Origin of the sequence: Rhodococcus sp. NPDC060176 (assembly GCF_042728675.1) — a bacterium.
GTDB lineage: Bacteria > Actinomycetota > Actinomycetes > Mycobacteriales > Mycobacteriaceae > Rhodococcus_F.
In genome coordinates, this window is record NZ_JBHWYS010000006.1 from 199,980 (window position 1) to 254,497 (window position 54,518).

Annotated in this window: 63 protein-coding genes, 2 tRNA genes and 1 riboswitch (1 of these 66 only partly in view); of the genes, 34 read left to right on the forward strand and 31 right to left on the reverse strand. The window is 61.8% G+C overall.

Going from position 1 to position 54,518, the window contains the following annotated elements:
* Positions 1–28: 28 nt before the first annotated feature.
* Both ACFWEM_RS25420 and ACFWEM_RS25425 read right to left on the reverse strand, forming a co-directional pair.
* On the reverse strand, positions 29–583 hold the full coding sequence (locus ACFWEM_RS25420) for a TetR/AcrR family transcriptional regulator (protein WP_378538178.1): 555 nt from the start codon (positions 581–583) through the stop codon (positions 29–31).
* Positions 584–587: 4 nt separating this feature from the next.
* Positions 588–2,006, reverse strand: a complete 1,419-nt coding sequence (locus ACFWEM_RS25425) for an amidase (protein WP_378538181.1) — start codon at positions 2,004–2,006, stop codon at positions 588–590.
* A 329-nt stretch (positions 2,007–2,335) separates the two neighbouring features.
* Between ACFWEM_RS25425 and kdpF the strand changes: the two genes are divergently transcribed.
* The 6 genes from kdpF to ACFWEM_RS25455 are packed head-to-tail and all read left to right on the forward strand — an operon-like array spanning position 2,336 to position 10,103.
* Entirely contained in the window at positions 2,336–2,434 is a 99-nt protein-coding gene (gene kdpF / locus ACFWEM_RS25430) for a K(+)-transporting ATPase subunit F (protein WP_007731078.1), read from the forward strand.
* Positions 2,434–4,119, forward strand: a complete 1,686-nt coding sequence (gene kdpA / locus ACFWEM_RS25435; RefSeq protein WP_283304186.1) for a potassium-transporting ATPase subunit KdpA — start codon at positions 2,434–2,436, stop codon at positions 4,117–4,119. The genes kdpF and kdpA overlap by 1 nt, the downstream gene beginning before the upstream one ends.
* On the forward strand, positions 4,116–6,221 hold the full coding sequence (kdpB, locus tag ACFWEM_RS25440; RefSeq protein ID WP_378538201.1) for a potassium-transporting ATPase subunit KdpB: 2,106 nt from the start codon (positions 4,116–4,118) through the stop codon (positions 6,219–6,221). Before kdpA ends, kdpB begins: the two co-directional genes overlap by 4 nt.
* Positions 6,222–6,227: 6 nt before the next feature.
* The gene (locus ACFWEM_RS25445) at positions 6,228–6,878 is read left to right on the forward strand and encodes a potassium-transporting ATPase subunit C (RefSeq protein WP_378538205.1); all 651 of its coding nucleotides are present in this window, start codon (positions 6,228–6,230) and stop codon (positions 6,876–6,878) included.
* Positions 6,879–6,885: 7 nt separating this feature from the next.
* Positions 6,886–9,426, forward strand: coding sequence for a DUF4118 domain-containing protein (locus ACFWEM_RS25450; protein ID WP_378538209.1), 2,541 nt, complete (start codon positions 6,886–6,888; stop codon positions 9,424–9,426).
* On the forward strand, positions 9,423–10,103 hold the full coding sequence (locus ACFWEM_RS25455; protein WP_003944545.1) for a response regulator: 681 nt from the start codon (positions 9,423–9,425) through the stop codon (positions 10,101–10,103). Before ACFWEM_RS25450 ends, ACFWEM_RS25455 begins: the two co-directional genes overlap by 4 nt.
* 23 nt (positions 10,104–10,126) lie before the next feature.
* Here ACFWEM_RS25455 and ACFWEM_RS25460 read toward each other — a convergent pair whose 3' ends face one another.
* The gene (locus tag ACFWEM_RS25460) at positions 10,127–11,107 is read right to left on the reverse strand and encodes a zinc-binding alcohol dehydrogenase family protein (RefSeq protein WP_378538211.1); all 981 of its coding nucleotides are present in this window, start codon (positions 11,105–11,107) and stop codon (positions 10,127–10,129) included.
* Positions 11,104–11,565, reverse strand: coding sequence for a MarR family winged helix-turn-helix transcriptional regulator (locus ACFWEM_RS25465; RefSeq protein WP_378538214.1), 462 nt, complete (start codon positions 11,563–11,565; stop codon positions 11,104–11,106). Before ACFWEM_RS25465 ends, ACFWEM_RS25460 begins: the two co-directional genes overlap by 4 nt.
* A 121-nt stretch (positions 11,566–11,686) precedes the next feature.
* Between ACFWEM_RS25465 and dinB the strand changes: the two genes are divergently transcribed.
* Positions 11,687–12,985 carry a DNA polymerase IV gene (gene dinB / locus ACFWEM_RS25470; RefSeq protein WP_378538221.1) on the forward strand — a complete coding sequence of 433 codons (1,299 nt, stop codon included), beginning with the start codon at positions 11,687–11,689 and terminating at the stop codon, positions 12,983–12,985.
* On the opposite strand, the gene ACFWEM_RS25475 is transcribed toward dinB, so the two are convergent.
* Complete coding sequence (locus ACFWEM_RS25475; protein WP_378538228.1) at positions 12,982–14,262, reverse strand: LLM class flavin-dependent oxidoreductase; 1,281 nt, start codon at positions 14,260–14,262, stop codon at positions 12,982–12,984. The two genes, dinB and ACFWEM_RS25475, sit on opposite strands and share 4 nt — an antisense overlap.
* Entirely contained in the window at positions 14,262–15,053 is a 792-nt protein-coding gene (locus ACFWEM_RS25480; RefSeq protein WP_378447905.1) for a 3-oxoacyl-ACP reductase, read from the reverse strand. The genes ACFWEM_RS25475 and ACFWEM_RS25480 overlap by 1 nt, the downstream gene beginning before the upstream one ends.
* A riboswitch (TPP riboswitch) is annotated at positions 15,044–15,137 on the reverse strand. Its footprint overlaps the gene before it by 10 nt.
* A 139-nt stretch (positions 15,138–15,276) precedes the next feature.
* Between ACFWEM_RS25480 and ACFWEM_RS25485 the strand changes: the two genes are divergently transcribed.
* Both ACFWEM_RS25485 and ACFWEM_RS25490 read left to right on the forward strand, forming a co-directional pair.
* Entirely contained in the window at positions 15,277–15,717 is a 441-nt protein-coding gene (locus ACFWEM_RS25485) for a DoxX family protein (RefSeq protein WP_378538231.1), read from the forward strand.
* 104 nt (positions 15,718–15,821) lie between these two features.
* Positions 15,822–16,811, forward strand: a complete 990-nt coding sequence (locus tag ACFWEM_RS25490) for a diiron oxygenase (RefSeq protein WP_378538233.1) — start codon at positions 15,822–15,824, stop codon at positions 16,809–16,811.
* A gap of 15 nt (positions 16,812–16,826) precedes the next feature.
* On the opposite strand, the gene ACFWEM_RS25495 is transcribed toward ACFWEM_RS25490, so the two are convergent.
* Complete coding sequence (locus ACFWEM_RS25495) at positions 16,827–17,576, reverse strand: TetR/AcrR family transcriptional regulator (protein WP_378538236.1); 750 nt, start codon at positions 17,574–17,576, stop codon at positions 16,827–16,829.
* A gap of 97 nt (positions 17,577–17,673) precedes the next feature.
* Between ACFWEM_RS25495 and recO the strand changes: the two genes are divergently transcribed.
* From recO to ACFWEM_RS25510, 3 genes are read left to right on the forward strand one after another with little or no spacing between them, the layout of a single operon-like run.
* Positions 17,674–18,489 carry a DNA repair protein RecO gene (recO, locus tag ACFWEM_RS25500; RefSeq protein ID WP_019749002.1) on the forward strand — a complete coding sequence of 272 codons (816 nt, stop codon included), beginning with the start codon at positions 17,674–17,676 and terminating at the stop codon, positions 18,487–18,489.
* On the forward strand, positions 18,446–19,264 hold the full coding sequence (locus ACFWEM_RS25505; RefSeq protein ID WP_019749001.1) for an isoprenyl transferase: 819 nt from the start codon (positions 18,446–18,448) through the stop codon (positions 19,262–19,264). The genes recO and ACFWEM_RS25505 overlap by 44 nt, the downstream gene beginning before the upstream one ends.
* Positions 19,261–19,683 (forward strand): YbjN domain-containing protein, encoded by a 423-nt coding sequence (locus ACFWEM_RS25510; RefSeq protein WP_003944449.1) that lies wholly within the window; start codon positions 19,261–19,263, stop codon positions 19,681–19,683. Before ACFWEM_RS25505 ends, ACFWEM_RS25510 begins: the two co-directional genes overlap by 4 nt.
* Positions 19,684–19,688: 5 nt before the next feature.
* On the opposite strand, the gene ACFWEM_RS25515 is transcribed toward ACFWEM_RS25510, so the two are convergent.
* The gene (locus ACFWEM_RS25515) at positions 19,689–20,120 is read right to left on the reverse strand and encodes a Fur family transcriptional regulator (RefSeq protein WP_020908177.1); all 432 of its coding nucleotides are present in this window, start codon (positions 20,118–20,120) and stop codon (positions 19,689–19,691) included.
* 11 nt (positions 20,121–20,131) lie between these two features.
* The gene (locus ACFWEM_RS25520; protein ID WP_003944457.1) at positions 20,132–20,515 is read right to left on the reverse strand and encodes a metalloregulator ArsR/SmtB family transcription factor; all 384 of its coding nucleotides are present in this window, start codon (positions 20,513–20,515) and stop codon (positions 20,132–20,134) included.
* Between the two features lie 198 nt (positions 20,516–20,713).
* On the opposite strand from ACFWEM_RS25520, the gene ACFWEM_RS25525 reads away from it, so the two are divergent.
* A complete protein-coding gene (locus tag ACFWEM_RS25525) occupies positions 20,714–22,105 on the forward strand; it encodes a glycine--tRNA ligase (RefSeq protein WP_003944491.1) in 1,392 nt (463 codons plus the stop codon).
* A 94-nt stretch (positions 22,106–22,199) separates the two neighbouring features.
* Complete coding sequence (locus tag ACFWEM_RS25530) at positions 22,200–22,781, forward strand: dihydrofolate reductase family protein (protein WP_378538243.1); 582 nt, start codon at positions 22,200–22,202, stop codon at positions 22,779–22,781.
* On the opposite strand, the gene ACFWEM_RS25535 is transcribed toward ACFWEM_RS25530, so the two are convergent.
* Together ACFWEM_RS25535 and ACFWEM_RS25540 are read right to left on the reverse strand one after the other, a co-directional pair.
* Positions 22,756–23,232: a MepB family protein gene (locus ACFWEM_RS25535; protein WP_378538244.1), complete on the reverse strand. Its 477-nt coding sequence runs from the start codon at positions 23,230–23,232 to the stop codon at positions 22,756–22,758. The two genes, ACFWEM_RS25530 and ACFWEM_RS25535, sit on opposite strands and share 26 nt — an antisense overlap.
* A 47-nt stretch (positions 23,233–23,279) precedes the next feature.
* Positions 23,280–23,645: a nuclear transport factor 2 family protein gene (locus ACFWEM_RS25540; RefSeq protein WP_378538245.1), complete on the reverse strand. Its 366-nt coding sequence runs from the start codon at positions 23,643–23,645 to the stop codon at positions 23,280–23,282.
* Positions 23,646–23,769: 124 nt separating this feature from the next.
* Between ACFWEM_RS25540 and ACFWEM_RS25545 the strand changes: the two genes are divergently transcribed.
* Positions 23,770–24,576, forward strand: coding sequence for a helix-turn-helix domain-containing protein (locus ACFWEM_RS25545; protein ID WP_378538246.1), 807 nt, complete (start codon positions 23,770–23,772; stop codon positions 24,574–24,576).
* Here ACFWEM_RS25545 and ACFWEM_RS25550 read toward each other — a convergent pair.
* A complete protein-coding gene (locus tag ACFWEM_RS25550; protein WP_003944487.1) occupies positions 24,551–25,288 on the reverse strand; it encodes a polyprenol monophosphomannose synthase in 738 nt (245 codons plus the stop codon). The genes ACFWEM_RS25545 and ACFWEM_RS25550 overlap by 26 nt on opposite strands.
* Positions 25,289–25,387: 99 nt before the next feature.
* Entirely contained in the window at positions 25,388–27,454 is a 2,067-nt protein-coding gene (locus tag ACFWEM_RS25555; RefSeq protein ID WP_378538247.1) for a TPM domain-containing protein, read from the reverse strand.
* Positions 27,455–27,634: 180 nt separating this feature from the next.
* Between ACFWEM_RS25555 and ACFWEM_RS25560 the strand changes: the two genes are divergently transcribed.
* Together ACFWEM_RS25560 and ACFWEM_RS25565 are read left to right on the forward strand one after the other, a co-directional pair.
* Positions 27,635–28,213 (forward strand): YdcF family protein, encoded by a 579-nt coding sequence (locus ACFWEM_RS25560; RefSeq protein ID WP_128638009.1) that lies wholly within the window; start codon positions 27,635–27,637, stop codon positions 28,211–28,213.
* A 5-nt stretch (positions 28,214–28,218) separates the two neighbouring features.
* Positions 28,219–29,517: a deoxyguanosinetriphosphate triphosphohydrolase gene (locus ACFWEM_RS25565; protein WP_378538248.1), complete on the forward strand. Its 1,299-nt coding sequence runs from the start codon at positions 28,219–28,221 to the stop codon at positions 29,515–29,517.
* Between the two features lie 13 nt (positions 29,518–29,530).
* Here the strand turns inward: ACFWEM_RS25565 and ACFWEM_RS25570 are convergent, their stop codons facing one another.
* A complete protein-coding gene (locus ACFWEM_RS25570) occupies positions 29,531–31,081 on the reverse strand; it encodes a serine/threonine-protein kinase (protein ID WP_378538249.1) in 1,551 nt (516 codons plus the stop codon).
* Positions 31,082–31,153: 72 nt separating this feature from the next.
* Between ACFWEM_RS25570 and dnaG the strand changes: the two genes are divergently transcribed.
* Positions 31,154–33,073 (forward strand): DNA primase, encoded by a 1,920-nt coding sequence (gene dnaG / locus ACFWEM_RS25575; RefSeq protein ID WP_283304208.1) that lies wholly within the window; start codon positions 31,154–31,156, stop codon positions 33,071–33,073.
* 1 nt (position 33,074) lies between these two features.
* On the opposite strand, the gene ACFWEM_RS25580 is transcribed toward dnaG, so the two are convergent.
* The gene (locus tag ACFWEM_RS25580) at positions 33,075–33,326 is read right to left on the reverse strand and encodes a hypothetical protein (RefSeq protein ID WP_094273802.1); all 252 of its coding nucleotides are present in this window, start codon (positions 33,324–33,326) and stop codon (positions 33,075–33,077) included.
* A gap of 136 nt (positions 33,327–33,462) precedes the next feature.
* Here ACFWEM_RS25580 and ACFWEM_RS25585 point away from each other — a divergent pair.
* Positions 33,463–33,535 (forward strand) — tRNA-Asn (locus tag ACFWEM_RS25585).
* A 53-nt stretch (positions 33,536–33,588) separates the two neighbouring features.
* On the opposite strand, the gene ACFWEM_RS25590 is transcribed toward ACFWEM_RS25585, so the two are convergent.
* A complete protein-coding gene (locus ACFWEM_RS25590; RefSeq protein ID WP_378538252.1) occupies positions 33,589–34,086 on the reverse strand; it encodes a tyrosine-type recombinase/integrase in 498 nt (165 codons plus the stop codon).
* On the opposite strand from ACFWEM_RS25590, the gene ACFWEM_RS25595 reads away from it, so the two are divergent.
* On the forward strand, positions 34,066–34,323 hold the full coding sequence (locus tag ACFWEM_RS25595) for a hypothetical protein (protein ID WP_378538255.1): 258 nt from the start codon (positions 34,066–34,068) through the stop codon (positions 34,321–34,323). The genes ACFWEM_RS25590 and ACFWEM_RS25595 overlap by 21 nt on opposite strands.
* A 125-nt stretch (positions 34,324–34,448) precedes the next feature.
* On the opposite strand, the gene ACFWEM_RS25600 is transcribed toward ACFWEM_RS25595, so the two are convergent.
* From ACFWEM_RS25600 to ACFWEM_RS25620, 5 genes are all read right to left on the reverse strand, one after another.
* Positions 34,449–35,102: a DUF2510 domain-containing protein gene (locus ACFWEM_RS25600; protein ID WP_378538257.1), complete on the reverse strand. Its 654-nt coding sequence runs from the start codon at positions 35,100–35,102 to the stop codon at positions 34,449–34,451.
* 11 nt (positions 35,103–35,113) lie between these two features.
* On the reverse strand, positions 35,114–35,458 hold the full coding sequence (locus ACFWEM_RS25605; protein WP_378538259.1) for a DUF2510 domain-containing protein: 345 nt from the start codon (positions 35,456–35,458) through the stop codon (positions 35,114–35,116).
* Between the two features lie 57 nt (positions 35,459–35,515).
* Positions 35,516–36,307 (reverse strand): HNH endonuclease, encoded by a 792-nt coding sequence (locus ACFWEM_RS25610; protein WP_378538261.1) that lies wholly within the window; start codon positions 36,305–36,307, stop codon positions 35,516–35,518.
* Between the two features lie 467 nt (positions 36,308–36,774).
* Positions 36,775–37,398, reverse strand: coding sequence for an HAD family hydrolase (locus tag ACFWEM_RS25615; RefSeq protein ID WP_378538264.1), 624 nt, complete (start codon positions 37,396–37,398; stop codon positions 36,775–36,777).
* A gap of 132 nt (positions 37,399–37,530) precedes the next feature.
* Positions 37,531–37,728 (reverse strand): hypothetical protein, encoded by a 198-nt coding sequence (locus ACFWEM_RS25620; RefSeq protein ID WP_003941659.1) that lies wholly within the window; start codon positions 37,726–37,728, stop codon positions 37,531–37,533.
* Positions 37,729–37,906: 178 nt separating this feature from the next.
* Between ACFWEM_RS25620 and ACFWEM_RS25625 the strand changes: the two genes are divergently transcribed.
* Positions 37,907–37,980: transfer RNA gene (locus ACFWEM_RS25625), tRNA-Ile, on the forward strand.
* 44 nt (positions 37,981–38,024) lie between these two features.
* Here ACFWEM_RS25625 and xerC read toward each other — a convergent pair.
* Entirely contained in the window at positions 38,025–39,197 is a 1,173-nt protein-coding gene (xerC, locus tag ACFWEM_RS25630; protein WP_378538267.1) for a tyrosine recombinase XerC, read from the reverse strand.
* Positions 39,187–39,792 carry a transcriptional regulator gene (locus ACFWEM_RS25635; RefSeq protein WP_051649676.1) on the reverse strand — a complete coding sequence of 202 codons (606 nt, stop codon included), beginning with the start codon at positions 39,790–39,792 and terminating at the stop codon, positions 39,187–39,189. The genes xerC and ACFWEM_RS25635 overlap by 11 nt, the downstream gene beginning before the upstream one ends.
* 104 nt (positions 39,793–39,896) lie before the next feature.
* Here ACFWEM_RS25635 and ACFWEM_RS25640 point away from each other — a divergent pair, with 104 nt between their 5' ends.
* The 13 genes from ACFWEM_RS25640 to ACFWEM_RS25700 all read left to right on the forward strand — a co-directional run bounded on the left by ACFWEM_RS25640 (position 39,897) and on the right by ACFWEM_RS25700 (position 46,290).
* Positions 39,897–40,097, forward strand: coding sequence for a helix-turn-helix transcriptional regulator (locus ACFWEM_RS25640; protein ID WP_378538271.1), 201 nt, complete (start codon positions 39,897–39,899; stop codon positions 40,095–40,097).
* Positions 40,097–40,642 carry a hypothetical protein gene (locus ACFWEM_RS25645; RefSeq protein WP_378538273.1) on the forward strand — a complete coding sequence of 182 codons (546 nt, stop codon included), beginning with the start codon at positions 40,097–40,099 and terminating at the stop codon, positions 40,640–40,642. The genes ACFWEM_RS25640 and ACFWEM_RS25645 overlap by 1 nt, the downstream gene beginning before the upstream one ends.
* A gap of 8 nt (positions 40,643–40,650) precedes the next feature.
* Positions 40,651–40,878 (forward strand): helix-turn-helix domain-containing protein, encoded by a 228-nt coding sequence (locus ACFWEM_RS25650; RefSeq protein ID WP_378538276.1) that lies wholly within the window; start codon positions 40,651–40,653, stop codon positions 40,876–40,878.
* A gap of 122 nt (positions 40,879–41,000) precedes the next feature.
* On the forward strand, positions 41,001–41,696 hold the full coding sequence (locus ACFWEM_RS25655; RefSeq protein ID WP_378538549.1) for a helix-turn-helix domain-containing protein: 696 nt from the start codon (positions 41,001–41,003) through the stop codon (positions 41,694–41,696).
* A 118-nt stretch (positions 41,697–41,814) separates the two neighbouring features.
* Complete coding sequence (locus ACFWEM_RS25660; protein ID WP_378538280.1) at positions 41,815–42,183, forward strand: WhiB family transcriptional regulator; 369 nt, start codon at positions 41,815–41,817, stop codon at positions 42,181–42,183.
* Positions 42,180–42,368: a hypothetical protein gene (locus ACFWEM_RS25665; protein WP_378538283.1), complete on the forward strand. Its 189-nt coding sequence runs from the start codon at positions 42,180–42,182 to the stop codon at positions 42,366–42,368. The genes ACFWEM_RS25660 and ACFWEM_RS25665 overlap by 4 nt, the downstream gene beginning before the upstream one ends.
* A gap of 365 nt (positions 42,369–42,733) precedes the next feature.
* Complete coding sequence (locus ACFWEM_RS25670) at positions 42,734–42,859, forward strand: hypothetical protein (protein WP_378538285.1); 126 nt, start codon at positions 42,734–42,736, stop codon at positions 42,857–42,859.
* A gap of 24 nt (positions 42,860–42,883) precedes the next feature.
* Positions 42,884–43,153 (forward strand): hypothetical protein, encoded by a 270-nt coding sequence (locus ACFWEM_RS25675; protein WP_378538287.1) that lies wholly within the window; start codon positions 42,884–42,886, stop codon positions 43,151–43,153.
* Entirely contained in the window at positions 43,146–43,532 is a 387-nt protein-coding gene (locus ACFWEM_RS25680; RefSeq protein WP_378538290.1) for a hypothetical protein, read from the forward strand. Before ACFWEM_RS25675 ends, ACFWEM_RS25680 begins: the two co-directional genes overlap by 8 nt.
* A gap of 35 nt (positions 43,533–43,567) precedes the next feature.
* Positions 43,568–43,939, forward strand: coding sequence for a DUF2190 family protein (locus ACFWEM_RS25685; protein ID WP_378538292.1), 372 nt, complete (start codon positions 43,568–43,570; stop codon positions 43,937–43,939).
* 16 nt (positions 43,940–43,955) lie between these two features.
* Entirely contained in the window at positions 43,956–44,840 is an 885-nt protein-coding gene (locus tag ACFWEM_RS25690; protein WP_378538295.1) for a major capsid protein, read from the forward strand.
* 11 nt (positions 44,841–44,851) lie between these two features.
* Entirely contained in the window at positions 44,852–45,178 is a 327-nt protein-coding gene (locus tag ACFWEM_RS25695; RefSeq protein ID WP_378538297.1) for a hypothetical protein, read from the forward strand.
* Entirely contained in the window at positions 45,175–46,290 is a 1,116-nt protein-coding gene (locus ACFWEM_RS25700) for a head maturation protease, ClpP-related (protein ID WP_378538300.1), read from the forward strand. Before ACFWEM_RS25695 ends, ACFWEM_RS25700 begins: the two co-directional genes overlap by 4 nt.
* Before the next feature lie 1,488 nt (positions 46,291–47,778).
* Here the strand turns inward: ACFWEM_RS25700 and ACFWEM_RS25705 are convergent.
* The 8 genes from ACFWEM_RS25705 to ACFWEM_RS25740 all read right to left on the reverse strand — a co-directional run.
* The gene (locus ACFWEM_RS25705; RefSeq protein ID WP_378538304.1) at positions 47,779–49,566 is read right to left on the reverse strand and encodes a recombinase family protein; all 1,788 of its coding nucleotides are present in this window, start codon (positions 49,564–49,566) and stop codon (positions 47,779–47,781) included.
* 85 nt (positions 49,567–49,651) lie between these two features.
* Positions 49,652–50,257 carry an ImmA/IrrE family metallo-endopeptidase gene (locus tag ACFWEM_RS25710; RefSeq protein WP_378538308.1) on the reverse strand — a complete coding sequence of 202 codons (606 nt, stop codon included), beginning with the start codon at positions 50,255–50,257 and terminating at the stop codon, positions 49,652–49,654.
* Positions 50,258–50,311: 54 nt separating this feature from the next.
* Complete coding sequence (locus tag ACFWEM_RS25715; protein WP_378538311.1) at positions 50,312–50,692, reverse strand: helix-turn-helix domain-containing protein; 381 nt, start codon at positions 50,690–50,692, stop codon at positions 50,312–50,314.
* Positions 50,693–50,807: 115 nt separating this feature from the next.
* The gene (locus ACFWEM_RS25720) at positions 50,808–51,446 is read right to left on the reverse strand and encodes an antirestriction protein ArdA (RefSeq protein WP_378538317.1); all 639 of its coding nucleotides are present in this window, start codon (positions 51,444–51,446) and stop codon (positions 50,808–50,810) included.
* Positions 51,447–51,575: 129 nt separating this feature from the next.
* Positions 51,576–51,926 (reverse strand): hypothetical protein, encoded by a 351-nt coding sequence (locus tag ACFWEM_RS25725; protein ID WP_378538321.1) that lies wholly within the window; start codon positions 51,924–51,926, stop codon positions 51,576–51,578.
* 92 nt (positions 51,927–52,018) lie between these two features.
* Complete coding sequence (locus tag ACFWEM_RS25730) at positions 52,019–53,089, reverse strand: DNA-methyltransferase (RefSeq protein WP_378538324.1); 1,071 nt, start codon at positions 53,087–53,089, stop codon at positions 52,019–52,021.
* Positions 53,086–53,847, reverse strand: a complete 762-nt coding sequence (locus ACFWEM_RS25735) for a replication-relaxation family protein (RefSeq protein WP_378538327.1) — start codon at positions 53,845–53,847, stop codon at positions 53,086–53,088. Before ACFWEM_RS25735 ends, ACFWEM_RS25730 begins: the two co-directional genes overlap by 4 nt.
* 368 nt (positions 53,848–54,215) lie before the next feature.
* Positions 54,216–54,518, reverse strand: partial view of a type IV secretory system conjugative DNA transfer family protein gene (locus tag ACFWEM_RS25740; RefSeq protein ID WP_378538330.1) — the end only. It continues 1,881 nt past the right edge of the window; only the last 303 of its 2,184 coding nucleotides appear in the window; the start codon falls outside the window, past its right edge; its stop codon occupies positions 54,216–54,218.

The following is a 54,518-nucleotide window of genomic DNA, read 5'->3' on the forward strand; positions in this document are numbered from 1 at the left end:
TTAAGGAGTCCAGGGACTGCCTAACCGCTCACAGGGGCCGGAGGACCCTGAGGATCGCCGCACCGATGTCCTGATCGTCGACGCCCGTAGCCAGGCGTCGGAGTTGCAAGCCGGTGATGACGGCGACGAGAGTGGATGCAATCGACTCCGGATCCGGTATACCGAGTGCCGTCAAGATCGTGACGGTCAAATCGTCATACGCGGCAAAGCATTCGACGGCGACTTCATGTAGCTCGTGGTCTCGGCCGGCGGCGATGTACATCTCGAACGGCGCGATCCGCTCGGCGGAGAACGACAGGTCCCGCGTCACCTTCTCGGCAATTGCCGCGGCGTCCTCGACGCTCAGACCTTTGTCGCGGTACTCCTCTGCCAAGGCTCGCAGGCGCGTCGTCTCGTCTGTCACGAAACGAGACAGCGCCGCCCGAAGCATGTCCGACTGGCTCGCGAAGTGATACGTGATCGATCCGAGTGAGACGCCCGCCTGCGCGGCGATGCGCCGGTTGCTCACGCCGGGGATGCCGTCGGTACCGACGACGTGCAGAACGGCATCGAGTATTCGCTCGCGAACGTCGCGGTTACTCATCGATTCACCACCACGGCTCGGGGCGGACCTGATCCCAACGCAGGACCGATTCCAATTGTGAAGCGAGCGAGACCAACAGCGGTTCGGTGTTCTCGTTGCCCATCAACTGCGCACCGATGGGTAGGCCGGCCTTGCTGAATCCGGCCGGCACGTTGACCGAGGGCCAGCCGAGGACGTTCCACGGCCACGCGTACGGGCAGGCGCCGGTCATGACCTTGTCGGTGTCCCAACCGCCGATGCCGTCGATGGCGGTCGCCATGATCGGGGGAGTTGCCGTCGTGGGTGCCAGGACGACGTCGTAGGTGTCGAAGATCGCTCCGATCCGCTTTCGCATCCGCGGCTCGGCTGCGCGGGCTGCGCGCAGAGGTGCGCCGCGAAGGAGCTTGCCGTTCTGGGCATTTCCGCGTGTTCGGGCATCGACCAGTGTCGGGTCGGGAACGCGTCCGAGCCAGTCGTGAACTCCGACGAGGGAGCGGGGCAGAAAGTTCAGGCCGAAGATCAGGCCGTACGCGGGATCGTCGACGACGACGTGATGTCCGAGTTCCCGCAGCGTATCGGCGATCGAATGCACGGCCAGGCGCACCTCGGGGTCCAGCTTCACGGGAGTGGCAGTGAATGGATTGCGGAGGGAAAGAGCGATTTTCAGCTTGCCGGGGTCGCGTCCTACCGCGTCGCTGACCGTCACCGGTGTCGGCTTGTGGAGATCGCCGTCGTGGTTGCCCGCAGCGACGTCGAGCAACAGTGCGGCGTCGGCGACGGTGCGGGCGAGCGGGCCGTTGACCGTGAGGCCGTAGAAAGCTTCGGCGTCGGGCCAGGTGGAGATGCGCCCGCGCTGCGGCTTGATTCCGACGAGGTTGGTCCAGGCCGCCGGTATCCGGATGGAACCGGCGCCGTCGGAACCGATTCCGGCGCTGACCAATCCGGCCGCGACGGCCGCGGCGGTGCCGCCCGACGATCCTCCAGGGGTGTGGTGACGCGACCACGGATTGCGTGTGTAACCGAAGGCGGAGCCGCTCGTGAGCGGCCACTGGCCCAGTTCAGGGCTGTTGGTCTTGCCTACGATCACTGCGCCGGCGTCTCGGAGGCGTCGAATCATCTCCGAGTCTTCGGTCTTGGCCGGGAAATCGCCAGGGCAACCGAAGGCGGTGGGTTCGCCGGTGATGTCGACATCGTCCTTCACTGCGATCGGCACACCGAGTAGCGGTAGGCGCTCACCGAGCGCGAGACGTCTGTCGGCCTCGGCAGCTTCCTCGAGAGCCTTCTCTCGCCGCACGATCTTGAACGCATTGAGATGAGGCTGAGTTGCGTCGATCCGGGCCAGCGCTGCCTCGGTCGCCGCGACGGACGAGGTGACGCCCGAAGCCAGACTCGCAACCTGGTCGACGAGACCGGGGGCGAGATCGTGGTCGGTTCGAGAAGTCATCGGTTTCCCTTCGCACAAACTGTTCGTTCGAACGAACAGTAACTTGTTTCAGTATTAGGCACGTTCGGTTCCGCGTCAAGATCGCGTCAAGACGCCAGGTCGGTGCGTAAGTGGATCGTCAGAGACGCGGAATCCGTCCTAACCGAGGTCGAAGCTGAGAGAGCGCACCCGGTCGAGGCGACCGAGCGTCATGGCTGCGATGCACAGCAGCACGGCAAAAGATTTCGAAGAGGGAAGCTCATGGCCGATCTGGCCTACGTTGCTCTGATTCTCGGCGGTTTTCTCGTGTGCGCGCTCGTGCTGCGCGCCCTACAGGCGAGCGCTCCCAAATGACGGTTGCCGGCGTGGTCAGCGTGGTTCTGATCGCCGTCGCCGCGGCATTGGTCATCTATCTGCTTGTTGCACTCGTAGATCCTGAGAGGTTCTGATGTCGCCCGCTCTTGCAGCCGGCCTGCAGATCGCTTTTGTCCTCGTCGTTCTTGCCATCGCCTACGTTCCGGTGGGCGACTACATGGCGCGTGTCTACTCGTCGACGCGAGATCTGCGCGTCGAGAGTGTGATCTACCGCGTCGGCCGGATCGACTCTCGCGCCGAGCAGACATGGTATGGCTACGCCGCGAGCGTTCTCGGATTCTCGCTGGCGAGCGCCTTGTTCTTGTACTTCCTCCAACGGATCCAGGGTGTACTGCCGCTGAACGACGGACTGTCAGGCGTCAGCCCCGCCGTTGCCTTCAACACCGCGATTTCCTTTGTGGCGAACACGAACTGGCAGTCGTACACGCCGGAAACCACGATGAGCAACTTCGTTCAGCCCGTCGGTCTGGCGGTGCAGAACTTCGTCTCGGCAGCAGTGGGCATGGCAGTGGCAATCGCGTTGGTGCGTGGCTTCATCCGTGTGGCCAGGGGCGGTGAGATCGGCAACTTCTGGGTCGATCTGACGCGTGGTTCTCTACGCATCCTCCTGCCCTTCTCCTTCGTGATCGCCCTGATCCTGTTGAGCCAGGGAGTGATCCAGTCCTTCCACAGTGGTTTCGCCTCCACCGGCCTCGACGGCAATGCGGTGACCAATGCACTTGCTCCCGTCGCGTCCCAGGAAGCGATCAAGGAACTCGGCACCAACGGTGGCGGGATCTTGGCTGCCAACTCGGCGCACCCGTTCGAGAATCCCACCCCGGTGAGCAATATCGTCGAGATCCTGGCGATACTGCTGATCCCGGTTTGCCTCACCCGGACATTCGGAACCCTGGTCGGTGACCGACGGCAAGGCCTCACCCTGCTGGCAGTGATGGGAATCCTGTGGAGCGGACTGCTCGCGGTGACGCTGGCGGCCGAATCCGGTGCCCGCGGTGTCGCTGCCACTGCGGCCGGTTCGATGATGGAAGGCAAGGAAGTTCGCTTCGGAATCCCCGGATCGGCATTGTTCGCGGTGGCGACAACGGGAACGTCGACGGGTGCGGTGAACTCGGCCCACGACAGCATGTCGCCCCTCGGCGGCGGAGCGGTCCTGCTCAACATGTTGCTCGGCGAAATCGCCCCGGGCGGAGTAGGAACCGGCCTCTACGGGATTCTTGTGCTGGCACTGATCGCAGTGTTCGTCGGCGGATTGTTGGTCGGTCGCACCCCCGAATACCTCGGCAAGAAGTTGGGTCGACGCGAGATCACCCTTGCGGCGCTGTCGATCCTGGTCATGCCCGCGCTGGTCTTGATCGGTACCGCCATCACCGTGATCCTCGGTTCGACCACCGGTTATCAAGGCAATGGGGGAGATCCGGGCACGCCGGGATCGATTCACGGGTTCAGCGAGGTGCTTTACGCCTTCGCTTCCGCCTCGAACAACAACGGCAGCGCGTTCGGCGGTCTGACGGTCACCAGCGACTGGTTCCAGTCGTCTCTCGGAATCTGCATGCTCCTGGGCCGGTTCCTGCCGATCATCTTCGTTCTCGCTTTGGCCGGTGCGCTGGCCTCGCAGAAGAAGGTGGCGCCGACGGCCGGCACCCTCCCGACATCCGGACCAATGTTCACCGGTTTGTTGACCGGCACCGTCGTTCTTGTTGCTGCACTTACATTCTTCCCGGCCCTCGCGCTGGGCCCGCTAGCGGAGGCTCTTCAATGACCGTGCGTATCAGTGAGAAACCCGTGGTGGCGCAAGACGCTGCCGACAAGGTTGATCCAGGGCAGTCCCGTCAAGTACACGCAGGTGTTTTCAACCCGCGGCAGATGATCACCGCGTTGCCGGGGGCCGTGCGCAAACTCGACCCACGCCACCTCGCCCGCAACCCGGTCATGTTCGTGGTGTTCGTCGGTTCCGTCATCACCACCGTCATGGCGATCGCCGATCCCTCGGTGTTCTCCTGGGTGATCACCCTGTGGCTCTGGTTCACGGTGATCTTCGCGAACCTCGCCGAATCCGTGGCCGAAGGGCGAGGCAAGGCGCAGGCGGCGAGCCTGCGAAAGGTGAAGCAGGACACCACAGCACATCGGATCACGATGAGCGGTGCGATCGAATCGGTGTCGGGCACCGAACTGGTGGTCGGCGATCGGGTGATAGTGGTTGCCGGTGAGGTCATCCCCGGCGACGGCGACGTGGTCGAAGGTATTGCGTCCGTGGACGAATCGGCGATCACCGGTGAATCCGCACCGGTAGTCCGTGAATCCGGTGGCGACCGCTGCGCTGTCACCGGTGGTACGACGGTTCTCTCCGATCGCATCGTCGTGGAAATCACCGCGGCACCGGGTAGTTCGTTCGTGGACCGGATGATCGCGCTCGTCGAGGGTGCCTCGCGACAGAAGACACCCAACGAGATTGCGCTCAACATCCTGCTGGCGTCGTTGACTGTCATCTTCCTCCTCGCCGTCGTAGCCATCGGCCCGATGGGCTTGTACGCAGGGCACGAACAGGATCCGATCAAGCTGATCGCACTTCTCGTCTGCCTGATCCCGACGACCATCGGCGCGCTGCTCTCGGCGATCGGTATCGCAGGGATGGACCGCCTCGTCCAGCGCAACGTTCTCGCGATGTCGGGGCGCGCGGTGGAAGCTGCGGGCGACATCGACACCCTGTTGATGGACAAGACCGGAACCATCACCTTCGGTAACCGCCGGGCCACCGCGCTCCATCCGGCGCCAGGTGTATCCGCCGACGATCTGGCTGCGGCGGCACGCTTGTCGAGCCTGGCCGACGGAACTCCCGAGGGACGGAGCATCGTCGAGTTGTGCGCTGCGGAGTTCGGTCTCGCTGCCGAGCCCACGCTGGACGAGGAACGCGCAGAGTTCGTTCCGTTCACGGCACAAACACGGATGAGCGGACTCGACCACTCCGGACGCCAAATCCGAAAGGGCGCAGCAGATGCGGTGATGAACTGGGTCGTCAGCGGCGGTGGACACGCAGAGACCGCGGTGACCGACACCGTGAACGACATCGCCCAAGCCGGCGGTACACCGCTGGTTGTAGCCGTCAAGCACAGCGAAAGCACCTCGATACTCGGCGTCATCGCATTGTCGGATGTCGTCAAGCCGGGAATGGCCGACAGGTTCGCCGAACTCCGGGCGATGGGTATTCGCACGATCATGATCACCGGCGACAATCCGTTGACCGCAAAGGCGATTGCCGACCAGGCCGGCGTCGACGACTTCATGGCGGAGGCCACGCCGGAGGACAAGCTGGCCCTGATTCGGAAGGAACAGGAAGGCGGGCGCCTCGTCGCGATGACCGGTGACGGGACCAATGACGCTCCCGCCCTTGCCCAGGCGGACGTCGGCGTCGCGATGAACACGGGAACCTCGGCAGCCAAAGAGGCCGGAAACATGGTCGATCTCGATTCCGACCCCACCAAGCTGATCGAGGTAGTCGAGATCGGCAAGCAACTGCTGATCACCCGCGGCGCGTTGACCACCTTCTCGTTGGCGAACGATCTCGCGAAGTATTTCGCAATCCTGCCTGCATTGTTCAGCGGCATCTACCCGCAACTGGACGCGTTGAACATCATGCGGCTCGCCACCCCCGAATCGGCGATCGTCTCGGCCGTGATTTTCAACGCCCTGGTAATCATCGGGTTGATTCCGTTGGCACTCAAGGGTGTTCGATACCGACCGTCGACGGCGTCGCAGTTGCTCGGACGCAACCTGCTCGTCTACGGGCTCGGCGGCGTGATCACACCGTTCGTCGGTATCTGGCTGATCGATCTCGTCGTACGTTTGATTCCTGGAATTGGGTGACCTGACATGCGTTTCACTATCGGTTTTGCCAAACAGGTGTGGGCGGGTTTGCTCGTATTGCTCGCGCTCACCGTCGTTCTCGGTGTGATCTACCCCGCTGCGGTCTGGGGTGTCAGTCGGATCAGCTCCGGATCTGCCGAAGGCTCACCGGTCACCGATGCCGCCGGTTGCGTGGTCGGCAGTGCCTGGGTGGGTGTAGATCCACAGGTAGCCGAAGGGCAGCAGGACCCGTTCTTCCACAACCGTGTTGTCGGATCGGTATCGGACGAGGATCCTTTTGCCACCGGTGATCCCGCTGCGGCATTGCCGTCCAATCAGGGGCCGAGCAGCGAAGTTCTGGCCGGATTCGTCATCGAACGTCGGGCCGCCATCGCGGCCCGTGAGGGCGTCGACCCGGCATCGGTGCCCGTCGACGCGGTCACCGGTTCGGGATCGGGTATCGATCCCCACATCAGTCCGGCGTACGCCGAATTACAGGTCGCGAGGGTGGCGGCGAACAACGGCATCTCGGAAGAGAAGGTGCGGGATCTGGTGGCCGAGCACACCGACGGCAGACAACTCGGATTTCTCGGGGTCGAGCGAGTCAACGTCCTCGAATTGAATCTGGCACTCGGATTGACGGCACCTACGTGTGCTACGCCGACGACTGGTGGATGATTGTCACGTGAGTTCTTCGGAGAAGGTCGGTCAATCTTTCGGTAGGGCACGCAAACGTGGTGAATTGCGTATCTACCTCGGCGCTGCCCCCGGCGTCGGAAAGACCTTCGCGATGCTCGGTGAGGCTCATCGGCGTCGAGATCGGGGCTGTGACGTGGTCGCGGCCGTCGTGGAGACACACGGCCGCGCCCGCACCGCGGCGCAGATCGGAGACCTCGAGATCGTGCCGCCCAAGCTGGTGGATTATCGCGGAACTCGGATGCCGGAACTGGACGTCGAGGCCGTGTTGGCTCGGCGTCCGGCCCTTGTCCTGGTAGACGAGTTGGCACATACCAACACGCCAGGGAGCAAGAATCACAAGCGCTGGCAGGACGTACAGGAACTGCTCGAAGCCGGGATCGACGTTCTGTCCACGGTCAACGTGCAACACCTCGAAAGCCTCAACGACGTTGTCGCGCACATCACCGGCGTGGTTCAGCAGGAGACGGTTCCGGACGCGGTAGTGCGTAGTGCGGCGCAGGTCGAGCTGGTCGACATCACCCCGGAGGCGCTGCGCCGCAGACTTTCTCACGGAAACGTGTATTCACCGGAACGGGTCGATGCGGCCTTGGGCAATTACTTCAGACGCGGAAACCTCACGGCGCTACGCGAACTGGCACTGCTGTGGGTGGCCGATCAGGTGGACGCCGCACTGGCGAAATACCGGGCCGAGAACAAGATCACCGATACCTGGGAAGCGCGCGAGCGTGTCGTCGTTGCCGTGACCGGGGGACCGGAGTCGGAAACCCTGGTACGACGCGCATCTCGTATCGCGTCGAAATCGAGTGCCGAACTGATGGTGGTCCACGTCGTGCGCGGTGACGGACTCACCGGGGTCTCGGCCCCGGAGATGGGCAAGGTGCGTGCATTGGCCGTCGGGGTCGGCGCCACACTCCACACCGTCGTCGGTGACGACGTACCGTCGACGCTCCTCGAGTTCGCCCGCGAGGAGAACGCCACCCAGTTGGTACTGGGAACGTCGCGGCGATCTCGGCTGGCCCGCATCCTCGACGAGGGGATCGGCGCCGCGGTCGTTCAGCAGTCCGGCGGTATCGACGTCCACATGGTCACGCACGAGGAAGCGACGGCGCGACGACGCATTTCGGTGCTGGGGCGCTCGGAGCGCCGGGTCCTGTCGTGGATTGCGGCGATCGTCGTGCCTTCGCTCGCGGCCGCGATCATGGGGCTCGTCGACCGAATCTCCGGGGTCAACGGCGAGAACGCACTGTTCTTCGTCGTGGTCGTTCTGGTCGCCCTCCTCGGCGGCGTCGGCCCGGCGATATTGTCGGCACTGATCTCGGGACTGCTGCTCAATTACTTCTTCACCGATCCGCGGTACAGCTTCACCATCGCCGAACCTGACAACTTCATCACCACTGTCGTGCTGTTGATCGTGGCTGTGGCAGTTGCCGTTCTGGTCGACGCCGCAGCAAAGCGCGCCCGCGAGGCGAAGCGCGCCTCCGAGGAAGCCGAACTGCTCACACTGTTCGCGGGATCAGTTCTCCGCGGAGCGGATCTGTCGACACTTCTGGCGAAGGCACTCGAAATCTATCGCCAGCGAGGGGTTTCCGTCATTCATCACGACGACGGAGTCATCGCCGCCGTGGGTACGCAGCCGCCGACCACGGACGACGAAGCGGATACGGTCTGTGAGGTCAACGACGGGGAATACGCGCTGTTGTTGGCTGGGCCCGACCTGAGTGCGCGTGATCGACGGGTGCTGACGGTGGTGGCTCACCAAGCAGTCGGGATGATCCGCCAGGAGGAACTGACAGTCGAGGCGAGCAAGGCTGCCGCGCTCACCGAGGCCGATCAACTGCGCCGAGCCCTGCTGTCAGCGGTAAGCCATGACCTGCGAACGCCTCTCGCCGGAGTGAAGGCGGCGGTGTCGAGTCTGCGCAGCGACGACATCGAGTTCTCGCCCGAGGACACCGCCGAACTACTCGCGACCATCGAGGAGTCGGCGGATCAGTTGACGGCACTGGTCGGGAACTTGCTCGACTCGTCCCGCCTTGCCGCCGGCGTGGTGAAACCCACGCTGCGGCCGGTGTATCTGGACGAGGTGGTTCACCGCGCATTGCTGGGCCTCGGCATCGGTGGACGCTCGGATTCACGGGCTCGAAGCGTAGTCGTCGACGTGGGTACCGTTGCAGTGCAAGCAGATCAAGGTCTGCTCGAACGGGTGATTGCGAACATCGTCGACAACGCTCTGCGCTACGGGGGAGAAACCCCGGTGCGAGTTGGGGCGGCGCAACTCGGTGATCGTGTGGTGATCAGTGTTGCCGATACGGGCCCGGGTGTTCCGCGAGGTGAGGCCGAAACGATGTTCCAGCCGTTCCAACGGATGGGAGATCGCGACAACACCGGCGGAGTGGGCCTCGGGCTTTCCGTGGTGCGCGGATTCGTCGACGCAATGGGCGGAACGGTCAGCGCCACAGACACACCCGGTGGGGGATTGACGATGATCGTGGAGTTGGCTGCGGCCGGTACGAATGGGAATGGATCATGAGTCGAATCCTGGTAGTGGACGACGAACCGCAGATTCTGCGAGCTCTGCGTATCAATCTTTCGGTGCGCGGGTATGAGGTGGTGACCGCGTCGACCGGCGCCGGCGCACTGCGGGCTGCTGCCGAGCGTCCACCGGACGTCGTGGTACTCGATCTCGGACTGCCGGACATGGACGGCACCGAAGTGCTTGCCGGCCTGCGCGGCTGGTGCACGGCGCCGGTCATCGTGCTCTCGGCGCGCACCGACTCCGCGGACAAGGTGGAGGCGCTCGACGCCGGTGCTGACGACTACGTCACCAAGCCCTTCGGGATGGACGAGTTTCTGGCCCGCGTGCGCGCTGCGGCGAGGCGGGGAACCTCCGCGGCGGACACTTCGGAACCGTCGGTCGAGACTGCGTCCTTCACGGTGGACTTGGCTGCCAAAACAGTGAGTCGGCGCGGTGAACAGGTGCACCTGACGCCGACCGAGTGGGGCATGCTCGAGATGCTTGTGCGCAACCGCGGAAAGCTGGTCGGGCAGAAGGAATTGCTTCGGGAGGTGTGGGGACCGGCGTATGACACCGAAACCCACTATCTGCGTGTCTACCTTGCTCAGCTTCGTCGCAAACTCGAAGACGACCCGGCCAACCCCAAACATCTGATCACCGAGGCGGGAATGGGTTATCGATTCGTGGTGTGAGGCGCCAGGTGTGAGAAGCCAGGTCAGAGAACCACTACCAATTTGCCACGAGCCGTGCCGGCTTCCATTTTCGCGTGTGCTCGGGCGATGTCCTCGAACGCGAATACCTCGTCGATCGGGACCACTGCATCGCCTGACGCCACAGCGGAGAGGAAGTCTTGCAGTACGTCTGCAGTCAGGTCGGACGCGTCCCCACCGTACGAGGTCAATCGCACTCCGCGTGGAATGTAGTCGATCGGATAAAAGTCTTTGACTGTCCACTCGTTGGACAGCATGCCCGTGAAACACACGGTGCCGTGAACGCGGGTCGCGCGCAACGTGTCGGGAAGTGTTGGTGTTCCGACCAATTCGAGGGCCAGATCAACACCGCCCGGAAGGATGTCTCGAACCTGGCCGGCTACAGCACCGTGGTCGACGATAACGTGGTCAACCCCGATCGCGGTCAACGACGATGCTTTGCTCGCATCTCGGGTCGTCGCAAGGACAGTGAGTCCCCACTGCTTCGCCAGGACTGCGGTTGCCATGCCGACTGAGGAGGTTCCTCCCCGGATCAACAGGGATTGACCGGATTTCGCGTCCAGTCCTACCGTTAGCGAGCCGTAGGACGTCTGCAGCATCTCTGGAACAGCTCCCACTGTCGACCAGTCCAGTTCGCTCGAGAAGGGAACGACCTGACTGAGGGGAACGCACGTGTACTCGGCGTATCCGCCGTCGAACGTCCTCCCCATCCCGCCCATCATGGCGGCGACCTGCTGTCCTTCGGCCAACTCCCCGCCGGGGCAGTTCACCACTTCACCGACGGCCTCGATGCCAGGCACCCGCGGGAATGTCACGCCGTCGGCGAGGCCGAGTCGGGTGTGGAGTTCGGATCGATTGAGACCGAAGGCCTTCACCCGGATCAGCACCCACCCGGTGACCGGCACCGGTATCGGAATCTCCTTGATCGTCAATGCTTCTGGCGGACCGGGGGCGTCGAGCACGATTGCCCGCATTGTGGCAGTCATGATTTCTCCTTCGTGGCCGGTGTCAGTCGACGGTTGACCTCGCGGAGCGTGGCCAGTGTGGCGCCGAACCGGTCGAGAGCCTCGGGTGTCAGGGCGGAACCGAGACGGCGTTCCAGTTCGTCGTCGAACGTGTCATTCGCCCGCCCCAACAGTGCATTGCCCTCGGGGGTCAACTCGATGAGTGAGGATCGTTTGTCAGCGGGATTGGATTGTCGACGGCAGTGGCCCGAGGACTCGATCCGATCCACCAACTTGCTGGTGCCGCCGACGGTGATCGCGAGTGCTTCGGCGATGTCGAAGACCCGGCAGGAACCGAGTCTGCCGATGATCTGCATCGGCTCGAATCGGCTCAGCGGCAGGTCGTGCTCGGTTCGGAGTCTCTGGTCGATAGCCGTCCACAATTCGGTTTCGAAGCGGACGAGATTGTCGAAGTGGCTACTCAGGTCTGACCTGGTCACAACCAGACTCCGAATCGATATGCATTCCGTGGAATCATTTTTTCACCGTACGCCTGATTCACTATAAATTCCATGGAATCTATTTGCGGGCTTCCGCTTTGTCGACAGGGCATGGGAACATATGTTCGTGTCGCACGAACCGTTCGAGCAAGAAACGCCAGGTGATCACCCTGGCGCTACTCGTTCTGGCGCTACTCGTTCTGACGGCAGTCGGCCTCCGGGTGACGCAACGATCCTGCACGCGGACCTCGATTCGTTCTACGCATCAGTCGAGCAACGCGACGACCCGACTCTGGCAGGTAGGCCTGTCATCGTCGGCGGTGGCGTGGTCCTGGCGGCAAGCTACGAGGCCAAGGCCTTCGGGGTTCGAACTGCGATGAGCGGTGGTCAGGCCCGTTCCCTGTGTCCCCAGGCGATAGTCGTTCCTCCGCGAATGTCCGCATACTCGCAAGCGAGCAAAGACGTGTTCGACGTCTTTCATGACACGTCGCCGCTGGTCGAGGGAATTTCGATCGACGAAGCGTTCCTCGAGGTCGGGGGATTGGCCCGGATCGTCGGCACGCCATTGCAGATCGGTGCGAACCTCAGGCGTGACGTCGCCGAGCAGGTCGGACTACCGATCACGGTCGGCATCGCGCGCACCAAGTTCCTGGCCAAGGTCGCGAGCGCGTTCGCGAAACCCGACGGATTGCTGCGGGTGCCACCAGAGGGCGAAACCGAATTCCTGCATCCGTTGCCTGTCGAGAAGCTGTGGGGCGTCGGCAAGATCACCGCCCAGAAGCTGCGAAACTTCGACATCGTGACGGTGGGCGACATTGCTCGGCACGACGAATCCTCGATCGTGTCGATTCTCGGCGGCGGCGCCGGCCGGCATCTCTACGCGCTCTCGCACAACCGAGATCCGCGCCCGGTCCGGGCCTATCGCGGCCGCAGTTCGATGGGCGCGCAGCATGCGCTCGGTCGCGGATCCCATCCCCGCACAGAACTCGATGCGTCGTTGATGTCGCTGGTCGACCGTGTCAGTCGACGCATGCGCTCGGCGCAGCGGACGGGGCGTACGGTCACGCTCCGCCTCCGCTTCGCAGATTTCACGCGGGCTACTCGATCTCACACGCTGCGCCGGTCCACGGCCGACACAGCGGAACTGCTGAACGCCTCGATGGTGCTGCTGGACGAAGCGATACCGCTGATCGCGGACAAGGGCATCACGTTGATCGGTGTGGCAGTCTCCAACCTGGATCGGGACGGCGCCGAACAACTCGAATTGCCCTTCGACGGTCCAGGATTCGCGGGTCCGGACACTGCCGCCCTCGACTCGGCGATGGACAGCGTCCGGAAGAAGTTCGGCTCCGCAGCCCTCACGAGGGGAGTCCTTCTGGGGCGCGACCCGGATCTGTCGGTGCCGTTGCTTCCGGACTAGGTGAGATTTTCTCGCAGAGTTGCTCCGTCGTACTCGCGACGGAACAACCCACGAGCCTGCAATGCCGGAATCACGTGATCGACAAAATCTTCCAGACCGTGGGGATAGGTCGGTGGCATCAGATTGAAGCCGTCGGCGCCGCGGCCGTGCAACCAGGCTTCCATTTCGTCAGCGATGGATTCGGGTGTTCCGATCATTGTTGCGTGTCCGCCACCGGCAGCCAATGTTCCGAGGAGCTCACGCACTGTCGGTGAATCCTTCTCGACGATCCGCAGAATCGTTGCGTAGCGTCCCTGCGGCCCGGTGAATGCCTCGAGCGGCGGTAGTGGGGGGACAGGACCGTCGAGATCCCAGTCTTCGCAGTTCTGTCCGGTGAACAATGACAGTTGGCGTATCGACTGTTCAGTGGGCAGAAGGCGGTCCAATTCGGCCTTCTTCGCCCTGGCTTCGGCGACCGTGCTGCCGACGTAGGTGACCAAGCCCGGCATGACCGCGACGGCGGCGGAATCCCTGCCGGCGCGTTCGATTCTCGATTTCACGTCCGCGTAGTACTTCTGCGCGCTGGGGAGGTCGTAGGCAACCGAATAGATTGCTTCGGCGCGCCGCGCCGCCAGATCGCGACCCTGCTCGGACGCCCCGGCCTGGAACAACACCGGCCTACCCTGCGGGGATCGCGGAACCGTCAACGGGCCGTCCACCCGAAAATGCTTGCCGTCGTGATTGATTCGAGAAATCTTGCCGGCGTCGGCGAAACGCCCGCCGCGGTCGAGGATCAGGGAGTCTTCCGACCATGAATCCCACAGTGCGAGGGCTACTTCGACAAATTCGTCGGCTCGTTCATATCTGGACGCGTGGTCCGGCATCGCCTCCAGTCCGTGGTTGCGCGCTTCCTGGTCGAACATCGAGGTCACGACGTTCCAGCCGGCCCGGCCGCCGCTGATGTGGTCGAGTGATGCCAACAGCCGCGCCGCGTGAAACGGCGTGTAGAAAGTCGTGGAAATGGTGGTGACCAGACCGATGTTCGTTGTCGCTCGCGCCATGGCAGTCAATGCGGTGATCGGCTCGAGAAACCACGACGCACCCGACTCGGGTTCGCGAACACTGTGACCGTCAGCGAAGAAGACGGCGTCCAGCTTGCCGCGTTCGGCGATCTGGGCGAGCGACTCGTAATACGTGATGTCGCCGAGCCTTTCGACCGGTGAGTCGCGGTGACGCCACGCTGCACTGTGATGTCCGCACTCGAGAAGAAACGCACCTATCCGTAGCTGTGTTCCCATCAGTTCTTGACGAGTCCGCCGTCGACAACCAGGTTCTGGCCGGTCACGGCCCGCGACCAGGGCGAGGCGAAGAACAGTGCGGCGTCGGCGAATTCGTCCGGTGTCGTGACCCGGCGCAGGGGAGTACTTGCCGCGATCATGTCGAATACTGCTTCCGGCGTCGCGGCACTCGCGTCCGTGGTGCGGAGCAAGCCGCCGGAGACCATGTTGACGGTGATCCCGTCCGGACCGAGGTCCGCGGACAATGTCCTCGTCAGTGCCAACAGTGCGGCTTTGGCGGCGGTGTAGTCGTGGTACGGAACTACCGGATTCTGGACCAGATTGGTTCCGACAGTGATGATTCGGCCGAACCCGAGTTCTCGCATGCCGGGGAGTGCTGCCTGGGTGGTGTTGAGTGTCCCGGCGACAGCTCCGCGTAGTTGGGAGTCGAAGTCGGCCCAGGTGATCGTGTCCGCGTTCGGCCGGGCGTCACCGTTGAACGAGAAGTCGACGAGTGCATTGTCGACCACGGTCGAGATCGGTGCGTCGAATCGCTCGAGTGCAGCGGCGAACAACTGATCGACGGAGCTGCGGTCCGTCACGTCCGCCTGGACTGCGAAGGTGCGATCCTCGCCCAGTTCGGCGACCAGGGCCTCGGCGGCATCACGGCTCTTGTTGTAGTTCACGATCACCCGGGCGCCTGAGCGGGAGAATGCTCGGCTCAGTGCGGCTCCGAGCCCGCGGGCGCCACCGGTGATCAGGACGATCTGCTCGCTGAGTTCGAGAGCGCGCTGAAATTGCTGTTCGGTCATGTCGACATCCCTCCGCCAGTGCTAACTGGTCAGGTTCATCGGGTCTGATCTCAGCCGACTTTTTCGGCACCCCGTGTCGCCGTCCATCAGACCACGAGAGGTGAACCCACCTGAACGCCGGGTGCGTGGTAATTGCCGGCGCGATGAGTTTTCGATCGCTGGGGAGTCGTTATTGGCAAGCGAAGTGGCAACCGGCCGCTCGCCTTCGCCCCGGGAGATTCCGATGACTACCCAGCCTGCCCACCACGACACCCTTTCCGGTGATGCAACACGAACGGCACCTTCGGGGACCGCGCGCAAGGTCGGATACGTCCTGAGTGGTCTGTTCGTACTTTTCATGCTGTTCGACGGCATCATCCACATCCTCAATCTGCAGACGGTCAAGGACGCCTCGGCCGAGCTGGGGTTGCCCGACTCTCTTGCCCTGGCAGCCGGGGTGGTGCAGTTGATCTGCCTTGCGCTGTACGTGATTCCGCGAACGTCCGTGCTCGGCGCGATTCTGCTCACCGGTTACCTGGGTGGCGCTGTGTTGACCAACCTTCGAGCTGAACAGCCTCTGGTGAGCACCACATTGTTTGCCGTCTACGCCGGAATCGTGATGTGGGCTGGACTGTATCTCCGAGATGAGAAGGTTCGCGAGATCATTCCGCTCCGTCAGGCCTGAAATCAGGCCACCGAAGGGGTTGCGTGGGACGCGGTGTCCCATTATGTTTGACCTCATTCAAGTCCGTCGACTGCAATCGGCGGACTGGCCGTGAGGAGACACCGATGGCTCGGTCAGCGTCGATCGAAGTGGAACTGCCGTACCACGAGGTACTGCAGACTTTGTCCGAGGGCTCAGTGGCCCGCAGTTTTGATCCCTACCTCGACATCGACTGGGATTCACCAGAGTTCGCGATCGATCCACATGATCCGAGATGGGTGCTCTCGTCCGTCTCGGACCCCCTCGGCGCGACGCAGTGGTACCAGGAGCAGTCCCTGGAACGTCGAATCGCGATGGGAATGTGGCGTCAGGCCAACGTGACCAAGGTGGGTTCGGCGTTCGAGAGCATCTTGATCCGGGGAATGCTGCAGTACATCATGGCGCTTCCCAATCAGTCACCCGAGTTCCGGTACTGCCTGCACGAGATGACCGAAGAGTGCAATCACATCCAGATGTTCCAGGAACTCGTCAATCGTATGGACATCGACGTGCCGGGTATGCGTCCGATGTTCCGGCGACTCTCGCCCATCATCGGAGTGCTGGGTGCCAAGTTCCCGGTCATCTTCTTCATAGGCATTCTTGCCGGAGAAGAGCCGATCGACCACTTCCAGAAGGACTTGATCCGCGAAGGTAAGGACACCCCGCCGGCGATGCTCCGCACCATGGAGATTCACATCGCCGAAGAAGCGAGACATATTTCGTTTGCGCACGAGTTCCTGCGCAATCACGTTCCCAGGCTCAGTCGTACCAGTCGGGCAATGACGTCGGTAGCCTTCCCCGGCGCGATGCGTTGGCTCGCAGGCGAAATCATGTCACCGCCCAAGGAATTCGCCGAAGAATTCGGCATTCCCGAAGACGTGATGGCGAGTGCTTTCTGGGGCAGCCCGCATTCCCGCCGAATTCTGGGGAACTACTTCGGTGAAATGCGGGCCCTGGCAGACGAACTCGGTCTGATGAACCCGGTGTCGAAGCGGGCGTGGCGAAAGCTGGGCATCGACGGCGACTACGCACGCTATCGCGGCGAGCCGAAGCGCTCCGACAAAACACGGATCTAGTCAGGTGGCCCGGATCTAGTCAGGCAGCGAGGACTGGCCGTCGGAGGACACCAGTTCAGCGATGAGCGTGGACAATTCGACGTGGGGATCGATCGTGAGGCCGCTCGAGCGGGCAACGCCGTCGAACATGTACCAGGTGTATTTCGCGAGGTCGGCGACGATCTCTTCGCGGCTCGGGTTCGGATCGGTGCTTCGGACCCAGTGGGTGAGCGTGCCCTCGACCATTGTCACCACTGCGAACGGTAGTGAATCGAAGGGTGAGGAGTCGATCCCCACGGATCGACCGACTTCGGTGATAGTGGTGCGGGCCGAGTCGGCGATTGTCGCCTTCAGGCTGCTGATCGCGTCGATGCTCTCGTCGTCGTAGTCGGTGGGGCCGGTACCCATGAACTCGTGAATCCGTGGATGCTCGGTGATCCACTCGGCGACGGCGCTGATGGTTCGGGTCAGGATCTGGTCGAGAGTGCCTACCGAAATGCTCATCGACGCATCCAGGGCCGCCGCAAATTGGCCGAGCACAAACGCTCGGACTCGTCGATCGAGGTCGTCTCGGCCGCTGAATTGTCGGTACACCACCGACTTGGCGAGGCCGGCACGGTCGGCGATCTGCTGGACGGACACCTCGGCACCTGCCGCGCGCTCTTCGATCAGTTCGACAGCCGAGGTGAGTATCCGTTTCTGACGCTCGGAGTTGTGTCGCTCCCACCGCGCTTCGCGACCGGTCAACTCTGCAGTGACAGGTTGCGCAATTGCGTCGCTCGGCATCGCGCCAGTCTATCCGGACGGACCTGCCGTGTTTCCGACTTGCTCATCGGGCGCGGCATCGGGATCGGTCGTCGGTACGACGTGGGACACTGGTCGAGTGAGGTTGTATCGAGACACGGCGGTGGTGCTGCGCCTGCACAAACTGGGCGAAGCCGACCACATCGTCACGTTGCTCACCCGTCAGTTCGGGTTGGTGCGTGCCGTGGCCAAAGGTGTCCGCCGAACAACCTCCAAATTCGGGGCAAGACTCGAACCGTTTGCTCACATCGACGTGCAGCTTCTCCCCGGCAAGAATCTCGACATCATCACCCAGGTGCAGACAGTGGATGCGTTCGCCACCGACATCGTCGACGACTACAGCCGGTACACCACGGCCTGCGCCGTACTCGAAACTGCCGAGCGGTTGGCCGGTGAGGAACGTGCGCCGGCCCCGCAGCTTCAGCGATTGACGGTGGGTGCACTGCGCGCGATCGCCGAGCAGGCACGACCGGTCGAGTTCGTGCTCGACGCGTTCTTGTTGCGAGCCATGGGCTATGCGGGTTGGGCACCTGCCCTCGAAGAGTGTGCGCGCTGCAGCGCTCCTGGACCGCACCGGGCATTTCACGTCGCCGCAGGTGGAGCTGTGTGTACCTATTGCCGCCCGGCGGGTGCTGCGACGCCGTCACCCGGAGTGCTCGACTTGATGGAAGCCCTGCTCCGAGGAGAGTGGGAGGGTACCGACTCGGCGCCCGCGACTCTGCGGACTCAAGCCAGCGGACTGGTCGCGGCACACCTGCAGTGGCATCTCGAGCGCCAATTGCGGACGTTGCCGCTGATCGAGCGTTCGAGGCCGCATGCAGCCGTCGAGGTCGACTTGTCCGTGAGGCAGGATGGAACCCGTGATTCGACGACGCGAACCGCGAACTCCGCTTGATCCTGCTGCTGAACGGGTGATCCGGCCACCGGACCCACATCCGTCCGGGGCGACCCCGCCCATCCTGCAAACCGAACTCATCCCGCGCCACGTCGCGTTGGTGATGGACGGCAACGGTCGGTGGGCTCAAGAGCGCGGTTTGCCGCGAACCGCCGGGCACGAACGCGGCGAAGCTGTCCTGATGGACACGGTGTGCGGTTGCATCGAGATGGGCGTCGAGTGGCTCTCCGCCTACGCCTTCTCCACCGAGAACTGGAAGCGCAGTCCCGACGAGGTTCGATTCCTGATGGGCTTCAACCGTGACGTCATCCGCCGCCGACGTGACGAGATGAACGAAATGGGTGTGCGTGTTCGGTGGGCCGGCCGTAAACCGCGCCTGTGGGCGAGTGTGATCAAGGAACTCGAGATCGCCGAAGAACTGACCAAGAACAACACCGTCATGAACTTGACCATGTGCGTGAATTACGGCGGCCGGGCCGAAATTGCCGATGCGGTAAAGGAAATCGCGAAGCGCGTCGCCGCCGGCGAGATCAATCCGGACAAGATCACCGAGGCAACGGTGGCCAAGTACCTCGACGAACCCGACATGCCCGACGTCGATCTGTTCCTGCGTCCATCGGGAGAACAGCGGACATCCAATTTCTTGATCTGGCAATCCGCCTACGCCGAAATGGTGTACCAGGAGAAGCTGTTTCCCGATTTCGATCGCCGCGACCTCTGGGCCGCGTGCGTCGAATACGCCTCACGCGACCGTAGATTCGGTGGCGTCAAATGACAGGGGAGAACATGACCGATACCACCGACGAAGCATCCCGCCTTCAAGAACGTGCGGCCGCCTCGCTGGCGCATTTCGTGACGGTCGATGTGGCTGCCGACGGATCACTGGGTTTTCAGTACTCCGGCGCGCTGTGTTCGATCCAGGCGATGAATCTGTCCGAGGGTCTGGACGTGCTGTCCATGACGTGTGTTCTCGCGTGGGACCGGCCGGTCAGCGCGGCACTGCATCGCAAGGTGGCCGAGCGGAATCGGACCATCCAATTCGGCTCGATCGCGGTGTTCGGTCACGGCAGCCTGGCGGACGTCATCCTGCGGTACACGTTCCCGGCGGCCGGACTGGACGACGAGGCACTGACCACGATGTTGCTACTCGCGCTCACCGGCGCCGATACCGCCCGGCAGGGTTTGATTCCCTGACGCTCTCAGGAGGCGGCGCAGTCGCGGCAGGTACCGAAGATCTCCACGGTATGGCTCACTTCGGTGAAACCGTTGTCCTCGGCGATGGTCTGTGACCACTGCTCGACGGTCGGGCCCTCGACCTCGACGGTGAATCCGCAGTTGCGGCACACCAGGTGATGATGGTGGCCGGAGGAGCACCGACGGTAAACGGACTCGCCCGTGTCGGTGCGCAGAACGTCGATGGTTCCGGCGTCGGACAGTGCCTGCAGCGTGCGGTAGACGGTGGTCAAGCCGATGCCCTCACCGCGCTTGCGCAGTTCGTCGTGCAGTTCCTGTGCCGACTTGAATTCGTCGATGTCGTCGAGCAAGGCGGAGATGGCGCTGCGCTGCTTCGTGGAACGAACGCCGACGGTGGCCGGTCCACGTTTCGAGGTCGTACTGCCCGGAGTGTTCATGCGGTGGAATCTCATCCTTCTTCGGCGTGGGCGACAGCGTCGACGACGATGTGTGCGAGGTGATCGTCGACGAGTCGATAGAGAACTTCTCGTCCGTTGCGTTCGCCGCGGACGACGCCCGCTGCTTTGAGAACGCGCAGATGCTGGCTGATGAGTGGCTGAGTGACACCGAGAGCGCCGACGAGTTCGTGAACGCAGCGCTCCGACTCGTGCAGTTGGAGCACGATCGCGATGCGAACGGGTGCAGCGAGTGCCCGCAGAATTTCGCCGGCGGCCGCCAAGGTCTCCTTGGGTGGCACGGGCGCGGGAGGTGCGGCTTCGAACGGGTCGTGCGTGTGTCCGAGGTCGGAATGATCATGGCTTTTGTGGAGATCGCCGGTATCCGCAATGCTCACAGCGAGGCTCCTTCGAGGGGTAGATCATGATGTCCGGGCATAGCCATCTCACCACATTATTGCAAATCACTTTCATTTTGATATGCACAAGTATGCATGTCAACCTTGGACGGAAGTGCGTGGCAGCCGCCAGATAGGCTGATGGTGCGAAAAGCGCACGAAAATCATGCATCTATTACCCAGATGGAGAGCAATCGAGTGGCACCCAAGTCCAAGATCGAAGCCGTTGTCAATCTCGCCAAGCGGCGAGGCCTGGTCTACCCCTGCGGTGAGATCTACGGCGGTACCAAGTCCGCATGGGACTACGGCCCATTGGGTGTCGAGCTCAAGGAGAACATCAAGCGCCAGTGGTGGCGCAACATGGTCACCAGCCGCGAGGACGTCGTCGGCCTCGACTCGTCGGTGATTCTGCCCCGCGAGGTGTGGGTCGCATCCGGTCACGTCGGTGTCTTCAACGACCCGCTCGTCGAGTGCCTCAACTGTCACAAGCGTCACCGTCAGGATCACCTGCAGGAGGCGTACGCGGAGAAGAAGAAGCTCGACAACCCGGACGACGTCTCGATGGATGTCATCGGTTGCCCCGACTGCGGCACCGTCGGCCAGTGGACCGAACCGCGCGACTTCAACATGATGCTCAAGACGTACCTCGGCCCCGTCGAGAGCGAAGAGGGCATGCACTACCTTCGCCCCGAGACCGCTCAGGGCATCTTCGTGAACTTCGCCAACGTGCTGACCACCTCGCGTAAGAAGCCGCCGTTCGGCATCGGCCAGATCGGCAAGAGCTTCCGCAACGAGATCACCCCCGGCAACTTCATCTTCCGCACCCGCGAGTTCGAGCAGATGGAGATGGAATTCTTCGTCAAGCCGGGCGAAGACGAGCAGTGGCATCAGTACTGGATCGACTACCGCCTGGACTGGTACACCGGCCTCGGTATCAACAAGGACAACCTGCGTCTGTACGAGCATGCGCCGGAAAAGCTTTCGCACTACTCGAAGGGCACGACCGACATCGAGTACCGCTTCCACTTCCAGGGCAGCGAATGGGGCGAGCTCGAGGGCATCGCGAACCGTACCGACTTCGATCTCTCGACGCACTCCAAGCACTCGGGCACCGAGCTGAACTACTACGACCAGACGACGGGCGAGCGCTACACGCCGTACGTCATCGAGCCGGCGGCCGGTCTCACGCGTTCGCTGATGGCCTTCCTGGTCGACGCCTACACCGAGGACGAGGCGCCCAATTCCAAGGGCGGCGTCGACAAGCGCACGGTGCTCCGCCTGGATCGTCGACTCGCTCCGGTGAAGGCTGCCGTTCTGCCGCTCTCGCGTAACGCAGACCTGACGCCCAAGGCAAAAGACCTTGCAGCGCAGCTACGTCAGAACTGGAACGTCGAGTTCGACGACGCCGGCGCCATCGGTCGTCGTTACCGTCGCCAGGACGAGATCGGCACACCGTTCTGCATCACGGTCGACTTCGACACCCTCGAAGATCAGGCCGTCACGGTTCGTGAGCGTGACTCCATGGCGCAGGAACGCGTCGCCCTCGATCAGGTGGAAAGCTACCTGGCCGCACGGCTGATCGGTTCCTGATTCTCGTTCGAAGCTGACGGGCGGTTCTTCTCAATCGAGAAGGACCGCCCGTTTTCTCTTTCCCCGATGGTCCTTCAGGCGCAGGATCGAAGTTATGAGAAAACTCAGCGTGACCAACAGCGTGACTCTCGACGGTGTCATGCAGGCACCTGGTGGGCCGGACGAAGACCGTCGTGGCGGATTCGAGCACGGTGGGTGGGCGGCCCCTTTCAACGACTCCGTCATGGCGCAGAAGATGGGGGAGGGGATGGCGAAGAAATCCGAGTTGCTATTCGGGCGCAGAACCTACGAGAACTTCGCCTCGTACTGGCCGTTTCAGACCGACAATCCGTTCACCGAGGTTCTCGACAACACGCAGAAATACGTAGCTTCAAGAACTTTGGGTGAACCGCTCCCGTGGAAGAACTCGACCTTGTTGAAAGGTGATGCTGCCGATGCCGTAGCAGCGCTCAAGGAAAGTGAGGGTCCGGATCTGGTGATTCTGGGCAGTGGAGACTTGATCGCGTCATTGGCCGAGCGGCGCCTCGTCGACACCTACACCCTGCTCATTCATCCGCTGGTTCTCGGAACCGGGCGCAGAATGTTCCCCGACGGCGCTGCGCTCGCTCAGTTCACCCTCGTCGACAGCGTCCCCACGACAACAGGCGTCATCATTGCGACTTATCAGGTGAGCTGAACACAGTCGAGCTGAACACATCGGGGAACTCGCCGAAATGCCGCAACTGCCAGCGCTGAGTTCTGACTGCTTGCGCACTGGTCGGCGTGACCCAGGGCGGATAGACCCGGATAGCGCGCTTACCGCCCGAGAAGTTGGTCGACACGATGTCGTGTTGGACGAGGGTCTCGACAGGAAAGACGAAGTGCCCCAGATGTTCTTCGTCGTGCACCTTCACCACGAAGAGCATGACGCCGTCGGTGGTGTCGAAGGGGCGGATGGGCCCGGCATCGGAACGGCGCCACAGCGTGACGAACTGACCGAGCTTGGTAGGCGTCGTCTTGGCGGTTCGATACACGGTCATGAGTCCGTTGACGGTCAGCGTGTGAGCGCCGTACTCGGCGCCCTCAAGCTCGGGAATCGGTGTGGACCAGGTAAATCCGTCGGCATTCATCGGCAACGATGATGGCACGAACCACCGACAGCCTTCGTGTCGAATGCTGTCGGTGGAAGGCCGCTTCAGGCCGAAGGCACCTTGTCGAGGAACCCGAGGACAAGCGTCAGACGCCCGTCGTCGTCGCGTTCGAGTACGTCGAATCCGTCGATCAGTGACTCGGCCCCCGACGGGCCGAGAGCCCAACCGAATCGCGCCTGCCGGTGGTGTGCGTCCACCGGTCCGACGAGAGTGAAGCGCATGCCCGGAAGCTGTTGCTGCACAGCGTTGATCATCGCGTCGATCTGTTCGTGTCCGGTGACGTCCGCCAGCGGATCGGTGTAGCGACCGGCTGGTGTAAACAGTTGTTCGATCCGCGCTTTGCGGGCGGTGGTATCGGTTTCGTTCCACATGTCGATGTAGGCATCGGCAATGGCGTCGAAGTCGCTCATGGTAACTCCCTTGATCAGTACCCGGCGTTCTCGCCGGCTGATATCACTGTTGTGCCGAAACTGCTTCGGGTCGATTACCTGTGAGGTCATGTCCTCGGCTACCTCGGGTCGCTACCGTGGGGGAATGACCTTCGAGACGATGGACGTGGGCACAGAACTCAAACGGTGGCGGGAGCGGCGAAGGCTCACTCAGTTGGGTCTCTCGACAACGGCAGGAGTGTCGACCAGACATCTGAGCTTCATCGAAACCGGCCGCTCCAAACCCAGTCGGGACATGATTCTTCACCTATCTGATTGCCTGGATGTTCCTCTACGGCAACAGAACACGCTTCTACTGGCATGTGGTCACGCGCCGGAGTACTCGCAGAAGTCGTTGGTGGAAGCGCCGATGTCAGCAGTGAGTGAGGCCATCGATCGCATCATGGACGCGCATGACCCGTATCCGGCGGTGGTGGTCGATCAGCAGTGGGAGATGGTAGCCGGGAACCAGGCCGTGGGAATTTTGACCGAGGGCGCCGCTGCGTTCCTTCTGGAACCACCGGTGAACGTCTTGCGGTTGAGTTTGCATCCCGAGGGAATGGCGCCGCGGATCGTCAACCTCGCGCAGTGGCGGACGCACCTGCTAGCCAGGCTGGCGCGGGAAGTGGAGGTGAGTGCCGATGCGCAGTTGGCGTCGTTGCTCGACGAGCTGCGAGGCTATCCGAGGGGAGGGGACTGGCACGATGACCGCGCAAATTCCCTGCTGGTTCCGTTGCGTGTACGCGCCGGCGATACCGAACTGGCGATGTTCAGCACCACCACAGTGTTCGGTACGCCGCGCGACGTCACGCTCGCAGAGATTGCGATCGAATCGTTCTACCCGTCGGACAAGCAGACGGCCGACTACTTTCGATCGGCCGCCGAGGTCACAGAGACTTCTTGCCGAACTTGAGCTTCCACGGCACCAGAGCAGACTCCAACTGAACCGAGAGACTCATCTTGGAGACGCCTTCGGTGCGCTCCTCGAAGCGGATGGGCGTTTCGGCGATCTTCATGCCGCGCTGAACAACTCGGTAGTTCATCTCGACCTGGAACGCGTAGCCGTTGCTCTGCACCGATTCGACGTCGATGTCGCGCAAGGTCTTTGCATGCCACGCCTTGAAGCCGGCGGTCGCATCCTTGACGTGAAGTCGCAAAATGGCGTTGACGTAGAAGTTCGCCCAGGCTGACAGTGCCTTGCGATGCCACGGCCAGTCGCCGGCGACTGCGCCGCCTTCGACGTAACGGGAGCCGAGAACGACTGCCGCATCGGTGGTGGTGAGGATCTCGATCATGGCGGGGATCGCTTCGGACGGGTGCGAGAGATCTGCGTCCATCTGAATGACGATGTCTGCGTTCTCCGCCAGAGCCCGGCTCATGCCCGCGACGTAAGCACGACCGAGACCGTCCTTGACCGTGCGGTGAAGTACTCCCACCGGGATGGGGCCGTCGATACCCAACTTGTCGGCAACCTCGCCCGTACCGTCGGGGGAGTTGTCATCCACCACGAGGACGTGCAGGTTCGGGATCTTCAACGCGGCGAGGCGATCGACGAGCTTTGGCAGGTTCTCACGCTCGTTGTATGTAGGTACAACGACGGTTATCTGCGGGGCGACGCTTTCCATAACACCTTCGTATGATCTGTGATCCCGACTTGCCGGATGAAGCGTACGACGAGTGCGGTCGTGAACAAAGTACGGATTTTACTACCTCGACGGGATCCGTCAGAACCGGCCGCCGCCGCCTCGGCTCGTTCGGCCACCGCCGCCGCCGCCGAAACCACCGCCGCCGCCCCCGCGTCCGGAGCGCCCGCTGCTGCTCGGCCCGCCGTACGAGCGGGGTCCTCCGCCGCCTCGCAGAATGCTGTTGATCAGGATCCCACCGAGAATCGCTCCCGTCGCATCGCCGCCGCCACCACGGGGTCGTTGGTTAGCTTCCCAGGTGTTGACGTCGTTCTGCGCGGCGCGAAGTGAGTGCGTCGCCAAGGTGGTCGCTGCCTGGGCGTGTTGGAGCGCCTTCGACGGATCCGAAGTCTGCAATTGTTGGGCGGCCTGCAGGTGCCGCTGAGCCTCCGCGTAGCGAGTGCGGGCCTCGGCCCCGATGGCGCCGCGTCTGGTTCCGAGGAAGTCACCGGCAGCGGTCACCTGGGCCTGTGCGGCCAGAATGTCCTGGGCGAGGCGCTGCTGCGCCCGTTCGAGCTGCTGCTTCTGCTCCTGAGCGTCGGCAAGCAGCGCGTCGAGTTGGGCGTCGGCCGCGACGATCTGGTTGAACGCCGTCAGCGGATCGTTGTCCTTGGACGTCTGAGCATTGGCCAACGCTGACTGGGCCGCCGCCTTCGCATCCGCCAATTTCTGCCCGCCCTGCGCCAGGTAAGCGTCCGCAGCGGTGATGCCCTGCTGGACGTCCTCCATCGCGGACGGAAGTGTCGCGATGGCGTTTCGGATGTCGTCGGCGGCGTGATCGACGCCGTCGAGTAGCTTGCGGGCCTGATCGAGTGCTGCTTCGGCCGTGCGAATTGCGGTGACGGCGGCGCCTTGCTTGCCGGCCGGCAGCGCCGTGGCGTCTCGACCTTCTTCGATCGACTTCTCGGCGAGCGTCAAGCGTTCGCTCGCCATCGTGACGTTGTTCACCACCGACGCCAGCGTCGGCGCGGGGAACTGATCCTTCAGTTTGGTCAGAATCGCCTCGGACTCAGGCAAGCGCACGCTGAGAGCAACGACACTCTGCGTCAGAGCGTCGAGGCGTGCCGGGGCGTTGATGAGAAGGTCGCGAAGCCCGTCGAACTCGTCGACGCGAGCTTCGAGTTCTTGGTCGGCTCGACCGCACGAGGAGATGATGTCGATCAGCATCTGACGGCGTTGGTCGGGAGTTTCCGGGATGGCGTCGTCGAGCCGCTGCCTGATCGCGAAGGCTTCGGCGAGGGTGGCCTTGGCCTTGTCGAAAGCCGCGGAGAAGGGCGCAACAGCGGAATCTCCGAACTCGCTGCGGGCCAGATCCAGCTCTTCCTGGCTGCCGGCGATCGCGTTGTCCGTCTCGACGAGGATTTCCTTCGCGCGTTCGTCGAGTGTGGGCAGCGGGAGTGCGTTGAGGCTGGCGAGGTCGTCGGGGGCGATGTTCTTCGCGGCCTCCACGCTTGCCTTGTTCTTGTCGTTCTTCCGCTTCCTCGAGTACAGGACTACGCCGCCCGTTCCGACCACCACAGCGCCACCCGCGATGAGGAGTGTTCCGACTCCCATTCCGCCGCTCGTGTTGTTCGCGTCGCCGAGTGCGCCGGCTGCTGCAATAGCTGCGCCGGTCCAATCATCCTCGGCGAGAGCCGGTTCCACCGCGTCCGAATTGATCGACTCGATGTCGGAATCGGTGATGTTGCTGAGTTCAGCTGGAACGTCGAGGTAGTAGGCGCGCTCTGCCGTGGCAACTGCAAGCAGGACGGACTTGGTACCGAGCGTCGACTTGGTGGCCGTCTGCTGCGCCCATGCCTGGCCACCGAGGTTGTTGAAGTCGGGGACGAATGCGACCCACAGGTCGATCTGGTGGTCCTCGCTGAGTTGATCGATCGCGGCTTGGATGTCGCTGCGTTGACCGGCGTCGAGAACCCCGGAGGTGTCGGTGATGTGATTCGGCAACACCATCGGGGCGTCCGCCGAGGCGAGCGCGGGGCTGAAGACGAGCGCCAACAAAGCGAAAATCGCGGCGACGGCGGCGGCGCTTCCCCGGCGCCGAACGGGTCGGGTGGTTGTCCGACTCTGCTCTACAGAGGACAACTGCGCGAAGTGTGGTGCGAGGGCCATGACGCAAATCTATCCGTTGTGGCGCGTCGGCATCGGAGGAGATCGCTGCGAACTGGCAGAATTGCGGGAGTGAAACCTGCTTTCGGTAACCGCCCCCACGATCCATCACCCTCACGGGCGGGCGGCTTCGGTGCAGGATTGGCTCGTTGGACGCGGCGATTGATCGCCGGCGCCGTGTTGATGGCGGTGGTCCTGGTCGGCGGTACCGCATTCCGGGTGTGGCAGGTGGCCCGCATCGACGACACGCGGCCGGCCGACGCGATAGTCGTTCTGGGCGCGGCTCAGTATTCCGGCACTCCGTCTTCGGTCTTCGAAGCCAGACTCGAACAGGCGTACAAGCTGTACAAGCGTGGAGTGGCTCCGCAGATCATCACCGTCGGCGGTAAACAAGAAGGTGACGAGTACACCGAAGCGGCGTCGGGAAAGATGTATCTGACCGATCGAGGGATTCCGTCGAGTGCGATCACCGCTGTGGAGACCGGTTCGGACACTCTGCTCAGCATCGATGCGGTGAGTGCCGAGATGTCCTCGCAGGGCATCAATTCCGCCGTCCTTGTCAGTGACCCGTGGCACTCGTTGCGCACCCGGACGATGGCCCGCGACACGGGACTTCAGGCGTGGACCGCACCTACTCGTCAGGGCCCGGCCGTGTTCACCCGCGAATCCCAGTTGCACGGAATCGCTCGCGAAACCGGCGCGCTGCTCTGGTATCAGCTCACACACTTCTCGGCAGACTTCCCCTACACGGCAGGGCAATAGAAACCATGACAGCTCACACCACCTACGGAGGCGGCACCTACTCCGAACACGACCTCGAACGTCGTGTCGTCGAGGCGCCGAAGCGAGCGGCGTTGCCGGGTTCGCAGATCGCAGCGGCGCAGCATCGTTCCGACTTCTCGCGAGACCGCGCCAGGGTCCAGCACTCCGCGGCTTTGCGACGCTTGGCCGACAAGACCCAGGTTGTCGGCCCGCGCGACGGCGACACACCTCGCACGCGGCTGACACACTCGATGGAAGTCGCACAGATCGGGCGAGGGATCGCCGACGGGCTCGGTTGCGACCCGGACTTGGTGGACCTTGCGGGTCTCGCACACGACATCGGGCACCCGCCGTACGGGCACAACGGCGAGAAGGCGCTCGACGAAGTCGCCAAGGACTGCGGCGGTTTCGAAGGCAATGCGCAGAATCTGCGGATCCTGACCAGCCTCGAACCGAAGATCCTGCGCCCCGACGGTCTGAGTGCCGGCCTCAATCTCACCAGGGCATCACTCGATGCGGCCATCAAGTACCCCTGGACCCGGCCTGAGCCCGGCGCGAAGTTCGGCGCATATCACGACGACGCAGAGGTGCTCGCCTGGGTTCGCGAGGGTGCCCCCGAGCGTCGGCAATGCCTGGAAGCTCAGGTCATGGACTGGGCTGACGACATCGCCTATTCCGTGCACGACGTGGAGGACGGGGTGATCGCAGGCCGGATCGACCTTCGCTCGCTTGCTGATCCGTCCGAGCAACGCGCACTGGCTGAACTGGGGGCCTCCGAGTTCCGCGGCTTGGTAGTCGACGATCTGATCGAAGCCGCTCAACGGTTGTCCGAACTCCCCGTCGTACGCGGAGTCGGAAGTTTCGACGGGACGCTGGCAAGTTCCGTCGCGTTGAAGAACCTCACAAGTGAATTGGTGGGACGCTTCGCCACGGCCGCGATCGCCAGCACACGGCAGACAAACGGCAACCGACCCCTCTCGCGCTATCAAGCCGACCTCGACATACCCGAGGCCGTCGCATCCGAGGTCGCGTTGCTCAAGACCGTCGCGCTCTACTACGTGATGTCCGACGCCGGGCACAAGGCGCGTCAGGATCGGCAACGTGATCGTGTTCATCGCGTCGCGGAATGGTTGTTGGCCACGGCGCCCGCCGGGCTCGATCCGATCCTGCTGCCCGCGTGGGAGCGCGCCGCGGACGACGGTGCTCGGGTCCGCGTGGTGGTGGATCAGATCGCGTCGTACACGGAAAGTCGGCTGGAGCGGGTGGACAAGGCAAGCCTGGGCGCGCAGGCCAGTTGGGGCTGAGCCGGCCGCGCTCTCAGCAGGTCATTCGCGTCGACGGGTCAGTAGTGGTGTCGAGCCACTTGCCGTAAGCGTCGCCGCCTGCTGCGCGGACGTCCTTGCAGATCTTCGACTCGCTGTTTCCGGATTCGCGATACACGGTGTAGATCGCAGTCCCGGAATCCGAGACTTGACGCAGTGACGGGCAGGACTGGTCTGTGCGTAGGTATTTCGAGCCGGGGAACGCGTCAAGGTAGTTCTGAATCTCGCTGGCATACGTGGCCGGATCGGTGGCATTGGCCAACACCACGATTCCGGTTCCCTTGCACGAGGGGACGGTGATCGGCTTGCTCACCCCGAGATCGCCGTTCTTCGTGGACGGGGTGGACACCCGCGTGGTCGTGGTTGCCTGCAGTCCGGCGGTGGGCAACGGCTCCAGGGTTGGCGTTCTGACCGGCTCCTGGATGGGTGCCGGTTCCGCCGTGGCGGTGGAAGCTGCTACAGCGGTTGGTGATTCGGGGCCCGAGCTTCCCAGTATCGCCCAAGCCGCCGCGCCTCCTGCGGCCAGAACGAGTGCAACTCCAGCCGCCCCGATCGCGATCGGGGCTCGGCTTCGCTTGGTCTTTGTCGCGATGTGCGTGTAGTTCCCGTAAGCGGGATTGACCGTGGTGTAGGTGGGCGGCTCGACGATTGTGGATTGCAATCCGCCGGCCCCGCTGGTGGCGCTGTCGGCCGAGAGGGCTTGCCGCGCTTCGAGTGCGAGCGCTCCGGTGGTCGGATAGCGGTGTGCGGGATCCTTTGCCATACCGCGAGCCACGATGGCGTCTAAGTGTTGCGGGAGCGACGGAACCGTCAGCGTGGGGCGCGGCGGCGGAGCGTTCAGGAGCGAATTGACGAGATGACCGATGCTTGTGGTGTTGAAAGGCGTTGTTCCGGTGAGGGACTGGTAGAGAACACAAGCAAGGGAGTAGACATCCGCTGAGGCCGTCGGTGTTTCGATACCGAACCGCTCCGGCGCCATGTACGCATACGAACCGACCGCGCTTCCCTCGGTGGTGATTTTCGTGTCTGTCTGTGAATATGCGATTCCGAAGTCCACGAGGTATGCGAAGCCGGTCTTCGTGAGAATGATGTTGTCTGGTTTGACGTCGCGATGGATGAGTCCGCGCGCGTGCGCTGCGTCCAGCGCTGACGCTATCTGCGAGACGATGTCGACGGCTCGCGCCGGGGTGAGTCTGCCGAACTCGGTCAACGCGGCTCGCAATGTGCGGCCTTCGACCAATCGCATGTCGATGAAGAGAACTCCGTCGATCTCGCCCCAGTCGTGCACCGGGATCACGTGCGGTTCGTTCAGGGCGGCGGTGGCGCGAGATTCTCGGCGGAAACGAGCTTGGAATGACGGGTCGGCCGCGAGCTCGCGATGGAGCAACTTGAGAGCGACCAGGCGATCCTTCGAGGTGTCGTACGCCTCGTACACCTCGCCCATTCCGCCCCGACCGAGCAGACGACGCAGCTCGTACACGCCGAATCGAGTTCCCGATCGCCCTTCGTGCGAGCTCGCGGCGTTTTCAGTCATCGTCGGTCCCATCGCTGCGGTGCAGAGTCGGCCATCAACATATCGTTGTCAGGAGGTGTCGGGGGACCGCCTAGACTGATGTACGTGGCGGGCCGAATTTCTGACAGAGACATCGCGGCCATTCGCGAACGCACTCGCATCGAGGACATCGTCGGTGAATACGTTTCACTCAAGCGTGCCGGTGGCGATTCGATCAAGGGTTTGTGTCCCTTCCACGACGAGAAGTCACCGTCGTTTCACGTACGACCCAACCACGGCCTCTATCACTGCTTCGGCTGCGGTGAGGGTGGTGACGTGTACTCGTTCCTGCAGAAGATGGACCACATCAGCTTCGTCGAGGCCGTCGAGCAGTTGGCGGATCGACTCAGCTACACGATCTCGTACGAGGGTGGCGGACCGTCCGTTCAGCGCGATCGCGGCACCCGTGCACGCTTGATTGCGGCGAACGCGGCGGCTCAGGAGTTCTACGCCGCCCGACTGCGCGAACCCGATGCCCAGGCGGCCCGCGACTATCTCACCGAGAGAAACTTCGACGGGGCAGCAGCCCTGCAATTCGGATGTGGATACGCGCCCGAAGGTTGGGACACTCTCACAAAACACTTGATGTCCAAGGGATTCGAGTTCAAGGAGCTCGAAGCAGCAGGGCTGTCCAAAGAAGGGAGGCGCGGTCCGATCGACCGGTTCCATCGCCGCCTGCTCTGGCCGATCCGCAGCGTTGCCGGTGACGTCATCGGCTTCGGCGCCCGCAAGCTCTTCGACGACGACACCATGCCGGGCAAGTATGTCAACACGCCGGAAACGATCCTCTACAAGAAGTCTCAGGTCCTGTTCGGCTTGGACCTCGCCAAGCGCGACATCGCCAAGGGGCACCAGGCTGTAGTCGTCGAGGGGTACACCGACGTCATGGCGATGCACTTGGCCGGCGTCAAGACCGCCGTTGCTTCGTGTGGAACCGCCTTCGGTGAGGAGCACCTTGCGATGCTCCGCCGACTCCTGATGGACGACAGTTACTTTCGCGGTGAGATCATCTACACCTTCGACGGTGATGCCGCAGGGCAAGCTGCCGCGATGAAGGCATTCGAAGGCGATCAGAAGATGGCCGGGCAGACCTTCGTGGCCGTCGCTCCTGACGGAATGGACCCGTGCGATCTTCGCCTCGAGTCCGGTGACGCCGCCGTTCGCGACCTTGTTGCGAGGCGTACGCCGATGTTCGAGTTCGTGGTGAAGTCGATACTCACCGAGCACGATCTCGAGACGGCTGAAGGGCGCGTCGAAGCACTGCGTCGTACGGTCCCCGTCGTTGCGCAGATCAAGGAATCAACTCTGCGCGACAGCTACGCGAATCTGCTCTGCGGATGGGTCGGTTGGGACGATCTTCCATCCGTCCGACGACGCGTGCGTGACGAAGCTCGTAAACGGGCGTCGACGCGTGGATCTTCACCGGCGCCCAAGCGTCGTCAGGTTGTCGACCCACCTGCCGCCGATGCGCTTGCCTTGCCGATCGGAATCTCCAGGCCACGGCCCAACGACCCGGGGCTTTCGACGCAGCGAGCTGTCCTCAAGGCCGCGTTGCAGCACCCTGGCGTCGCCGGCAGTGTCTTCGACTCGTTGCCACCCGAGACCTTCACCCACCCCGCCTACGTCGTGATCAGGCAGGCAATGGCAGACGCCGGCGGAACGAGCAAGGGACTCGGCGGCGCCGAGTGGATCGAAGTCGTCACCAAGGGCGTCGAAGACATGACGGTGGCCTCGGTTGTATCGGAGCTGGCCGTCGAACCCATGCCCTGCGACGAAGACACGGTTCCGCGCTACATCAACGGAGTGCTCGCCCGGCTGCAGGAAGCGTGGGTTGGCGAACAGGTTGCCGACCTCAAATCCAAGCTTCAGCGCGTCTCACCGGCTGCGGCCCCGGAGGAGTACAACTCGCTGTTCGGCGATCTCGTGGCGCTGGAGCAGTATCGCCGACAGCTGCGTGAGCAGGCTGTCGGCGATCAAAGCGTCTGACCTAGCGGTTCTTCTTCAACTGGTCGTGGGGGACCAGAATCGTGGTCTCCTCGTTGAGCGGCTTCATCGGCTCGAGCTTGGGCTGAGTACTCAGTGAGTCGGCCAGCTTCTGCCGTGACGCATCCAACACCTTCTTGGTGGCCGGACTAGTGGCCACCGCCTTCGCGGCCCGGCTGATCTGCTCGTATCGTGCGCGGCCCGCTTTGGTTCCCAGGACGTACCCAGCTGCAACACCGATCAACAAACGCATCATTCCTGCTTCCCTCCAGCACCGATCGTCCTGACTCCATCCTGCCTGATGACTCGCTGGGCAGGCGATTTGGTACTTCGGTGGAGGATTCGCTACAGTTTCTCAGGCAACGCCGGAACGGGCGAAGCGAGCAAGACAATCCCCTGTAGCTCAATTGGCAGAGCTTCCGACTGTTAATCGGACGGTTGCTGGTTCGAGTCCAGCCGGGGGAGCGTTGGAAAGAGTCCCTGATCTGCAGAAATGCGGGTCGGGGATTTTTTCGTTTCTAGGAAGATTTCGGTTCGTTGTCACGGATTGTCACAAGCGATCCCAAACTCGTCGCAGCCGCAGCAAGAGCGTCGGTCTGCGAGCGCGTGTAGGTCCGCATTGTGAACGAACTATCGGCGTGACCAAGCCACTCTGCGATAACCGCGATCGGGACTCCCTGGAGGTGCATGAGGGTTCCGCAGGTGTGTCGGGCATCGCGGAGCCCAACCTGAGCGATGTCCAAATCTGCGAGGTTCGATTTCCATCGCTTGGTGAGGGTGTCGGGGTGCAGAGGTTGTCCGGCTTCGTTGCAGGCGACATATCCGCCGTCGCCGTAGCCTGCGCCGAACGCTAGCTTTTCGGCCGCTTGTTGTCGTTTCGCGGCTTTGAGTTCGTCGGCGAGTGGTTGAGGCAGAGGCAAGGTTCGGCCCGATGCGCTTGACTTGGCGTCCTCTTGGTCGATGGCTTCGCCGCCGGCCTCATCGACCGTGAAACCATGCGCGCTAGCACCGAACATGTACAAGCGAACATCGCCGCAACCGAACTGAAGATGGCGCAACGGGAAGTCCTCATCGACCTGCCCGAACCGTCAGCGGAGGACATCGTGAAGAGGTGCGAAGAAGCGGACAAGCGCCGGCGCCGCGATGTCGTGTCAATCATCGTCGACCACCTCACCGGCAACCCCACCACCGACCGCCGCGGTCGTGACGGACTCGACCCACACCGCGTCGACTACGTCTGGAATACACAATGAGTGGTTGTTTCATTCGGTGTCATAATGTGACCGAATTAGATGGATAAGTCATACTATGACCCGCAAATAAACACTCAGAAGCAGAGAAGGCCTCACCGTTTGGTGGGGCCTTCGGGATGTGGCAGCTACTCTGCGAGTTCGATGATCCCGACCTGGAACTGAGGGACAGTGAACTTGAAGTCCGCGGTCGAGGTGTATGAATACTCGCCATCTAGCACGACATGCATCTTCACTCTGTCATTCTTGACGAACGGTTTCAACGTGGCCGAGTTACCGATCAAGTGGGCAGATTCGAAATTACCTACGCCCAACGCAGACGTACCGACATCCGCTAAAAATCGGTCAGGTCCGGTTGCAGAATCAAACTGGCGGATTGATCCGTACAGAATGATGCGTCGTCCAGACTGAGCTGAGACATCCTTCAAGATCAATTCGAAATCACGTTGTGTGATCTCTTCGTAGGTCGAGGCATCGAGAATGGTCTGATCTGATTGAAGGTCGTCGCGCGTACTGAGGGCTTGCTGTTGCTGTTGTTGCTCCGCCTGGCGCGGGTTCAGTGCATCGTTTACGACCGCAGCGACGATCAATGTGGCGACGACGATAAGCCCGATGATGACGACTGCTTTGATATTTGAGGCAGCGACGCTCTTCTTTTGGGTCAACACAGGGGATACGGGCATGAGGGTTGGCCGTGTGGCGTCTGACCACTGGAGTCCGTTCCAGTACCGCTGAATGCCCTGGATTCGCGGGTCCGGATACCAGCCGGGCTGTGAGTTCATCGTCGCGTCTTTCAGTAATTCGGTGGGGGCGGGGGAGCCGTTGCCGGCTGGACGTGGTGCGTCCATTGAACGCCGTCGTACCAACGGATCCATGCGGGGTTCTGCTGATCTGGATACCAGCCCGCACTCAAGCCTGATGGTGGTGCGACGAACTGCACCGCGGGTGGCCGCTTGTCGCCCACCCTGATGAGCGCGCGGATCACGAGGGCGACGAATGTAATCGGGAGGACGATGAAGATCAGGAACAGGAATATTTGCGCTGGTGATGTTTCGTCCAATGCGCCGCCACCAACGATGATCGCGAAAGCAAGCACGCCTGCAAGGTAGAGGGCGCCGCGAACTCGCTTATCGTCCATGACTGGCCTTTCGGGAAGTGTCCGTAATACATACCAGACAGTCCGGACATTGTGGAACTAAACCCTGGCGCCCTTCGCTAGATTGCACGCCCGGCACAACAGTTGAACATTGCCTTCAGTGCTCGCGCCTCCTCTGGAGAACGGAATGATGTGATCGTATTCAAGGTAAGAATTCGCGCCGCATTCCACGCAAGCCCCACGGTCTCGCCGATAGACAGCAGATTTGACGTGCGCTGGTATGTGCCTTGATGGCCGGTCCCCATTGTCCGGTAGGAGGATTCGGCGATCAATCCGAAGTGCAGTGTCCACGAGGATGGATGTGTATTCAGCGTCGGGAACCGAGAAGCGCCCGCTGAGTGATCGGGCTGTCGACTCGATGAGCACGGTGGTCCGGTCCAGGTATGACGCTCGCTGCACCTTGCTTAGTGGGATTTCGCCGCCATGCTGTTGAGCTATGAACCGGATCTTGCGGTTGGTGATCGCTAGTTGTCCCTGGGACGGGGTGGGGCCAGCTTGGAGGTCTCGCCAGCGAGTTGCGCCGGCGACCATGTAGCAGTATTCGTCGGTGGGCAGATGGAGTCCTGGGATTTGAACGGTTGGTAGGCGACCTTGGCGGATCTCACCGAGCATCTGCTCTCTGAGTAGTTGAGATTCGATGTGGGTGACCGCAGCTGGTTCCAGCTCTAGAGCGCGGGCTGCTTGTCGGAAGGTGGCGAGTTCGTCGTCGGTGATGACGCCATCACTGAGGGCATATGTGGCGTATCTGTTGAGCCAAGAGAGTGCATCCGCACGAATGGTGTCGAGTGCATGTTTCCGGGGGATGCGCGCGCCGTACAGCCATTCATGCAATGTGATCCATTCAGGTCCAAGGGGGCCTGAGTGTGCCAGTACGTTCCTCGCTGCCGCGGAGTACTGCGTGAGCGTCGAGTTCACGAAAGCTTTGCACTCGGGGCAATAGCTCTGGAGCAATCGAGTTTTGGTGCCACATCGTGCGCAGCCATCGCCTGCCGACCGAAAGGCTTTGAGCCACTTGTCTGCCATGGGAGATACATACCAGACAGTGCGGACGCCGGTAAGGGAGTGCCGACGCTTCACTCGGCAAGAAATTGTCACGTAGTTGTCACAAGTCGTGCACCGGCTACCGCCGACGGCTCCCGTTTACCCCCGACATTCCCAGATTCCCGCGGCTAGTCCCGCCCCAGTATGCCTTTGACCTGGACGTTAATCGGACAGTTGTGGGTTCGAGTCCAGCCAAGGAAGCAGCAAAGCCCCTCACCTGAGAAATCGGGTGAGGGGCTTTCTTGTATTCGTCGCCGCTAGTGCGTTTGCAGCAGACCCACCAATCGAAGTGCCGATTCAACGTCTGCCGCCTTGTTTGCTTGTGCACCGCGAATTCCCAGCTGTCGAGCGCCGAGGACGTTGATCGGGTTGTCGTCGACGAAGAAGGTCTGTTGAGGGCGCGCATCGAGAAACTTCAGCGCGGCCAGGAAGGCCGTAGGGTCGGGTTTGGTGGCTCCGAGCATGCAGGAGAAAACATGCTCGTCGATTGCCGATGGCGTTACGACACTCTCGATGGCGGCCAAAAGGACAGGTCCGTTGTCGGAGAGTGTGGCGACCGCAACCCCCTCACTTCGAAGCGCGATTGCGAGATCGATGACTGCGGGGTCCGGGATGAAGGCCTTGGCCCATGCTCGGCGTAGGTCGTCGCGGTTTCCAGGAAACCCGAACGCTCGAAAGCGTTCCAGAATCGCGTCTTCGGAGTGAAGACCGAGATCGCATTCCTGGTCGAACCCGGACTCGAACACCAGGGCGTGGATTTCTTCTTCAGTGACGCCGATGGCCGTTGCCAGTTCTGCGGCGCGAAGATCAGGTTCGAACCGACACAGCACACCACCCAAGTCGAACAAAACGAGTTCAGGTCGTGCGCTGTCGTTCGCCATGTCGCAGAGGATAGGCGTCATCAGCACCCGTGAACGCGGCTCGAAGATGTTGGCGACGAATACATCAAAAGCCCGACGCAAGAATCTGCGTCGGGCTTTCGGTGGAACCGTCGAACTGTTCGGCCGGTGCGCTTACTTCGCTGCGCGATCCGACGGCTCGAACAGTCGGATGATGTGGCTGGGGTTGATGTAGTAGACACCGTTCGGAGAATTGAGAACGAGAGTGTCTTCGGTGAAATCGGTGACGGTGCCGTTCAGCTTGGCGCCGTCGGACATGATGATCCGGATCGTAGCCTTCGAGTTCTTGAATTCGGTCAGTGCAAGCTTCATGTGGTGATCCTGTTCCGTGGGGTGTGCACTCCCACGGTATCGGCTCATTGCGCCTGTGCCGACCAACCTTGGAAGACTCGACTCGAAAGAGTGCAACGCGTCACCGCCTGCCCGATTGTGATCCGCGTCGGATGTGCCGGTAACATTCGGATTCGCCGTGATGCAGCGCGTCACGGATGGGGCGGTAGCTCAGTCGGTTAGAGCCGTGGACTCATAATCCATTGGTCGCGGGTTCGAGCCCCGCCCGCCCCACGTCAGATGCCCTTTCTTGCAAGTCGAGAGAGGGCATCCATCGTTTATTCGTTGTTTATGGCAACGGCTTTGTCCAGCAAGTCCGCGACTTCGGAGTGCTGCCGACCTCGCGTCATGTACTTGTCCTGAGTCATCGAAATGTTCCGGTGCCCGAGGTGGTCGGCCCCTACGCGTGCGGAAAGGCCCTCGTCGTCGATGAGCGTTGCCACCGACTTACGGAACGTGTGAGACGTGCTTTCCGCGACGCCGAGATCGTCGCGCACCTTGCGCCACTGCTTGCCGAAGTTGTTCGGGTCGCGCAATGTGCCAGCTGTCGACGGAAAGATCACGTCCAGCTTTCCGAGGCATGGTTTCTCAGCCCGCTTCTCGAGCATGTCGAGCGCGAACCGGGGGAGCGGAATGGTCCGCAGACCGGCCTCACTCTTGGTCGTGTCGAAGCGTTTGAGCCCGACACCCTTCACACGCACTACCTTGCCCGTGATCGCCACAGTGCCCGCTTTCAGGTCGATGTCCTGACGACGCACGGCAAGCAGTTCGGAGCGCCGTACGCCCGTCGCAATCAGCAGCGTGATCGGGTCCACCAGATCGTTCGACTGGCAGTATTCCGACTCTCCGAGTGCGACTAGGAGAGTGCCGAGCTGGCCACCCTCAAGCGCCTTCGCGCCCTTCGGTGGATTCTTTGAACGTATCCGTGACACGTCATTGACTGGGTTAGAGCTGAGCGCTCCCACGAGTACCGCCATTCCGAGCGCGCCGCGCAAGATCGTCTTCGCCTGACGTGCCATCGTCGGACCGTGCTGCTTCGACATTGCTCGCAGTGCGGTATCAATTCGGCCGGCCGATGCCTCACTTACCCTGACGCCGCCGATCTTCAAGTCGAGTTTCTTCAGTGCGAACTCGTACGTTGACATCGTTGTTGCGGCTCGGCCCTCTTCTTCGAGCCTGGCCAGGTAAGACTTACATAGTGCGGAAATCAATGTGTCAGAGTCGATTTCATCCTCTGACGGTGCCCGACGAGCTTCCAGTGCGTTCAGCAATTCCTCTTCGGCGATCTTGCCGTGCTGGTCCCGAACATCGATCGGTGAGCGCCGCTCGACTATGCGCACAATGCCGTCGTCATCGCGGTACCGGCAGCGTGCAAGGAACACGTCACCGCCGAGCGGTATTCGCTTGATCTTGCCGTGCTGCCCGATTCGAAGAGGTGGCCTACCTGCCATCGGAGTCGATTACGACGGCATCAGGATCTTCCTTCAATTCGGTTGCAATGAATTCGATCAACCGATCCAGGCGTGATAGCTCTTGTGTCAGGGTGTCGATCAAGCCGGTGTCTGCCGTCTTGACCTGTTCTCCAATGAGTTTAGCGAGAGAGCCGCGCCGTTTCTCCAGCTCAGCCTTGTGTCGTACGAACCCAAGGACTCGAGTCCCTTCGCTCGGCTTCATGCCATGGATTTCCAGATCCAGTCTGGGTATCAGTCCCTCACCGGCAAACCATTGAACGGCGCTGAATGAGTCCAGCGTGACACCTGGAACAACTTCAACCAGTCCGTCAGGAATGCTCGGGTAGAGCAGTCGAACGGGTGGCACATTGAGCGCGAAGGCGAGGATGCAGACCTCCGACGTGGAGATGTATTTCCGGCGTTTGTTCTCAATGTCAGTGATCGTGGATCTAGAGATCTTATGCCCGAGTTCCGCGGTCCGTTCGGAGAGCCATTGTGCCGACTTCTCGCCGCGTATCGCTTTGATTGCCGATCCAATTCGGTCAACTTGTGCCAAGTCCCACGCATCTCGCGTCTCATCCGTTTCTGTTGTCATGAACGCAAGAATAACCGAACTTGTGGGAATTGACGGCATGTGCCATGATTCCCACAAGAACAGATGAGATTGCGTTTCAGGCCATCAAACAGTGGAGGGTTCCAGTGCATACATCCGAGGATTACTGGCTGTCTCGTCAAGAGGTAGCCGACCGATTGAAGCTGCCAGTCAAGACACTGGCGCAGTGGTCAAGCCTGGGTAAGGGTCCGCGCTTCGCGAAAATCGGCAAGTTCGCCCGCTACAAACTGACTGACCTTGTGGCCTGGGAAGATGCCCAGTTCTCGGATTCTCCGGACGCTGCCTAATGACCGCACCCATCACGAAAAACGCCCTCGCTGCCGACCAGGGCAACGAGGGCAATGAAACCCGCCCCACCACTACGAAGGAAAAGGATTCAAATCCGATGGTACAGAACAGCACCGCCCAGTGGGACGCCCAGGCCATCGCACACGGCGCGTCGATGCCTCGCACGACCGTTGCCGAGCTGACAGCCGACTGCGACACCGCGCCAACGTGGGCTGATCCGGCCGCGACCCTGGTAGGCGTCCGCTCCGGTCGACTGACATGGGTGTCCAAGGTGCTGCCCGTCGTCCTTGGTGACGAGGCAGGGCGCAGGGATATCGACCTCGACGGCAACGCAGTGATCTGCCACGCCCGCGCCGAGGTCACGATTCGGCAGATGCGGACGCAGGTCGAGCCGATGATTCATCTCGTCAAGATGGCTACCGGGACCGATCCGAAGGTTGCCACGACCACACTCGCGCTCGACGAGGCTGCCCGCCTAGCGCACGCGCTACTGCTCGCTGTAGACGTCGCACGCGGCATCTCCGATGAGTCGAGCGTCCGTTGAGTACGACGATGAGCACGACGCTGGGGCGAACCGTCAAGGCCGCAATCGCACTGTCGGGCATGACGGTTGCTGAGACCGGCCGAATGATCGACCTGTCCGCGTCGTCGATGAGCCGACGAACATCCGGCAGGGTGCCTTTCAAGTGTGACGAACTCGTGAGAATTGCGATCGTTCTCGAGGTCTCGATACGGGATCTGTTGGCGGACTGGGAAGCCGAGATGGGCAGGGCCGTCTAGTGACGATCACCGAAGGCCTCTTGGCTGCGCTCCTGGTCGGTCAGTCGATCGTTTGGCTGATCACCGACTACCGACGATTCGACGCAGAGGACTAGTCAACAAACATGGACAAGTTCGCATGGATGCGCAGCCTCAGGGGTGCCGACCTCACACACGCGGAGTACCGCGTCCTTGTGAATCTGTGCACCTATGCGGACGCGGTTTCGGGCGAGGCGTACCCGAGTAACGAGACCTTGGCCAAGGCCGCTTCGGTCGACACCAGAGGTATGACTCGCACGCTGATCCCCTCGCTTCTTGAGAAGGGGTGGATTCGGCTCGTCGCCCCTGGCGGAAATCAGAACGGCAAGGGGCGTGCGAATGTCTGGAAGTTGTCATCTCCTGACACCGCCAAGGGGGGTACTGACTACCCCCCTTCGAACCAGCCAAGGGCGGTACCCACTACCACCCTTCCCTCTGAAACAAGGGGGGTACTCAGTACCGACAAGGGGGGCACTGAGTACCACGAAGGGGGGTACTCACTACCTCCCCATCAGGTCATAGATCAACCCATGAATAGGTCAGAGTCTTTTTCTCACCTAAGTAACGCGAGCGCGAGTAATTCGGCGGTCACCGAAAAACCGAAAGATGATCTCCCCGTCGAAGTCACGAATGCGGGCCGCTCCGCGCCCACCGCATCGGCATCACAGTGTCAGCTCTGCAATGGCACCGGCTACTTCGGGACGGTCGTCTGTGACCACAACCCCGATCGCATCAACACAGCGAGGCGAGGCAAGGCACTCGTAGACGCAGCGCTCGCCGCGAAACGAAAGGCAGGTTGATGAAAGACCGCTACGGCGACGACGCCGATCCAACCACTGGCGTAACGCCATCGGTTGCCCACAACCCCGATTGTCGAAACGGTTGGCTCGGCACGGATTCGGAAGGGCACATGATCCCGTGCCTGACGTGCAAGCCCCACCTGCGCCACACGCTCAAGACAAACGACTTCGGCGTCCGATGACCCCGGAAGCCGACAAAAAGCCGCGAGGATCGAAATACGCGCCCGCACCGATACCCGCAATCGACTCACTCGTCGACGAACGACTCACCGGCGCTGCATGCGCCGGCATGGCACCACTGTTCGACGACTACCTCGACGACGAGAGCGTCGAACAACGCGAGTACAGGCACCACCGCGCAAAGACGATCTGCCTCCGCTGCCCGGTGCGCGCCGAGTGCACCGTCGCAGCAACAGATCACGACGCCTCGGGCATCTGGAACGGACGCCTACAGGACCCCACCACACGAACGAAGGACACAGCGTGAAGATCCCGACAAATCTCAGCCTCGATGACTACCGCCGAGTGAACGAGTCCACGATGGCACGTCGCGGTAAACGATGGACTGAGTTGTCCATGGCCGAGGCCCAAGAAATCCTCGACGAGATGAACGGCGAGATCGTGGTGCTCGAGGCCACGATCGTTGTTCTTGAAGCTCAGAAGAATCTCTGACCGTGATCGTCCAGCGCGCCCTTCGGCAGTGCTCAAATCCCGAGTGCGGCCGGGAGACCCGCGCACGAAGTGGACTGTGCCCGTCTCATCGGCCCGCAGTGACCGCGACATGGCATCGGGGGACCTTGCGCATCCTCGGACACCATCTGACCCCGCAGCAGGCGTATCAGCTCGCGGACACCATCGCTGACGCACTGGCTGACCCTCCCCCCGAAATTATTCAGGGGGTGGGGGCCTCCTGACTGGCCTCGGTAGTCTGGAACTTTTTTTACAGGGGTCCGAAACGCTGCGTGCAAAAAGCCGACCACCTGCACGAATCTACCCGAAACGACACCGAACACCCTCACTCTGAAAGGCACCACACCATGAGCACCGACTACATCGTCGTCGTAGGCCGCAAACGCCCCAAGGCTGCCGTCCGCCGCTGCACACAGCCCAAGTGCGCCGAGCTGACCCGACACCACACCCACCGCTGCCCGAAGCATCGCTAGAGCTGCCGAGAAGGAGGCCACCACATGCCCGAACCGATCGAACGCCAACCCTTCGCCGACGCCCGCCGAGCGGCCGGACTGATGCTGCATTGGCTCGACGACAACGACGCCGGAATGAAGCAAGTCCTCATGGAATCCGGTGACCTCAAGCGTGATCCGTTTCTGATCATGGCGCTGCTGAATCTCACCCTCGACCTGTTCCCGGACCTGTTCGCGAAGTCGCCCGAGATTCACGAGCGGCTACTCGAGATGGCATACGCCGAGGTCGACGAAGAAGCGAACAACCGTGACTGAGATTCGCCGCATCGACGGCGTGGTCCTCTCCGACGAGGACGCGCGCGATCTGGCGGACGCGCTGGTGATGTTCACTCACGTGCTCCGCCAGGTCGGGTCGAAAGCCGGACCGAAGGTGATCCGACTCCGATCACAACTACTCACTGCCGTAGGCGTCAGTAAAACTGCTTCCAGCGCAAGCATTCCCGAAGACGCAGCCACCGGAGAGTCACGATTGCGTCATGACCTCATCTCCACCACCGAAGCGGGCGCGATCCTCGAATGCTCCGCAGCGAACGTGCGAGACCTCGCCAAGCGTGGGCGTCTCGACGGGCAACTCGTCGGTGGCCGATGGCTGGTCACCGCAGAGTCCGTGCGCCAACGACGCGAACGGCCCTGATTCTCGCATCGCATCCGAACAGGAGCACTAACCCCATGTCCCACAACATCGACGTCTACTCACCCGGCGCGGACATCACCGCCAATGCCACCGCCGACGTGACCGCCAAGCGCTTCGTCCGCATCACCGGCAACCGGGTCGATTCCAACATCGCCGTCGCCCATGCCGCCGCAGCCGGCCGAGTCTTCGGAGTCGCCAAGCATGACGCCGCATCCGGCGATCTCGTCGGACTCGCACGCGGCAACGCCCGCATCGTCAAAGTCACCGCAGGTGCCGCCATCTCAGCGTTCGCCGAGGTCGAGGTCGGCGCGGACGGCAAGGCGATCACCCTCGCGGCGGGCAAGGCCGTCGGCGTCGCTGTCACCGCCGCCGCGTCGGGTGCCGACGCTCAGATCTCCCTCTACTGAACAGGACTCACACACCATGGCAAACTCACTGATCCCCGAACTCAACGGCCGCCGACTCACTGTCGACGTCGCCCTGAAGAACCCGACGATCCTGCGCTCGCGCATTGCCGAGCTCGCTGACCCACAGCTCGTCTTCGACAAGTTCTTCACCGCTGCCGGAACTCCGGTCGAGGGCGGGGGAATCCTGTTCTCCGTCATCAAAGCCTCTGATTTCTACACCGCCAACGACGTCGAGAAGCGCACCCCCGGCGCCGAGTACGCCGTCGTCGAAGGCGTCCAGCCCGAGCCCAAGCTCGCAGCCGTCGAAGACTTCGGTGGCAAGTTCCAGATCCTCGACGAGCAGGTCACCCGAAACGACGTCTCGTACATCGACACCCAGACCACACAGCTGAGCAACACGATCGTGCGCAAGCTCAACACCAAGGCGCTCGAAGCGGTCGAGGCGTACATCGGTGCCGAGAACACCCTCGTCGGGCACAACTGGAGCAACGTCATCACCGTGGGCCCCGAAGCGGACCTGACGCCGAACGCGTTGCGCCCGTCCGCTGACCTCTCGGCCGCGCAGCTCGCATCGAAGCTGCAGGAGTTGGGCGTCGTGCACGACCTGTTGGTACTGCACCCGAACCAGGAGCACGCGCTGAACGTGGCGTACGGCGACAAGCTGGCCGACATGCTCACCTCCGCCGGGCTGACGAAGTTCGCCAGCTCGCGCGTCGATCCGGGCGTCGCGTACGCCGTGCAGAAGGGCGCGGCCGGTGTCGTCGGATTCGAGACACCGCTCACCGTGGAGGCGTTCGACGACCGCAGCACCCGCAGCAAGTGGGTCCAGGCATACGCCGTGCCCGCGTTCGCAGTCGAGAAGCCCTACGCGGTCAAGAAGATCACCGGACTGGCGGGCTGACCATGGCGACCGTGACCATCGCTCACGCCCTGTTCACCTGGCGTGAGAACGGCGACCACCGCATCGCCTACCACGGTGACGTGGTGGACATTCCCGACGACGTGGTGGACGAGTACACGCGGTTCGGTGCGTTCGCCGCTGGGCCGACGACGCCGGAACCCGAGCCGCTGCCCACCCCTGCCGCCGACGAGCCTGCACCCGCCGACCCGGCACCGCTACGCCCGCCGATGAACACCGCACCGAAAGCAGCGTGGGTCGAGTACGCAGTTGCCAAGGGCTACGACCGCGACGAAGCGGAGGCAGCTAACAAGCCGGACCTGATCAAGGCACTCGGGTGAGCGGCAAAGCCCGCAGCGCCGAGCGGCGCGAATGGTATCGGATCCAGAACAGCACCGAGGGCGCGACCGAGATCCTGATCTACGACGAGATCGGATTTTGGGGAGTGACCGCCTCCGATTTCGTCCGCGACCTCAAAGCCGTTGACTCACAGGCGATTACCATCCGAGTCAACTCACCCGGCGGCGACGTGTTCGAAGGCATCGCGATCCTGAACGCGCTTCGCTCACACCCTGCCACGATCACCACCGTCGTCGACGGACTCGCCGCCAGTGCCGCCAGCTTCATTGCCATGGCCGGCGACGAGATCGTCATGCGGCGCAACGCGGAGATGATGATTCACGACCCGTCCGCGTTCGGGGGTGGCAGTGCAACCGAGCACCGCGAGCTCGCCCAGCAGCTCGAGCGCATCGGGGACAACATCGCCTCCATCTACGCCGAGCGGACCGGCGGCACCACCGAACAGTGGCGTGAGGCGATGCTCGCCGAAACCTGGTACTCCGCACAGGAGGCAGTGGACGCCGGACTGGCGGACCGCATCGACGGACCTGCCAGCGAGTCGAAGGCGAACAACTTCGACCTGACCGTCTTCAACTATGCGGGCCGACGCGCAGCGCCCGCACCCACCACGCGGCGCACCCGCCCCGCAGCTCGCACCACACGAACAGGAGCTAGACCCATGGCACTGACCCTGACCGACGAACAGCTCACCGCAGCAACCGAGGCACTCGGACTCGACGCCGATGCCGATGGTGACGCCATCGTGGCCGCGATCGAGGAACTCGCCACCGAGCCCGAGGGTGAGCCCGCACCGACGCCCGGCGCGCAGAACTCGGCCGAGATGGCCCAGCTCCGCGCCGACGCCCAGCAGGGCCGCATCCTCGCAGCCGAAGCCCGCCAGCGTGATGTGACCGACAAGGTATCCAAGGCACTGCAGCGCGGCGCGATCACCACCGCCCGCAAGCAACACTGGATCAACGTCATCGAAGCTGACCCCGCAATGGCCGACACCCTCGCGAAGCTGCCTGACAACTTCGCGGTGCCGCTCGAAGAGATTGGGCACGGTATCGGCGCCGACGACGGACTCGTCGAACGCGCTGACTGGTTCCGCTGACCAGGCCTGGCGTCAACGTCACCCCGGCAACTGTCCACGGTTGCGCAGGGGATCGATGGCCGACGAGCGGGAGACCAAGCGCTGCACCCTTGTGAGTGCGCCGCCTCCTTTGCCCGCAGAGACTCGACCAGCGCCACGGATGAACACCCCAGCTCACACGGGCTGGGGTGTTCTGCTGTTCATGCATGAACCATGCACGACGATGAATGACCGATTGCATGGTTATGCACGACCCCGCGGGCCGCTGACCTGCATGAACCCGATTCGGTGCTCGAACGGACATCAGATAAGCCTCTGACCTGCGGTTATGCCCCCTAAATCATTGCTGAGGTGGGGGTACCTGACAACTCCCTCGGTGCCAGTTGTGGCTTTCTCTCCCCGGGTGGCTGAATATTTCAGCGGGACTGCATGACCATGCACCGAGCCGTGCATAACCATCCGCCGGCCGATGCATAAACCTCGGAATCGAGGTGGAAATCGTCTCTCTCCCGATGGGCAACCGTGTCGAAATTCGACACAGTTGCGGAGCGAGCCGCCATAAAATCCGGACCCCCCACCTCACGGACACTCCACCGGTTCCGTCCAATCTCCCCCCGAGCCGTAGGGGGTGTACATGTACACGAAAACGGCGCACCTGATGTAAGTACTACTGACCCCAGGTCACCGTCCGGCCAAGGGTCGCGTTTGAAAAGCGACCCTTCACCCTCCCGCGTTTTAAACGCGATACGGCCGAGCTGGTGTGAGCCAGACACACACCAGCTCGGTGCCGTCAACAGGAAGAGTGTGTTTAACGTGTTCTTCCGACCACGGTGTCAAAACTGGACACCGTGCCATCGCAGACCCTGACCATCCGGCCGGCGGAAGCTGATCGGCGTTCAACGCCAATCAGCTTGGTCAGCCATGGTCAAAATGACCACACGTGACACCACGGGCCGCGTCCAGTTGACAAACGTCAGCTCGAAGGGTGTCAGTAGTACTGACACCCTTTTTGTGCGTGTCCGCGAAATCCCCATCGCTTCCCGGCGCAGGGAAGCGTTTTACGGGATCCCGTAAAGTTTCTGACCTTCTCAGGGGATCCCCTGAAAACTTTCGGCGTGCGCCTAAAGTTGTCACGGCCAACCGTGAGAACTCCCATGGGTGTACACACACGGGACACCCATGGATCGAATTTTGTGGGATCCCACAAAATGGGGGTGGGAGCTAGCCCCACCCATCTTCGCAGCGGCGCGAAAATGGGTACGCGCTCAGTGAGTACCCTTTGGCGCGGATACTCAGATCTGAGTACCCGTCTGATGGACGCCGGCGGAAGTGACGTTCATCTTGAACGTGCCATCGCAGAGCGCGAGGGTCTGAATCCATCGTTTATTCATGGTTTATGAGTGAGAATCGACGAGATTTATCGGGTCGGTGATGAGTTCAAATCTAACTGAAAGATGATGCAGTGCAAGTAATTATCGGAACAGATGGGATTCTTCGGAAGTTGAGAATCTAGAATCCATTGGTCGCGGGTTCGAGCCCCGCCCGCCCCACCATGACAGTCCTACTCGAAACACCGACAGAAAAAAGATCGGCGATCGTGAGCAGGCCTGTCGAGGTTGACGAAGGGAACGCTTCCACTTGGTGGGAGCGTTTTTCGTATGTCGAACTTATCGGTGGGTCTGGGTTGCTGATCGCATCGTTTCGCGCTCGTGCGCCGCCGTGAAGGTCGTTGAAGAGCGGGGTAAGGGTTGGGCGCACGGTGCCGAGGTCATCTACTTCGATGCGTTCATAGAATGTCTGATTCAGTTGCCTTCGAACGGAGTTCGGGACTTGTTCGTACAGGCTTTGGGGATTCTGCGTGAGGAGGATCGCGCTCCGCACGAGTTGAACCCCAATATCGAGTTGGCTTGTCGTCTGGCTCAGACCTAGCTGTGCGGCCTGTCGTTCGCGTTCTAGGTTGTGGAGTCGCGCGCGAATCCTTGCCTGCGGTATTTCACCGTCAGCGGCAAGATCGATGAGTCGTTCCTCTTTCACTCGGAGATCCTTCAGCTTCCGGGTCAAAGCCGCGTGAAGGTCGTGGACGCTCCTTTGTTCGTCACGCATCGTTTCGTTGAGGCGGTCTTCGATGTCTGATGCAAACCCATCGGGTAGCTGGAGAAGCTTGTAGTTCGCAACGATCGAGTTCTCGACGTCATTGGCGTTGAGATGCGGGAGATCACAGATTTTGTCCTGTCTTGAACGACAGAGGAAGTAGGGGTACGTGGTGCCATTCCGGCCCTTGGCCTCTGTGTAGATCATGCGCGAGATGCGGCCATCGTCGGCGCAGCGCGCGCAGTATAGAAGTCCCTTGAGGTAGTGAGTGTGGATCCGATCCCGTTGACCGTGTCGGCTTCGGGCATCGAGAACGTCCTGGACACGGTCGAAGAGTTGCTGATCGACTATTCCCTCGTGTCGACCTGGGTAGATTTCACCTTTGTAGACGAGCCAACCTGCGTAGTAGGGATCTCGAAGCATCTGATGGAGTTTCGTGTCTGAGACGGGCTGTTCGGTCGGCCAACGAGGTGACGGGCGTGAAGTGAGCCCATAGTCGGCCATCGTCGCGGCGAGACGATCGATCGAATAGTCGCCCGTCGCGTACATTTCCCAGGCCTTGCGAATAAGGGGAGCCCGCTTGGGGTCGGTCGTGATGGTGTTGATCATCCGGCCCTCATGTTCGACTCGTGCGTTGAGATATCCGAGCCTTGCCCGCCCGATAGTGCCGCCGTTGACTGCCTTGTGTCGCAACTTCGTCTGTATATCGAGCCCGCTGAGCGTGTTCTGCAAGCCGTTCATGATGTCGGTGAATCCCTCCATCGCGACAGCGTGCGGCCCCTCTCCGAAGTCTTCCTTCACAGAGAGGAGCCTGACGCCCAGTGCTTCCAGTTGACGCCCGACGATTGCTGCGTCGAAGTGGTTGCGGAACGCACGTGAGCGCATATAGACGATCACGTAGTCGATATCCTTGTTTTCCACCAAGTACTGCAACAATTCTTTGAAAACCGGACGCTTCTCGATCGTCTTTGCCGAGGCGCCTGGTTCGATGAACTCGCGCACAATTGTCGCGTTCTTCTCCCGAGCCTTTTCGATTGTCGTCTCTCGTTGTGTCGCTATAGAGTTTCCATCCGCGTCGATGTCGACCGCTGTGTACATTTGCTTCTTAGACGAAACTCTCAGATAAAGGACCGCTTTCTTGAAATCTTCAAGGTTCTCGAACCGCGTTGTCTTCGAAGGCTGGTACTGGGATATACGATTTCTCATTCTTGAAGCTCCTTCCTATTTTATGGTTGACGACCGCATGAGGTGAACTGCACGAGCGGACGTTGCTATGCGCGGGTGTTGTTTGCTAGCGCGTGAACCGTTGATGTTGGTGATGCCGGTCCATGCACCGCGGGGTTGGATCGCTAAGGCCGGTTTGTTTCAGGCGAGTCGCGATGGCGCGTTCTGTCACGTCGAAATGACGGGCAAGGTCGTGAAGGTTCTGAATTCCGTGTGCGAACGCTCGTTTGAGCTGTGTTTTAGGGACGAGCAGGCAGCCGGCGAAGTAGTCGGCCGCGTACTCGGCGTGATCGAGTCCGTGGCTACAGATTTGGGGTGGGTACAGGAATCCCGCGAGGCCATGATCGATGATGTGTTTGTACTCGTGGGCAAGTATGAAGCGTCGCCTCGTGTGTGTCTGCCGGGGGTTGAGCTCGATGACCCAGTCGTCGCCGTCCCAGAAGCACGCTCCAGACACAGGGGTGTTGGCGTACTCGACTCGCAGCTTCGGCAATTCTGTAATGACCTCAGACGGCACAGGTGCTTCGTCGATGTGTTGCAGGGCCAGCAAGTGAGTTGCTTGGAGTTCGGCGATTCGCAGTGCCTCTTCGATTGACAGGTGCCGGTGGGGGACGAGTGCGCGAAGTTTGGTCAGAATGCTGTGGTGAACTGTGGAGTCAGGGCTGTGGGGCATGCGGTGGTCCTCCTTCCCGCGGATAGTTTTTTTGAAAGTGTTTGTGGTGGTGCTCTATTCGTCCTCGCGGCCAGTTGGTCCGGTGGCTGCATGCTCGTGTCGGGACGTGATGCTCTCGACGTAGCGGTTGATTTCTGCGACGGTCTCGGGTGACATGTCGCGGTACTTCAATTTGAGATAGACCGGCATTGTTGGCAATTCATCGCCGCGAAGGAGTGCCGCTGTCGCGAGAAGGTCGGTGATCGGTATGTCGAGTGCATCCGCGATTGAGCGAAGGCTTTCGACCTTCGGTGCAGGGATCTGCGCGAGTTCAATGCGGGTCACGGTTCCTACAGCGACATTGGCCTGCCGGGCCAGTTGGCTGGCGGACAGGCCAAGTTCTTCTCGGCGTGAGCGCAGCATTCGAGCGAGTTTTTGGGATTGCTCTTGATTCATGAATAGGGTTCCTTTTCATTCCTATTCTAATTCTTTCGTTCAATTCGTTCAATGGGTTGGTTATTTCTACAACACTTATTGCTGCCGTCCATTGCGCGATCCCGGTAAGGTTTCGCTACATCCGTCCGTCGAATATCCAAATTCCGCCGTGCGGTGCGTTTGAGATCGAAATATCGCCACTGTCGTGGATACCGCGACCGAATTGCTCCGTGTCGAACCTTGTGTAGGGCTTCAGATACTCAGGGATCGTGTCGTTGAGTAGTTTCGTGTAGCCGAGGTCGTCGGCAAGCTGTTCGGCGTAGGCATGGAGTGAGTCGTAGCAGCCGAAGTAGACTTCTTCGAAGTGGTCCCACTGAGAATCGTCGTCGATGTGTAAGTCGGCCCATGCGGCAAAGGCATGACCGTACTCGGCGATGCCTTGTGCCAAGCGACTCACGCGTTCAAGCGATTCGTACTCAGATAGTTGCAGGCCGCCGAATCCGTCGAAATCGTGGATTGCGAACTCCTCCGCATCTGGTTGCCTGGATTTGGCCAGCATGGCGCCGATCGCTGCCTGAAGATCCTCAGGGCTATTGGTGGCATCGAGCCAGGTGCCGTGGAGATGGCCGTTGTTGTAGTCGCTGAGTGATGCGACGTAGATCCTGGGCAGATCTTCGGGTGCGATTTCGTGGGTGGTGGAGTGCTCAGTCGAACGGGGCAGTTCTGGTTCTTTCGGGTCGAAAGGTGTTGTATCCGGCTGTTTGTCGTTGTTCATCGTTGTGTCCTCCCTTCGTTTCGTGAGTTGATTGGGGTGAGGGTGTTGCTGGTGGGCCAGCAGCGGCAGCGAACCTTCCTCAGCTGAGAAGTGGTTCGAACTGCCGTCTGCTGGCACACCGTTGCCTGGTCAGGTGCCAGGGCTTGAGCCCGTGTCCTTTCGGGCGGTGCGGGGGCGCGGTTTGGTGCTCTCCGGGGTGGCGAACAGCGTTGAGAGCGCGTCCCTGCGTGCTGCGGCGTCACGTTCGATGTCGGCGAGCGCTTCGTCAGCGCGGGCCATGAGATCGTCGGCGTGCTTGGCTGCCTCCATATGGGCTGCCAGCGCGTTCTTGATCTCATCGGTGATCGTGGAGCCGCGTAGCTGAGCGATGAGGCTCAGCTGCGCGTGGACATCGGGTTCCAATCGGATGGCGAGGGTTTTGACCGCGCCGTTTCCGTTGGTGGTGGTTGGGCGGTTGGTGCCGTCCTCAGGTGCCGTCATGGCAACCTCCTCGGTGTGGTGTGACCGGCGAACGTCGATTGACGTTCGGAAACCGGCCACAGATGACCGACGAGGTTGTCGGGTGCAGGGGGTTATGCGGCGGAGTCCTTTTGGCGTGCCTCGGTGATTCGGCTTCGGGCGTCCGCTACGAAGGTCGGATTGAGTTCACATCCCATCCATCTGCGCCCCAGGCTCTCAGCTGCAACCGCGGTGGTGCCGGACCCGAGAAATGGATCGAGCACGATGCCGGGCTCACCGGGGAGTTGGCAGTCGCACGTCGGTTGCAGACTTTGTCGAACTGCTTTGTGCCCGAGTACGCGAACTATTGGACGTGTCCAGGGAAGCTGGCATCCACTACAGCGCTTTTCAGGGCAACCGGCCTGGATCGCACGGCGGGCGAGTTCGAGTGGATAGGCCGCGTGGTGTGCACCGTGTCCTCGGCTCGTTGCGATCGGCCAGACATCGCCTGGGTTCTTACCCAGAGGATGTCCGACTCGGCCATCTCTTTTGACGGCGTGAAGACCGTTGACACTGCCGGAGTTCGAGCCGCGCCAGGACTCGCGGTGACCTGGTGGTCTGCGACTGGGAGGCCCGGAGGATTTCGGCGGATGACTGCGGTGGGGTTCGCGGATCGAATCGAGATCGAAGTGATAGCGAGGGTGACGGGCGAAGACGTAGACCACTTCGTAGGTGCACGCGAGCCGATCCCGCACGCTGGTGGGCATGGGGTTTCTTTTGGCCCAGACGATCTTGTTCCGCAGAATCCAACCCTCCTTGATGAGGGTGAGTGCCAGGCGTTCCGGGGCGAGGACAAGGCTCTTGGTTGGTGCTCCGTGGGACGGGTTCGTGGCGTAGGTATCTCCGAGATTGAGCCAGAGGGTGCCGGTTGGGACGAGGACGCGGGCGATCTGACGCATTGTGGGCAGAAGTGCGTGAACCCAGTCGTCGACGTGGGATTCGAGTCCGAGCTGGCCTTCGTTCTCATAGTCACGAAGCCGGAAGTAGGGCGGAGAGGTGAGCGTCATATCGATACTGGCGTCCGCGACGGAGGCGAGTTTAGTAGCCGCGTCTCCGATAAGTATCGAGCCGGGCAGTGGGGCCGCCAGCCGAGGTGGCGGAGGGCTCGGATGGGGGAGTAGCGCTGTTGTTGTGGGTTGGTTCATGGGGTACCTCCTTTCATGATGAGGGTCGGCAGTTCGGCCGGGGTGGTGATGATGAAGAGTTCGTCGGGGAGCTGCGGGTTGCGTGAGATCGCCTTGGCAAGTGCTTCTTGGCGGCGAGTTGCGATTTCTGGCGTTCGTGCGCTCATCGTCCAGATGACATAGGGGAATGCTCCGTACTGATCCTGCTCGATTCCGCTTCGCCGGTACTGCTCGTAGGCAAGGCATTTGCGAAGCAGGGTGGTCAGACTCTCGCCACCGAGATCGATCTCGAGGAAGAACGCTGCTACGTCGTCGTGCTCCGGGCTCACCGCGGACTCAAGGTAGATATCTGGCTTTAGGACGACCGATCCGCCGCTGAAGTTTCGGTAACGCCGCCAGGCGGCTGGTTCAAGTTCGTAGCGAACCAATGACGGCCCCTGTGAACTGGTCGCGCGGACGAGGGTCGTGACGGTGTCTGCGATAGCGAGGGTGTGTGAGAGGAATCGAGTAGACGGTTCTTGGTAGCGCCGGCGTGGACGGTCGGGGTCCTGTTGCCGCCGGAGGCGGTCACCCACCTCGTCGATGTAGTAGACGTTTCCGGTGCTCCCTGAGCGCATTCCACCGATGTCACGGGGCAACGTGCCGATCACCCTCCACTGAGCCAGTCGGGTGAGGGCCCGGCGTGCGGCACGTGCTGCGGCGGGTTTGGTGGAGTGGTCAGGGAAGTGAAGGGCTTGGATATGGGACGCCGCGAGGAATCGGAATTGTTCGATGCTCATGATGATCTGCCAGTCACGATCGCTGAGGCGACCAACTAGGCGAAGGAGCTGCTTTTGGGAGATTCGCTGGGGTGCAGTGTGTGTCGGGTGCTTTGGCGCTGAATCGAGTGGTGAGCGGTCATTCGTACGGACTGTGGTGCCCGAATGGGCACCATCATTCGCCGCCCGTAAATCGGAATCTGGGGCGTGGACAAGGGCGGGTGCGGATTCAATGCCGGGTGCGGTCGGTCGGGCGGTCGGACGAACTTCTGGGGCAACATCGATTGGTAGAGGATGAAATGGAATTGAGTTGTCGGGGTGGTTCGATGGCCGCTCCTGGTGGGCGACGGATGGAGGGGGCAGGGCGGCTCGATTGGGTGCTGACTCGTTCATGGCGTTGTCCTCCTTCTGCGAGTACCGCCGATGGTTCCGTCGGTGACACTTGACGATTGGTCGAGAAGCGTTAGGAAGCCGGCCTCGACTTCGGCGATGGGGCGGCCGAACTGCTCGCGGCTGCGTCGCCGGATTGAATCGGGATTGCTGGTCGATCGCGGCGGTGGCAGCGTTACACCAGATGCCCAAGGCTGGACGGCTCCGTCTTTCACGAGCGAGGCGTAGATGTTGAATACGGGCAGTCCGGTGAAGTCACTGGGAGTCAGATCGGATTGTCCGGCCGTCATCGTTTTGGCGTC

Bases quoted from the DNA above. Each gene is read 5' to 3' on its own strand.
- kdpF (WP_007731078.1), top strand. From the start codon at position 2,336: ATGACGGTTGCCGGCGTGGTCAGCGTGGTTCTGATCGCCGTCGCCGCG.
- ACFWEM_RS25715 (WP_378538311.1), bottom strand. From the start codon at position 50,692: ATGAATCAAGAGCAATCCCAAAAACTCGCTCGAATGCTGCGCTCACGC.
- kdpB (WP_378538201.1), top strand. From the start codon at position 4,116: ATGACCGTGCGTATCAGTGAGAAACCCGTGGTGGCGCAAGACGCTGCC.
- ACFWEM_RS25730 (WP_378538324.1), bottom strand. From the start codon at position 53,089: ATGAACCAACCCACAACAACAGCGCTACTCCCCCATCCGAGCCCTCCG.
- kdpA (WP_283304186.1), top strand. From the start codon at position 2,434: ATGTCGCCCGCTCTTGCAGCCGGCCTGCAGATCGCTTTTGTCCTCGTC.
- ACFWEM_RS25505 (WP_019749001.1), top strand. From the start codon at position 18,446: ATGGAACCCGTGATTCGACGACGCGAACCGCGAACTCCGCTTGATCCT.
- ACFWEM_RS25605 (WP_378538259.1), bottom strand. From the start codon at position 35,458: ATGGACGATAAGCGAGTTCGCGGCGCCCTCTACCTTGCAGGCGTGCTT.
- ACFWEM_RS25635 (WP_051649676.1), bottom strand. From the start codon at position 39,792: ATGACAACAGAAACGGATGAGACGCGAGATGCGTGGGACTTGGCACAA.
- ACFWEM_RS25530 (WP_378538243.1), top strand. From the start codon at position 22,200: ATGAGAAAACTCAGCGTGACCAACAGCGTGACTCTCGACGGTGTCATG.
- ACFWEM_RS25600 (WP_378538257.1), bottom strand. From the start codon at position 35,102: ATGAACTCACAGCCCGGCTGGTATCCGGACCCGCGAATCCAGGGCATT.
- ACFWEM_RS25420 (WP_378538178.1), bottom strand. From the start codon at position 583: ATGAGTAACCGCGACGTTCGCGAGCGAATACTCGATGCCGTTCTGCAC.
- ACFWEM_RS25620 (WP_003941659.1), bottom strand. From the start codon at position 37,728: ATGAAGCTTGCACTGACCGAATTCAAGAACTCGAAGGCTACGATCCGG.
- ACFWEM_RS25495 (WP_378538236.1), bottom strand. From the start codon at position 17,576: ATGCCGAGCGACGCAATTGCGCAACCTGTCACTGCAGAGTTGACCGGT.
- ACFWEM_RS25490 (WP_378538233.1), top strand. From the start codon at position 15,822: ATGGCTCGGTCAGCGTCGATCGAAGTGGAACTGCCGTACCACGAGGTA.
- ACFWEM_RS25580 (WP_094273802.1), bottom strand. From the start codon at position 33,326: ATGATGCGTTTGTTGATCGGTGTTGCAGCTGGGTACGTCCTGGGAACC.
- ACFWEM_RS25475 (WP_378538228.1), bottom strand. From the start codon at position 14,262: ATGGGAACACAGCTACGGATAGGTGCGTTTCTTCTCGAGTGCGGACAT.
- ACFWEM_RS25705 (WP_378538304.1), bottom strand. From the start codon at position 49,566: ATGAGAAATCGTATATCCCAGTACCAGCCTTCGAAGACAACGCGGTTC.
- ACFWEM_RS25455 (WP_003944545.1), top strand. From the start codon at position 9,423: ATGAGTCGAATCCTGGTAGTGGACGACGAACCGCAGATTCTGCGAGCT.
- ACFWEM_RS25675 (WP_378538287.1), top strand. From the start codon at position 42,884: ATGCCCGAACCGATCGAACGCCAACCCTTCGCCGACGCCCGCCGAGCG.
- ACFWEM_RS25555 (WP_378538247.1), bottom strand. From the start codon at position 27,454: ATGGCCCTCGCACCACACTTCGCGCAGTTGTCCTCTGTAGAGCAGAGT.
- ACFWEM_RS25595 (WP_378538255.1), top strand. From the start codon at position 34,066: ATGCGCGCTAGCACCGAACATGTACAAGCGAACATCGCCGCAACCGAA.
- ACFWEM_RS25735 (WP_378538327.1), bottom strand. From the start codon at position 53,847: ATGAGCATCGAACAATTCCGATTCCTCGCGGCGTCCCATATCCAAGCC.
- ACFWEM_RS25570 (WP_378538249.1), bottom strand. From the start codon at position 31,081: ATGGGACCGACGATGACTGAAAACGCCGCGAGCTCGCACGAAGGGCGA.
- ACFWEM_RS25480 (WP_378447905.1), bottom strand. From the start codon at position 15,053: ATGACCGAACAGCAATTTCAGCGCGCTCTCGAACTCAGCGAGCAGATC.
- ACFWEM_RS25445 (WP_378538205.1), top strand. From the start codon at position 6,228: ATGCGTTTCACTATCGGTTTTGCCAAACAGGTGTGGGCGGGTTTGCTC.
- ACFWEM_RS25550 (WP_003944487.1), bottom strand. From the start codon at position 25,288: ATGGAAAGCGTCGCCCCGCAGATAACCGTCGTTGTACCTACATACAAC.
- ACFWEM_RS25670 (WP_378538285.1), top strand. From the start codon at position 42,734: ATGAGCACCGACTACATCGTCGTCGTAGGCCGCAAACGCCCCAAGGCT.
- ACFWEM_RS25615 (WP_378538264.1), bottom strand. From the start codon at position 37,398: ATGGCGAACGACAGCGCACGACCTGAACTCGTTTTGTTCGACTTGGGT.
- ACFWEM_RS25710 (WP_378538308.1), bottom strand. From the start codon at position 50,257: ATGCCCCACAGCCCTGACTCCACAGTTCACCACAGCATTCTGACCAAA.
- ACFWEM_RS25650 (WP_378538276.1), top strand. From the start codon at position 40,651: ATGAGCACGACGCTGGGGCGAACCGTCAAGGCCGCAATCGCACTGTCG.
- ACFWEM_RS25590 (WP_378538252.1), bottom strand. From the start codon at position 34,086: ATGTTCGGTGCTAGCGCGCATGGTTTCACGGTCGATGAGGCCGGCGGC.
- ACFWEM_RS25645 (WP_378538273.1), top strand. From the start codon at position 40,097: ATGACCGCACCCATCACGAAAAACGCCCTCGCTGCCGACCAGGGCAAC.
- ACFWEM_RS25515 (WP_020908177.1), bottom strand. From the start codon at position 20,120: ATGAACACTCCGGGCAGTACGACCTCGAAACGTGGACCGGCCACCGTC.
- ACFWEM_RS25545 (WP_378538246.1), top strand. From the start codon at position 23,770: ATGACCTTCGAGACGATGGACGTGGGCACAGAACTCAAACGGTGGCGG.
- ACFWEM_RS25725 (WP_378538321.1), bottom strand. From the start codon at position 51,926: ATGACGGCACCTGAGGACGGCACCAACCGCCCAACCACCACCAACGGA.
- ACFWEM_RS25565 (WP_378538248.1), top strand. From the start codon at position 28,219: ATGACAGCTCACACCACCTACGGAGGCGGCACCTACTCCGAACACGAC.
- ACFWEM_RS25540 (WP_378538245.1), bottom strand. From the start codon at position 23,645: ATGAGCGACTTCGACGCCATTGCCGATGCCTACATCGACATGTGGAAC.
- ACFWEM_RS25685 (WP_378538292.1), top strand. From the start codon at position 43,568: ATGTCCCACAACATCGACGTCTACTCACCCGGCGCGGACATCACCGCC.
- ACFWEM_RS25690 (WP_378538295.1), top strand. From the start codon at position 43,956: ATGGCAAACTCACTGATCCCCGAACTCAACGGCCGCCGACTCACTGTC.
- ACFWEM_RS25510 (WP_003944449.1), top strand. From the start codon at position 19,261: ATGACAGGGGAGAACATGACCGATACCACCGACGAAGCATCCCGCCTT.
- dinB (WP_378538221.1), top strand. From the start codon at position 11,687: ATGTTCGTGTCGCACGAACCGTTCGAGCAAGAAACGCCAGGTGATCAC.
- xerC (WP_378538267.1), bottom strand. From the start codon at position 39,197: ATGGCAGGTAGGCCACCTCTTCGAATCGGGCAGCACGGCAAGATCAAG.
- ACFWEM_RS25485 (WP_378538231.1), top strand. From the start codon at position 15,277: ATGACTACCCAGCCTGCCCACCACGACACCCTTTCCGGTGATGCAACA.
- ACFWEM_RS25560 (WP_128638009.1), top strand. From the start codon at position 27,635: ATGGCGGTGGTCCTGGTCGGCGGTACCGCATTCCGGGTGTGGCAGGTG.
- ACFWEM_RS25460 (WP_378538211.1), bottom strand. From the start codon at position 11,107: ATGACTGCCACAATGCGGGCAATCGTGCTCGACGCCCCCGGTCCGCCA.
- ACFWEM_RS25655 (WP_378538549.1), top strand. From the start codon at position 41,001: ATGCGCAGCCTCAGGGGTGCCGACCTCACACACGCGGAGTACCGCGTC.
- ACFWEM_RS25425 (WP_378538181.1), bottom strand. From the start codon at position 2,006: ATGACTTCTCGAACCGACCACGATCTCGCCCCCGGTCTCGTCGACCAG.
- ACFWEM_RS25720 (WP_378538317.1), bottom strand. From the start codon at position 51,446: ATGAACAACGACAAACAGCCGGATACAACACCTTTCGACCCGAAAGAA.